Origin of the sequence: Pseudomonas putida S13.1.2 (genome assembly GCF_000498395.2) — a bacterium.
GTDB classification, from domain to species: domain Bacteria; phylum Pseudomonadota; class Gammaproteobacteria; order Pseudomonadales; family Pseudomonadaceae; genus Aquipseudomonas; species Aquipseudomonas putida_Q.
Genome location: NZ_CP010979.1, coordinates 1,019,657 through 1,075,019 on the forward strand (window position 1 = coordinate 1,019,657; position 55,363 = coordinate 1,075,019).

Here is a 55,363-nt window from a genome sequence, read left to right on the forward strand (position 1 = left end):
CTGTCGTCGGCGGGTTTGAGGGCCGAGCCACGCAGGATCATGTCGACCTTCACCGACGGGTAGCTGTCATTGAGATCGATGAATGCCTCGGCGGCGCTTTGGCCCGAACCGATCACTGCGATGCGCATCGGTTTGCCGGCGGTGCACGGCAGCGTGTTCAGGCTGCTCAGGTACTGGGAGTGATGGAATACCCGCGGGTCGTCCTTGAAGGCACCGAACTTTTCCGGGATTTTCGGCGTGCCGCCGCTGCCGACCACCACCGAGCGTGTTCGGCGGCTGTATTCGCGGCCCTGGGCGTCGCGCGAAACCAGGCGCAGGTGCTCGACCCGGCCAGCCTGCACCTCAGGTTCGATGCGCAGCACTTCCTGGCCGTACACCGCCTGGGTGGCAAAATGTTCGGCGGCCCAGCGCAGGTAGTCGTTGTACTCCAGGCGGCAGGGGTAGAAGGTGCCGAGGTTGATGAAGTCGGCCAGGCGCTGCTTCTGGTGCAGGTAATTGACGAAGCTGTAGGGGCTGGTGGGGTTGCGCAATGACACCAGGTCCTTGAGGAACGAGATCTGCAGCTCGCTCTGGGTGGCCAGGGTTTCGCCGTGCCAGCGGTAGTCCTGCTGCTTGTCGATGAACAGTGCGTCGAGGGCGTAGCCCTGGGACTCGGCGAGTTCTTCCAGGGCAATGGCCAAGGCCAGGTTGGAAGGGCCGAAGCCCACGCCGATCAGATCTTTGATGGTTTCCTGCTGTGAGGACTGGCTCATGGCTGCGATTCCCTGAATGGTCGATATGGAGGCCCGCCGGGGCTCCGGCTCCTGCGCAAGTACATGTGTTGGAACGAGCCAGTCGCGGGGGAATTTAAGCGGGCTAAAGAACTGCGCGGAATGGCCGATAGGGGGGTTACGGCAAGGACCTATCTTTCAGCCAGGGAATAGACATGAGCGCAATTACGGCTAGCAACCTGATGATCAACGGCGTTTCAGCGCAGACGCTGAGCGCTAACGCAGCCACTGAACGCGAACAGGCAAAACAGGCCGGTGAGGCGCTGGGCCCTTTGAGCATCAGTAGCGACAGCATGAAAGTTTCAGCGGGTAGCCAGGCGCAACCTGCGGACAGTGAAGACAGTGGCGAGTCAGAGGCCGTATCCGAGCTGCGTCAGCTGATCAAGGACCTGCAGAAGCAACTGGTCGAGGAGCAGAAGCAGTTGGCCGCGCTGCAGAACAGCAAGATGGATGAAGCGGCCAAGGCGGCTGCGGTGGGCGCCAAGCAGGCAAGCATTGCCACCATCAACGGGCAGATCATGGCTGCCACGGCGCAGCTGCTGGAGCTGTTGCAGCAAGAGGGTGGCAGCAGTTCGGGCGGGATGGTCAGCGCCACGGCCTGACTGTCTCGCGCAATACCTGTAGGCGCGGCCTTGCGTCGCGCCTACACAGGTTCTGCGCAGCGCCAGGCGGTTATTCGGACGCTATGCGCCCCTTGTTCTGCCGCTCGCTCTTGTACTGCATGGCCACTGCCGGTGCCGGCTTGGCTGCGCCGGTCTCCAGCCACTGGCGCATGCGGCTGGCATCGGCAAAGTGGGTGTACTTGCCGAAAGCATCGAGGATGACCATGGCCACCGGGCGGTTGTCCATGCGGGTCAGCAGCACCAGGCAGTGCCCGGCTTCGTTGGTGAACCCGGTCTTGGTCAGCTTGATGTCCCAGTTGCTCTTGTTCACCAGGTGGTCAGTGTTACGGAAGCCCAGGGTGTAGTTGGGCTTGCGGAAGGCCACGGTCTTTTCACGGGTGGTCGACAGGTCGCTCAGCATCGGGTACTTGCGCGAGGCCATCAGCAGTTTGGCCAGGTCGCGTGCGGTGGACACGTTCTGCGTCGACAGGCCGGTCGGCTCAACGTAGCGAGTATGTGCCATGCCCAGGCTGCGGGCCTTGGCATTCATTGCCTTGATGAACGCCGGGTAGCCGCCGGGGTAGGCGTTGGCCAGGCTGTTGGCCGCACGGTTTTCCGACGACATCAGGGTAATCAGCAGGGTCTCGCGGCGGTCGAGTTGGCTGCCCAGGCGCACGCGGGAATACACGCCTTTCATTTCCGGGTTGTTGGCGATGGTCATGGTGAGCATTTCATCCATGGGCAGCTTGGCATCCAGTACCACCATCGCTGTCATCAGCTTGGTGACCGAGGCGATCGGCACCACGCGGTCGGCGTGGCTCGAATACAACTCCTGGTTGGTATTCAGGTCGATCAGCAGCGCGCTGCCTGAAGCCAGATGCAGCTTGGACGGGTCACGTTGGACTTGGGCCGGGGGTTGTGCAGCAGCAGTCGACGGAAGGGTCGCGGTACCTGTGAGCAACAGCAGCAGGCTGAGGATGGACAGGGATGTTTTCACGTTGAGGCTCACTAAAAGGTGGTATGTCGTTGGCTGTGCAAGGGTTTTCCCCCAAACCGCTGCATTGTGGAGTATGGCCTAAACGCTGTCGAATGCCTTATGACTAAAGGGCGCAAGGTGAACGAAATTTAATCCTGTGCTTTGTTAAAGGCGCATCAGTATGCAATGAGGTACGCCGCTACGCCCTTGGCAAGGCGCCAAGGCTTCCAGAGTGAAAGATGATCGAACAATCGGCTGTAGTTGCCCGCCAGCCCTGCAACCGCGAGGTAGACAAACCACTTTCGCAGCAATCTGGAGAACTTTCTTTTGATGAATCGCAACAATGGGCACACCTTGGAAAATGGCACCGTCGAGTTTACCGGGTCAGTCGGGTTGTAGGGCCGCCGTAATTACCTGTGGGCGAAATTTTTCTGTGGCAGGGCTTTACGCTGGATTTGGCGGTGAGATAAGCTTTCCCGGAATACTGTACGAATATACAGCTATCAGGATGAGAATATGTCTAAGCACATGATGGCAGCACCTCAGCAGTGCCAGGAAATGACCGGAGTAGAGCGGCTTGGCTTGCGGGTTTCGTCGATGATCAACCATCCGGTCGCGCAGACGCAGCGCTGGGTCGTTGTGCATCGCCTGGAGACCGACGGTGACGCGGAATGGGAGGAAGTGATGGGCCGGCTGCTGGAAACGCCCGAACTGGACCTGACCTTCAACGATGACCAGAGCGTGACAGTGTGCTGGGCGCGCAGCAGCGTGGAAGAGCGTGACGACTTTATCGTCGAGCGGGACAGCGAGGAGCGTGTGGAAGCGGCGGCACCTTTCTAGCTACCCGCAAATGCCCGCCGGGCCGGGCGGGCTTCGTTCTACACAAGGTGGGCATTCCACACCAATAGCACCCTGGCCTGAATGTAAGTCTCTTCTCGGCGAATCATGCGGTCTTTGTGCCGCGAATTGTCGGAGATCATCTCGAAATGGTCCTCATCCGCGATCTGCAGTCGCTTGATGTAGATGTGGTCGCCCCAGGAAAAGAAGTAGATGCCATCGCCAACGAACTCGCGAATGCTGACATCGACGATCAGCGGGTCGCGGTGCTTGATGGTCGGCTCCATCGACTGGCCCCAGCCCGTTACCATCTTCAGGTGGTGATGTTCTGTGAACGCCACACCCAGTTCGCGCAGATGGCTGGGGCTGACGCGAACGTCCTTGAACATTTCGGGGTAGTCGTGGGGGATCTGGCCCCCGCCCATGGCAGCCCGCACATCGTAGTGGGCAATCCACACTTCGTCACCGACCAGGCCGGGGCGAACACGCTCAGCCTTTACCAGCGTGGCATCCTGCGGTTCTTCTGCAGCGGCCAGCAACCTTTGCCGGGTTTCTTCAGGGATGCCTCTGCCGCTTCTGGCAAGCATCTGCTTGACCAGGTCGGCCGCCGAAAGCTTGCCGTCGCCCGTTTCAACCGGCGCCTGCACAGGGTCGCCTGCCGACAGTGCGTCGAACCAACCCCGTGGCAAACCTTCGATGCCCTCGATTCTGCGGGCCACGTCATCGCCCAGGTTTTTCGCGGTCTTGTCGGAAAGGATCTGGCTCAGGTGTGCAGGCGCCATGCCCCAGCGTTCTGCGCAGGATCCCTTCCTCTGGCTGCCAATGAGCTTGACCAGCTTGTGCTTGCGAATGTCGTAGATGTCCATGGGGCAAAGCATGCCAGTGTTTAGCTTGCTGCTAAATGTGCGCATGGCTAAATTGGCTCTTGTGATGAAGTTAGCTGTAGGCTAAATTAAATGCACAAACAAAGAAAGCCAGCGAGACATTTTTCTCCCGGGGCTCATCGCATCATCATCTGTAATGAGGTTCACATGGATCCGACCGACCTCGGCCTGGGCACAGTCACTTGGCTGAGCGGAACGGGCACTGTGTTACTGGGGGCATTTCTATGGCTGCGCAAGTGGTTGTCCAGGGATGCAACCGAGCGTGCGATGGACAGCGCAGATATTGCAGTGATCCGCCGACTGACCGAGCTGCTGGACATTGAGCGGGATGCCCGCAGAGAGGCAGAGGCCAAAGCTGACCAATTTGCCCGGGAGCGCAACGAGCTGGTGTTAAGCGTAGGGCGGCTACAAGGCAAGGTCCTGGCGCTGACCAGCCAGTTGGCTGTGGCGACAAAAATCACTGGCCCGAAAAAACTGTAGGCGCGAGCGTGCTCGCGATGCGCCGCGTGGGCGGCGCTCGATTTGCGCGCCACCTCAAACTTCCAGCCAGGTGTTTTGGCAAAAAAAAGCCCGCCAGATCGGCGGGCCATAAGGGCGTAGGGAGCAACGCACAACAAATTCGGGTCAGGCGACCAAGGTGCCTGGTTGCAACTGCTCGACCAGGGCCTGGGCCGAGGCAAGGGTCGGCATCGGGCCGCTTACGGCTTCGCCGTTACGCACCAGGTACCAGCATGCCAGCAGGCCCTGCTCACGCAGTGAAGTGGGGACGGCGCTGCCGACAACGGACATGATCTGGATAGTGGCCATGTGGACCTCCTGTGAAACATGGCTCTACCATACGCAGCAGCCTGAGCGGTTTGAAATCAACTTCATCGATAGTGGTCATTAGTTCTATCAACCGTTACCAGCGCGGCGGGCCGTAATACACCGGTGGCGGGCCATAGTAGGTGCGGTACCCCGGGGGTGGCGGTGCTGGCGCGTAGTACGGTTGGTAGTACACGGGTTGCGGCGGCGGTTGCACGTACACCGGCGGCGGCCCGTAATAGACCGGCTGGCGTTCGACGTACACAGTACGGTCACGCCCGCCATAAGCCGTTGCCCCGACCACAGCACCGACCACCGCCGCACCCAGGATCGGGCCCGGCCCATACCAGCCACCGCCGCCATGGCCGCCGTGGGCAGCAGCGGGCCCGCTGACGGCCAAGGCACCGACCAGCAGGGCGATTCCGGGAATGTGACGGTTCATGGAGCACCTCGCAAAGAAACCCCACGTTCGGGGCCTTGATAATATGACTCCAGTCTCTGTCAGCTGAGCACAGGGGAACGGTAAAGGTTGTGTAAGGGACGACCAGTGGTGGCCTCTGTTACGCTGCACAAACGGTTCAGTTATGACAAAGGAGCAGGTTATGTCGACAACTCCAAGCAGGGATACCGTGCTGTGCATATCCCTGGCCGGCCGCCCCGGCACCTTCGGCGTGCGCTTTCACAACCACCTGTACCAGCAGCTGGGCCTGGACTTTTACTACAAGGCCATGCGCACCGATGACCTGCCGGCGGCGGTGGCGGGTATCCGCGCTCTGGGTATCCGCGGCTGCGGCGTGTCAATGCCCTACAAGGAGGCCTGTATGGCGCTGGTGGACGAAATCGACCCGTCGGCGGCGGCCATCGAGTCGGTCAATACCTTGGTCAATACCGACGGCCACCTGAAGGCCTACAACACCGATTACCTGGCCGTGCGCCAATTGCTGGCACGGCATCAGGTCGATCCGGGCACCGCTTTCGCCCTGCGTGGCAGTGGTGGCATGGCCAAGGCCGTGGCCAGCGCCCTGCGCGATGCGGGCTTTGCCGAAGGCATCATCGTTGCGCGCAACGAGCAGGCCGGTCGGCAGCTGGCAGATGTGTGTGGTTATCGCTGGCTGCCTGAGTTGGGCGATATCTGCCCGCCGATGCTGGTGAACGTGACGCCGATTGGTATGGCAGGCGGGCGGGAGACCGAGGAGCTGGCGTTTTCCGATAACGCCATAGCAGCGGCGGAGCGGGTGTTCGATGTGGTGGCGATGCCAGCGCAGACACCGTTGATTCGCCGGGCGCAGGCGTTGGGCAAGCCGGTGATCACCGGGTTGGAGGTCATTGCGCTGCAGGCGCTGGAGCAGTTTGTGCTGTACACGGGTATCAGGCCGACGCGGGCGCAGGTGGATGCCGCAGTAGCTTACGCCCGGCAGATCTAGTTACTCCTGTGCTGGCCCCTTCGCGGCTAAAGCCGCTCCCACAGGTACAGCACTGCCACTGAGATCTGTGAAGTAACTGTGGGAGCGGCTTTAGCCGCGAAAGGGCCGGCACAGGCTATGGCAGGGTCAGAACACCTTGTGCCCGTCATCGAGCTGCTGGTCGACCAGTGCCCGGCCATGGGCCAGCGAAACATGCTGCGCGTTCTCAAGGTCGGAGAAAAACTTCATCGGCATCGACATGCGCTTGCTGGTGTGCCCGTCGGGCGCGGTGATCAGGCAGCCGGCGGCGTAGGGCAGGGGGGAGTCGGGGTGGGGCATCACGCTGGCGGTGATGGTGTGCTCGCGGTATTCACAGTGAAGAGATTGCATCGTCCTTACCTCGCTGTGGCATGTGAAGCAGTTACCTTCATATACCACAGCAAGGGGCCGGGAGTTCCCGGCCCGACGAGCGAACGGCGATGAACGCTTAGCCTTTGAGCTCGGTCGGCTGGATCACTTCTACCCAGTAACCGTCCGGGTCCTTGACGAAGGCCAGGTGGTTCATGCGCCCGTCCTGCAGGCGTTTCTGGAAGGGCACTTCCAGTGCTTCGAAGCGCGCACAGGCGGCGCGCACGTCCGGCACCGAGATGCAGATGTGGCCAAACCCGCGCGGGTCGGTGTTGCCGTTGTGGTAGGCGAACTCGGCATCGCTTTCGGTGCCGTGGTTGTGGGTCAGCTCCAGTACGCCAGGGATGGACTTCATCCACTGGTGGCGTGCTGCGTCATCGGCGGGAATCTGCGCCGGGTCGACCAGGGCCAGGAAGTACAGGCTGAAGGCGGCTTCGGGAAAGTCGCGCTTGTCGACTACGCGAAAGCCCAGCACGCGGGTGTAGAAGTCCAGCGACTTCTCGATATCCTTGACCCGCAGCATGGTGTGGTTGAAGACGAATTGTGCGGTAGCGGCATCCGGTTGGGTGGTGACGCCAGGCAGGGTTTGCAGATCGTGCAGGCTCATGGGAACTCCTGAGACGGGGCCGGGCGCAGGGCACCGGCAAAACAGACAGGCTGGCCATGATACGGCAGTGCGCTGATTGCGCAAATGAAAGCGCCCTGCACAAGGCAGGGCGCTGGAATTAGAGGCCCGCATGTGCGGGCGCGTGGGGTCGCTAGTCCTTTAGCTGTCTCGATACTGAGCCAGCCCTTGTGAAAAAAGTGTGAAGTGCGCGTGGACGTTTCATCAGCGTACCCAACTTTCTACCGTGGCGCCTCCGTACTGTTCTTTCCAGGCCTTGAGGCCACGGTGGTTGCCGCCCTTGGTCTCGATCCGCTCGCCGGTGTGCGGGTTTTGATAAACTTTTACCACCCGCGGGCGGCGCTGTTGCTTGGGCGCTGGGCTGGTAGCCCTGCCCACCGCCTTGGGGTCGAGGATGGCGATGATATCGCGCAGGCTCTTGTCGTAGCTTTTCATCAGGCCGACTAGTTTCTGCTCGAATTCGATTTCGCGTTTGAGGCCGGCATCCTTTTTCAACGCCTCCAGTTGCGCCATCTGCTCCTGGAGCGCTTTTTCGGCAGCACGAAACTCTGCAAGTCTGGACACTGTAATCACTCCTGTACGTCAGTCGTGGCAGGGCGTGACGAACATTGAATACGCATAAAACGCCAGCCACGCGGGTGGGTTCCGCTGTTCGCTGATATCGAGTGTAGTCATTCATGGGTACTCGGTAAACTGCTAACTTTTGTAAGTAAGACGGGAACTTTCCTAGTTTTGCGAGCGCTATTTCCCGGTTTTTTCGGGTCTGCCTCCCAGCACGTGTAGACCATGGTCCAATGGCCCGCGCCAGAGCCTTTGCGCGATCATTTCAGATGATAGCCGATGATTGTTCGGCCTTGTCGCAGTGCCGTGGCCAGTGTGTGCCGCAGTGTGTTAACTCGCCTTTGATTCTGGATGTTTCTTCGCATGTTTGCCCCTTTTCCCCTCACCCACGGGCGCCGTGTTGCCGGCCTGTTTCTCTTGTGTGCCGGTGCCAACGCCCAGGCTGCCGGTTTTCTTGAAGACAGCAGTGCCAAGCTTGAAGCACGCAACGTCTATTTCAATCGGGATTTTCGTGACGGCCACAGCAGTTCCAGCCAAGGTGCGTCCAAGCGGGAAGAATGGGCACAAGGTTTCATCCTTAATGTGCAGTCGGGTTATACCCAGGGGCCGGTAGGTTTCGGCGTGGATGCACTGGGCATGTTCGGCTTCAAACTGGACTCCAGCCCGGCGGACAGTAACAGCGGCTTGCTACCTTCTTCCGGGCATGATCCTCGGCACTCGGCTGACCAGTACGCGAAGATGGGGCTGGCGGCCAAGGTCAAGGTGTCCAATACCGTACTCAAGTACGGCTCGATGATGCCGGATGTGCCCTTGCTCAAATACAACGATGGCCGCCTGCTGCCTACCCTGTTCCATGGCGCCATGCTCACTTCTGAGGAAGTGCGCGACTTGAAGTTCACCCTGGCCCGTCTGGACAAATACACCGCGCGGGATTCTACCGATCGCCAGGACATTCGCGTGCACTGCAAGAACAAGCGCTATGCCTGCGATATCGAAGCCGACCACTTCGACCTGGCGGGTGTCGATTACCGCTTCAACGAGCGAATCAGTGCCCAATATCAGGTGGCCAAGCTGGAAAATATCTACCGCCAGCACTTTCTCGGCCTGGTGGCCAGCCAGCCGTTGGCGGTGGGCAGCCTGTCTGCCGACCTGCGCATGATCAAGAGTGATGACATTGGCAACGCTCGCGCCGGTGCAATCGACCATCGCGCCTTCAGCGGCATGCTCGGCTACAGCCTGGGTGGCCACAAGATCAGTGCGGGCTGGCAGCGGATGTATGGCGACAGCGCCATGCCGTACCTGGATGGCAGCAACCCGTACCTGGTCAACTATGCCCAGGTCAACGACTTCGCCGCCGCTCAGGAGCGTTCCTGGCAGGTGCGTTATGACTACGACTTCAAGGCGCTGGGTGTCCCCGGCCTGACCTTCTTCACCCGTTACATCAACGGCGACAATATCAAGGTGCCGGGCAGCAGCGCCGAAGGCCAGGAATGGGAACGCGACACCGAGTTCAAGTACCAGGTGCAAAGTGGCACTTTCAAGGATGTCAGCGTGCGCCTGCGTAATTCCACTTACCGGAGCAATTATGAAAAGTGGGCGCGTGACATGGATGAAACACGGGTCATTGTCAGCTACAACTTCTCGATCTTCTAAGCGGGCATTTTGCCAAATACCAGTAGCCGCCTGACAATGGCTGCTGGTTCCCGCAAAGGGCAGGGCGATGAAAGACCTGTTGTTGATCGGTATTGGCGCGGGTGACCCGCGCCAGATCACGTATGAAGCCGTTGATGCGCTGCGTAGCGCTTGTGTGTTCTTCGTGCTCGACAAGGGCAGCGACAAGGATGAACTGGTACGCCTGCGCAAGGCCATTGTGCAACATTACCGTCCCGAAGGTGGCTATCGCCTGGTGCAGGTGGCCGACCCCCTGCGCGATGGCCAGGCGGATGACTACCTTGGCGCGGTGCAGGACTGGCACCGGCAGCGTGCTGCGCTGTACGCCCAGCTGATCGAGCAAGAGATTGGCGATGGGGAAACCGGCGCTTTTCTGCTGTGGGGCGAGCCGACCCTGTACGACAGCACTCTGCGTATTCTCGATCTGGTCCGCGAAAGCGGCGTGGCGCTGCGCCTGCAGATAATCCCTGGCATCAGCAGTGTGCAGGCGCTGGCGGCGCGTCACCAGGTGCCGCTCAACCGCATCGGCGAGCCGCTGACCGTGCTGCCAGGGCGGCGCCTGGCCGGGCACGGGCCTATCGACAACGTGGTGGTGATGCTCGATGGGCAATGCGCGTTTGCCCAGCTCGATGACCCAGAGTTGGTGATCTACTGGGGCGCTTACCTGGGGACCGAGGATGAAGTGCTGATTGCCGGGCCGTTGCAGGCGGTGAAGGCACGGATACTGGCAGTGCGTGAGCAGCAGAGGCGGCGCAAGGGGTGGATCATGGATACCTATCTGTTGCGCAGGGAGCTGTGAGCTGTGCTGCCTGTACCGGCCGCTTCGCGGGCTTGCCCGCTCCCACAGGTATGCCACTGTATCGGGCCCCTGTGGCGGGCCTGTGGGAGCGGGCAAGCCCGCGAAGCAGGCGACACCGATTTCAAGGGTTACCCAGAATGGCCACCACCTTGTCGCGCAACTGGTCGATGCTGAACGGCTTGCCGATCAGGTGCATGCCCTCAGGCACATTGATGCTGTCGGCATAGCCACTGGCGAACAGCACGGGCAGCAGTGGCCGCAGCTCGCGCGCTTTGCCTGCCAGCACCTCGCCACGCATGTCCGGCAAACCCACATCGGTCATCATCAGTGCCAGTGTCTGGCTCGGGTCTTCGAGCACCCGCAGGGCGGCTGCGGCGTCTTGTGCCTCAATGACCGTGTAGCCCAACTCGTCGAGCACTTCGACCATCAGCATGCGTACGATGTCGTCGTCTTCGACTACAAGAAGATGCATGGTTCGGATCCTGTACAAATGAATGTCTTTAATCTGTGCACCTGGTGGCAGCAGAAGTTCCCGAGGATACCGATCCCTGCAATCAGATGGAACGATTGGAGCACACAGCCTTCAAATACCGGCTAAATGCCCTGCCAGACCCTTCAAAGCTGGTTAGACTCGCTTATCAGGACGGCGCAGTGGCAGATAACAACAACGACTGATCCGCCACTCTTTCCAATGGACTTTTCTTGCTCGGGCGTTTTCACATGATTCAAGCAGCCTCGATGGACCAGCGAAGCTTTCGCAAGCTGTTGAGCCGCAACATCGGCCTCCCCCTGGGGGTGGGCCTGCTGGGGGCCGTGGCCTTCGTCGCGGTAATCAACTACCTGCTTTCGGCCATGCAGTGGGTCGAGCACACCGACCGGGTGATCGGCAATGCCAACGAAACGGTCAAGCTGTCGATCGACATGGAAACCGGCATGCGCGGGTTTCTGATCACGGGTGACGAGCGTTTTCTTGACCCCTACGAGGTAGCCAAGCCACGTATTCTCGGCAGCCTGCAAAGCCTGCGCGGCATGGTCGAGGACAACCCGCAGCAGGTCGATCGCATCGACCGGCTGATTGCCTTGCAGCAGGCCTGGAACGACTTCGGCAACGAGATGATTACCCTGCGCCGCAGCCAGGGCGATTACCAGGCGTCGATCGGCAATGGCCGGGGCAAGCGCATCACCGATGAAATCCGCAAGGAATTCGACGGCCTGATCAGCACCGAACAACAACTGCGCATGGCCCGTAACGAAAAGGTCAGTTCCGTCACTGTGACGGCGATCTCGGCCTTCGTGCTGTTCATCGTCAGCCTCAGTGCCTTGCTGGCGTATCTGGGCCGTCGAGACCTGCTGGCACTGTCGACCAGCTACGATGAAAACCTTCAGGCCCAGCAACGCTCGGCGCAGCGCCTGGAGCAGCAGGCCTGGTTGCGCAACGGCCAGACCCAGCTGGCTCAGCAGGTGCTCGGGCAACTGACCTTGCCCATGCTCGGCGACAACATCCTGCGCTTCTTCGCTTCTTATCTGGGCAGCGTGGTGGGCGCCGTGTATGTGCGCGACGAGCATGGCCGCCTGGTGCGCGTGGCCTGTTATGGCCTGGGCGCCGAAGAGCAGGCTCGCGAGCAGATCAGGCTGGACCACGACGGCCTGTTGGCCCAGGCGGTACGCGAAGGCCGCCTGTTGCGCCTGGATGACCTGCCAGAAGACTTCTATCGCCTCAGTTCCGGCCTGGGCAGCGGCTTGCCCCGCAGTGCGCTGCTGATGCCGGCTACCGAAGACGGTCAGATCAACGGGGTGATCGAGCTGGGTTTCCTGCGCCCCCTGGAAGAACGCGACGAAGAGCTGCTGGAACGCGTCGGCGGCAACCTCGGCATGTCCATCGAAAGTGCCCGTTATCGTCAGCGCCTGCAGGAAGTGCTGGCCGAAACCCAGCAACTGAATGAAGAGCTGCAGGTGCAACAGGAAGAGCTCAAGACTGCCAACGAAGAGCTCGAAGAGCAGTCGCGGGTGCTCAAGGAGTCCCAGGCCCACCTGGAAACCCAACAGGCCGAGCTGGAGCAGACCAATGAGCAGTTGTCGGAACGCACCGATGCGCTCGACCGCAAGAACGATGAACTGGGCCGGGCGCAGCTGGAATTGCAGGCCCGCGCCGACGACTTGCAGCGCTCGAGCAAGTACAAGTCCGAATTCCTTGCCAACATGTCCCACGAGCTGCGCACGCCGCTAAACAGCTCGCTGATCCTGGCCAAGCTGTTGGCAGAAAACGGCGAAGGCAACCTCAGTGAGGAGCAGGTCAAGTTCGCCGAATCGATCTACTCGGCCGGCAACGACCTGCTCAACCTGATCAACGACATTCTCGACATCGCCAAGGTCGAGGCCGGCAAACTCGAAGTACGCCCCGAGACCACCCAGGTCGAGCGCCTGGCAGAAGGCTTGCGCGGCATGTTCCAGCCGCTTGCCGGCCACAAGGGCCTGGCCTTCGAGGTCAAGGTCGAGCCGCAGGTGCCGGCCACCCTGTTCACGGACCGTCAGCGCCTGGAGCAGATCCTCAAGAACCTGTTGTCCAACGCCATCAAGTTCACCGAGCGTGGCCAGGTCAGCATGAACGTCAGCTTCCAGGCTGGCAGCGGTATCGTGTTCGCCGTGCGCGACAGCGGCATCGGCATTGCTGCCGATCAGCAGCAGGCGATCTTCGGCGCCTTCCATCAGGTCGATGGCACCAGCAACCGCCGCTACGGTGGCACCGGCCTGGGCCTGTCGATTTCCCGGGACCTGGCGCATTTGCTCGGTGGCCAGATAAATGTGGACAGCACCCCTGGCCAGGGCAGTGTGTTCAGCCTGATTCTGCCGGAACGCTACGCCGCCGAGGCTGAAGACATCGAGCCGCAAAGCCTGCGCCCTGCCGTCGACGCGTTGCCGCCTGCACCGCAAGTGCCGGTGGCCGCTGCTGCCATGCGCCCGGCACCGACCTTTGCCGACGACCGCGAGCGGGCACCCTTCGATACCCGTTGCATTCTGGTGATCGAAGACGAGCCCAACTTTGCCCGCATCCTCTTCGACCTTGCGCACGAACTGGGCTATAGCTGCCTGGTGGCTCATGGTGCCGACGAAGGCTTCGAGCTGGCGGCCCAGTACATACCGGATGCCATCCTGCTGGACATGCGCCTGCCCGACCACTCGGGCCTGACCGTGCTGCAGCGCCTCAAGGAGCAGGCCGGCACCCGCCATATCCCGGTGCACATCATTTCGGTGGAAGACCGCGTCGAAGCGGCCATGCACATGGGCGCGGTGGGGTATGCGGTGAAACCCACCAGTCGCGAGGAGCTCAAGGAAGTCTTCGCTCGCCTGGAAGCCAAGCTTACGCAAAAGCTCAAGCATATCCTGCTGGTGGAGGACGACGACCTGCAGCGCGAGAGCATCGCCCGGTTGATTGGCGACGACGATATCGAGATCACTGCCGTGGCCATGGCCCAGGATGCCTTGGCGCTGTTGCGCGAGAACATCTACGACTGCATGATCATCGACCTCAAGCTGCCGGACATGCTCGGCAATGAGCTGCTCAAGCGCATGACCGCCGAGGATATCCGTTCCTTCCCGCCGGTAATCGTGTACACCGGGCGCAACCTGACCCGCGAAGAAGAAGCCGACCTGCTCAAGTACTCGCGTTCGATCATCATCAAGGGCGCGCGTTCGCCGGAGCGCCTGCTCGACGAAGTGACGTTGTTCCTGCACAAGGTAGAATCGCAGCTGTCCAACGAACGCCAGCGCATGCTCAAGACCGCGCGTAGCCGCGACAAGGTGTTCGAAGGGCGCAAGGTGCTGCTGGTGGATGACGACGTGCGTAACATCTTCGCCCTGACCAGTGCCCTGGAGCACAAGGGCGCCATCGTCGAGATTGGCCGTAACGGCCGCGAGGCCATCGAGCGCCTGGAGCAGCATGACGACATCGACCTGGTGCTGATGGACGTGATGATGCCCGAGATGGACGGCTTCGAGGCCACCCGGCTGATCCGCCAGCAGGCGCGCTGGCGCAAGCTGCCGATCATCGCCGTGACCGCCAAGGCCATGAAGGATGACCAGCAGCGTTGCCTGCAGGCCGGAGCCAATGATTACCTGGCCAAACCGATCGACCTGGACCGTTTGTTCTCGTTGATTCGTGTATGGCTGCCGCAACTGGAGCGAATTTGACTAGCGAACGTAACACCGACATCGAAATCCGCTTGCTGATCGAGGCCATCTACCTCAAGTACAGCTACGATTTCCGCAATTATTCCGGCGCCTCGATCAAGCGCCGGATCCTGCATGCGCTGCGCCAGTTCGATTGCCTGACGGTATCGGCGCTGCAGGAGCGCGTACTGCACGACCCCGGCATGTTCATGCAATTGCTGCAGTACCTGACGATCCCGGTCAGCGAGATGTTCCGCGACCCTGACCACTTCCTTGCCGTGCGCAACGAAGTGGTGCCGCTGCTGCGCACCTGGCCCTCGATCAAGGTCTGGATCGCGGGCTGCAGCACGGGAGAGGAGGTGTATTCCATGGCCATCCTGTTGCGTGAGGAAGGGCTGCTTGAGCGCACCATCATCTACGCCACCGACATCAATCCGCATTCGCTGGACAGGGCCAAGCAGGGCATCTACTCGATGCAGAGCATGCGCGAGTACGAGGAAAACTACCGCCTGGCCGGCGGCCGTCGTGACTTTACCGAGTACTACACAGCGGCCTATGGCAACGCCATCATGGACAGCAGCTTGCGCGACAACGTGACGTTCGCCGATCACAGCCTGGCCACCGACAGCGTGTTCTCCGAGACCCAGCTGGTGTCGTGCCGCAACGTGCTGATCTACTTCAACAAGGAACTGCAGGACCGCGCCCTCGGGCTGTTCCACGAGTCGCTCTGCCACCGGGGTTTCCTGGTGCTGGGCAGCAAGGAGTCGGTGGACTTTTCGGCCTACAGCGACCGGTTCGAGCCGCTGGTCAAGCCCGAACGGATCTTCCGTAAATCATGAACGGCGTACGCGCAGTGGTGATCGGCGCCTCGGCTGGCGGCGTGGCAGCATTGTTCGAAGTGCTCGGCGCGCTGCCACCGGCGTTCGCCCTACCTGTGCTCTGCGTGCTGCACCTGCCGGACGACCGCCACAGCCAACTGGCTGAAGTGCTGCAGCGTCGGCTGCATCGGCCGGTGCACGAGGCACGTGACAAGGAACGGATCAGCAGCGGGCAGATCTATGTGGCGGGGCCGAGTTACCACCTGTCGGTGGAGCACGACCTGACGCTGTCGCTGAGCCAGGAAGAACCCGTGCATTTCTCGCGTCCAGCAATCGATTTTTTGTTCATCTCGGCGGCCGATGCCTATGGCGACGGCCTGCTTGGCGTGCTGCTCACCGGTGCCAACGAAGACGGCGCCAGGGGCCTTGCCTATATCAAGAACAATGGGGGCCGCACGATAGTCCAGGACCCTCGCGACGCACAGGTCGCCCTGATGCCGGAGGCCGCCCTGGCCCTGCACCAGCCCGACCATATCCTTACTCTGAGTGGTATCGGGCAGCTGCTCGCGACCTTGGAATATAGCGCATGCTAAGCCACACCATCGCCAAACTGCTGATTGTCGACGACCTGCCGGAAAACCTGCTGGCGCTCGATGCCCTGATCCAGGGCGAAGACCGCGAGGTGCACCAGGCCCAGTCTGCCGAAGCGGCGTTGTCGTTGCTGCTTGAGCACGAATTCGCGCTGGCCATCCTCGATGTACAAATGCCGGGCATGAACGGTTTCGAACTTGCCGAGCTGATGCGCGGCACCGACAAGACCAAGAACATCCCGATCGTTTTCGTCAGCGCGGCCGGCCGCGAGATGAACTATGCCTTCAAGGGCTATGAGAGCGGGGCCGTGGACTTTCTGCACAAGCCGCTCGATACCCTGGCGGTAAAAAGCAAGGTCTCGGTGTTTGTCGACCTGTTCCGCCAGCGCAAGGTGCTTGGCCGGCAGCTGGAAGCGCTGGAGCATAGCCGCCAGGAGCAAGAGCTTTTGCTCAGCCAGCTGCAGGTGGCGCGAGGTGAGCTGGAGCATGCCGTGCGCATGCGTGACGACTTCATGTCGATCGTCTCCCACGAGGTGCGTACGCCGCTCAATGGCCTGATCCTGGAAACCCAGTTGCGCAAGATGCACCTGGCACGGGGCAACCTGGACGCCTTCAGCGCCGACAAGCTGCAGGCCATGGTCGAGCGCGACGAGCGGCAGATCAACAGCCTGATCCGGTTGGTCGAGGATATGCTTGATGTTTCCCGCATCCGTACCGGTAAATTGTCGCTGCGCCCCAGGCTGTTTGACCTCGGCCAACTGGTGCGTGGGTTGGTGGAAAACTTCACCGCGCAGGCCATGGCATTGGAAACCCACATCGAACTGCAGCGCTGCGAAGCATTGAAGGGTGAGTGGGACGAATTCCGGATTGAACAAGTAGTGGCCAACCTGTTGTCCAACGCAATGCGTTACGGCGAGCGCAAACCGGTGCAGGTGCGAGTGTTCGAGCAGGAGGGCATGGCTTGGGTGCAGGTGCAGGATCAGGGCATCGGTATCAGCGCCGTCAACCAGCAGCGGATCTTCCAGCAATTTGAGCGCGTCGCTGCCCAGCAAGCCAGCGGAGGCTTGGGTTTGGGGTTGTACATCTCCGAACAGATCGTGCAGGCGCACGGTGGCCGGATACGGGTTGAAAGCGAGGAAGGCAAGGGCGCCACATTTACCCTGCAATTGCCGCTTGCAACATTCAAAGAACAAAACGACCAGGCGCGGGCAACCTCTGCGTAAGCCTGGGGTCTGATGGCCAACTGTAAGAATTTCAAGGCGTTAACATGAGTGAAGATGCACAAGATGTGGTGTTGGTCGTCGAGGACGAACCGGCAATTCGCATGATTTTGCGCGATTACCTGGCGGGTGAGGGGTACCACGTGCTGGTTGCCGAAGATGGCGAGCAGGCGTTTGCGATCCTGGCCAGCAAACCGCACCTGGACCTGATGGTGACGGACTTCCGCTTGCCGGGTGGCATCTCCGGGGTGGATATTGCCGAGCCTGCGGTGAAGTTGCGGCCAGACCTGAAGGTGATATTCATCAGTGGCTACCCGGCCGAGATTCTCGAGTCTGGCAGCCCGATCACCCGCAAGGCGCCGATACTGGCGAAGCCGTTTGACCTGGACACCTTGCACGAGCAGATCCAGAGACTTTTGCGTTAAAGCTGGTGGCCCTATCGCCGGCAAGCCAGCTCCCACAAGTACTGCACAGGCCTTGAGATCTGCAGCGTACCTGTGGGAGCTGGCTTGCCGGCGATAGGGCCAGTACAGGCTAGCGCAGGGTCCGCTCTATACCGCCTGCCAACATGCTTTCCATCAGCCCCAGCCCCTGTTCCTCTGGCAACGCCTTCAACATCCCCGGCAACTGGTTCAGCAGCGTCGCCACCACATGCGCCGTCGCCACCAAGGCTTGCCCCTGCAACTTCGCCTGTGGCGCGATCAACCTCAGCAACCCCGCCTCGTAACGTTTGCGCAACAAGGCCAGGCGCGCCTGCTGGTCATCGCTCAGGCAGCACAAGTCGCGCTCCGCCAACCGAAACTGCATCGGCCGCTCGGCATGCAATTGCCAGTGCGCTGCAATCAGGCAGCCCAATGCCGAGGCACCGCGGGCCATGGCCCGGCGGCCCTGGTCCAAGGTGGCCTGCAGTTCTTCGTACAACTCCTCGATCAAGTCGTACAACAGGTCCTGCTTGCTGGGAAAGTGATGGTACAGCGAGCCTGCCGTCAGCCCCACATGGGCCGCCAGCTCGCGCATGCTGACTTGGCCAAAGCCCTTTTCGGCAAACAGCGCCATGGCCCGGTCGCGTCGCTCCTCAAAGCTGGCACAGCGCATTGCGGCATTGACCGGGGGCATGGCGCCTTGTCCTCAGTAGGTGAAGAAACCGCGGCCGGTCTTGCGCCCCAGCCAACCGGCCGCGACCATTTCCTTGAGCAGCGGGGCAGGGCGGTACTTGCTGTCGTTGAAGCCTTCATGGAAGGCCTCCATGATCGCCAGCAGGGTGTCCAGGCCGATCAGGTCGGCCAGTGCCAGCGGGCCGATGGGCTGGTTGCAGCCCAGGCGCATGCCGGTGTCGATGTCCTCGGCACTGGCCAGGCCTTCCTGGCGCACGAAGATCGCCTCGTTGATCATCGGCACCAGGATGCGGTTGACCACGAAGCCCGGGCGGTTGCCTGCGGTGATCGGGGTCTTGCCGACCTTTTCAGTCACCACCAGCGCCTGGGCGTAGGTGCTGTCGCTGGTCTGCAGGCCGCGAATGATCTCGACCAGCGCCATCATCGGCACCGGATTGAAGAAGTGCACACCGATGAAGCGCTCGGGGTGCTCGATGCTGGCGGCCAGCTGGGTGACCGACAGCGACGAAGTGTTGGTGGCGATCAGGCAGTCGGCGGCGACGTTGGCGGCCACTTGCTGCAAAATGCGCTGCTTGAGCTGCAGGCTTTCGGTGGCGGCCTCGATCACCAGCTGCGCGCTGCTAAGCTGGGCGTAGTCGGTGCTGGTGCGGATACGCGTTTTCGCCGCAGCGGCCTTGTCCGCATCCAGGGTGCCCTTGCTGACCTGGCGTTCGAGGTTCTTGCTCAAGGTGGCCACGCCGCGCTCCAGCGCCGCGTCGGAAACATCCACCAGCAGCACCTGGTAGCCGGCGACGGCGCACACCTGGGCAATGCCGTTGCCCATGGTGCCGGCGCCGATCACGGCGATCTGTTCAATGCTCATGTGCCAGGCTCCCTCAGACGCGCTCGAAGACTACGGCGATGCCTTGGCCGCCACCGATGCACATGGTCGCCAGGGCGTAGCGGCCCTGAATGCGCTGCAGTTCATGGATGGCCTTGGTGGCGATGATCGCGCCAGTGGCACCCACCGGGTGGCCCAGGGAAATACCCGAACCGTTGGGGTTGACCTTCTCCGGGTCGAAGCCCAGCTCGCGGGCCACGGCGCAGGCCTGGGCGGCGAACGCTTCGTTGGACTCGATCACGTCCAGGTCCTGCAGTTTCAGGCCGGTCTTTTCCAGCACCTTGCGGGTGGCCGGGATCGGGCCAAGGCCCATCAGTTCGGGCTCGACACCGGCGTGGGCATAGCCCACCAGGCGCGCCAGCGGCTTCAGGCCCAGGCGACGCACGGCATCACCGCTGGCCAGCACCAGGCCGGCCGCGCCATCGTTGATGCCGCTGGCGTTGCCGGCAGTCACGGTGCCGTCCTTTTTGAACACGGTCTTCATGCCGGCCAGTTGCTCGGCGGTGACGTCGCCACGCACGTGCTCGTCCACGGCGAACTGTACGGTGCCTTTGCGGGTTTTCAGCTCCACCGGGACGATCTGGCTGTCGAAACGGCCTTCGGCAATGGCGCGGGCGGCGCGGCGCTGGCTGGTCAGGGCCAGTTCATCCTGCATCTCGCGGGTAATGCCGTGTTTGGCGGCGACGTTTTCTGCGGTGATGCCCATGTGGAAGTGTTCGAACGGGTCCTGCAGCACGCCGACGGTGTAGTCGATGCCTTGCAGGTCGCCCATGCGCGCGCCCCAGCGCGCCTGCGGCAGCAGGTACGGGCCACGGCTCATGGACTCGGCACCGGCGGCCACGGCCACGTCAGCATCACCGAGCAGCAGGCACTGAGTGGCAGAGACGATGGCCTGCAGGCCCGAGCCGCACAGGCGGTTGACGTTGAAGGCAGGTGTTTCTTTGGGCATGCCGGCGTTCATCGCGGCAACCCGCGACAGGTAGGCATCGCGCGGTTCGGTCGGGATCACGGTGCCCATGACCATATGGCCGATCTGCTCGGCGGCCACGCCCGAGCGCTCGATGGCGGCGCGGGTGATGGCAGTGGCCAGGTCGGCCAGGGGCAGGTCCTTGAGCGAGCCTCCAAAACCACCGATGGCGGAACGCACGGCACTGACGACGTAGATTTCTGGGCTGCTCATAGAGGCTCCGTAAGCTTAGGCATGGCGGGACCGGGCCAGGCTCTGCGAGAATGGCCGGCGGTCCCGGAGTGGGATCGAGTCTAGGCAAAGGCTCTGTTGCAGCCTATGCCGGATCTGTTCAAACAACCTGGCACTTTTTGCCACTCAGCATAGACAGCGAAAACCACCATGCGCGATAGCGATTCGGTCGCCGTGTACTTTCTCAATGCCATGCTCCACGCCCTGCGCGACAGCCCAGCCGAGCGTGATGCACAGCTGCGTGCCGTGGGCATCGACCCGCAATTGCTCGGACAGCCCCAGGCACGCGTACCGGCCAAGGCCTTCTCCGAGCTGTGGCTGGCACAGATCCAGTGCCTGGACGACGAGTTCTTCCGCCTCGACAGCCATGGCATGCCGCTGGGCAGTTTCGCCTTGATCTGCCGGGGCCTGATCCTTGAACCGAACCTGGAAAAGGCCTTGCGCCAGTGCATGAGTGGCTTCGGCCTGTTCCTGCGCGACCTGCGTGGCAGCCTGACGGTGCGCGGTGGGCGCGCGCTGATCAGCGTGCAGTCGAGCATTGCCGACCCGCTGACCCGGGTGTATGCCGAGGAAACCTACCTGGTGCTGATGATCGGCATGTTGTGCTGGCTGGCCGGGCGGCGCATCGCCATCGACCGTACCGAGCTGGCCGTGTCGCGCCCGGCCCAGGAAGACGACCTGCTGTTGTGGGGCCCGGACCTGCGCCTGGGCAGCGGGCGTACCGAAGTGGAGTTCGACAGCGCCTACCTGCGTCTGCCGGTGGTGCAGGACCTGGCGACCCTGAAAACCTTTCTGCGCAGTGCGCCGCAGGGGCTGGTGATCCGCTTTCGCAACCAGAACGGGCTGGTGGCCGAGGTATACCGGCACCTGCGTGCGCGGCACTATGGGCAGTGGCCAACACTGGCGGCGTTGGCGCAGCAGCAGGGGATCAGTGCCAGTACGTTCCGCCGGCAACTGGAGCGGGAGGGGCGGTCCTATCAGCAGATCAAGGACGAGGTGCGCCGGGCAATGGCTTTCGAGCGGCTGCGCGAAGGGGCATTGAGCATTGCCGAAATAGCCGAGCAGGCGGGTTTCCAGGAGCCCAGTGCATTTCACCGGGCGTTCAAGAAATGGACCGGGCAGAGCCCCGGCAGCTATCGGGCGCGGTTGGCCGGGCGGTAGTTGTTACCTGTACCGGCCCATCGCCGGCAAGCCAGCTCCCACATGTCCCCCACAGTATTCGAGGCCTGTGGAGTACCTGTAGGAGCTGGCTTGCCGGCGATAGGGCCGGTGCTGCGATCATTGAATGATCAGGCCGGCACCATGGCAAACCCGACCCCGAAGCGGTTCCAGGCATTGATGGTGGCAATCGCCAGGGTCAGGTTGACCACCTCGGCCGGCTCGAAGTGTTCCTGCAGGGCTTCATATTGCCCCTGCGGCGCGCCGTTCTCAGGCAGTCGAGTCAGGCTTTCTACCCAGGCCAGTGCCGCACGTTCACGCGGGGTGAAGTAGGCGGTTTCGCGCCACACGCTCAAGGTCTGCAAGCGCGCTTCGGTCTCACCTGCCTTGCGTGCATCGTTGGCGTGCAGGTTGATGCAATAGGCGCAGCCGTTGATCTGCGAAGCGCGCAGGCGCACCAGCTCCAGCAGCGAGCTCTCCAGGCCGCTCTTGGCCAGGGCCTGTTCCAGGCCGACCATGGCTTTGTAGGCTTCCGGGGCGTGCTTGGCCCATTCGATACGGTTGTGCATGGCTGTCTCCAAAGGGTATGGGGTGGGAATGGCACTACTGTAACGCTGCCCTTTGGCCTCCCCGATAGCCAATTGCACACATAAGCTGGAGGCCAATCGTCCATTCAGGTGGCCACTGACCAGCATCCAATCTCTTCATTTCTGCCAGGCCTGCCAAGCCGGGATAATGGCCGGGTCCTGCTACCCGAGAACCGATTCACAATGAGAGCTGCTTTGAACCTGTTGCTGGTGATCCTGCTGGCGCTGAACCTGCGGCCGATCCTGACCAGTATCGGCCCGTTACTCGAACCCATGCGCGCCAGCACCGGGCTGGGCTACCAGCAGGCAGCCCTGCTGACGGCGTTGCCGGTGCTGTGCATGGGCCTGGTGCCGTTGCTGCAGCCTTGGCTGCGACGCTGGATCAGCGAGCATGGCGGCATGCTCGGTGGCCTGGCTGCAATTGCCCTGGCCTGCCTGTGGCGCCTGCAACTGGACAGCGCCTGGGCGTTGATTGCCAGTGCGGTGGTCGCCGGCCTGGGCGTGGCGGTGGTGCAGGGCATGATGCCGGGCCTGGTCAACCGCTGGTTCCCAAGCCGCCTGGCGGGGGCGATGGGGCTGTACTCGGCAGCGTTGATGAGTGGTGGCGGCATGGCTGCCGTGCTTGGCCCCCATATCAGCGGCCATTTCGGCCACTGGCAGGTCGGCCTTGGCCTGTGGGCGATCCCGGCGCTGCTGGCACTGGTGGCGTGGGCCGTACTGCGGCCACGGCAGGGGGCGCCAAAGCTGGCCGGCGCTGCAGGCGGGCACTGGTTCAGCACGCGCCGGGCCTGGTTGCTGGCCTTGTACTTCGGCCTGATCAATGGCGGCTACACCAGCATGGTGGCGTGGCTGCCGGCGTACCATATCGAGCACGGCGGCAGTGCGCAGGGCGGCGCAGACCTGGTCGGCCTGATGACGGTGTTCCAGGTGGCCGGTGCACTGGGCTTGCCGCTTTTGCTGCGGCGTTGGGCTGACCGCCGCCCAGGCCTGTGGCTGGCACTGGCGATCCAGCTGGCCGGTTTTCTCGGCCTGCTGCTGGCACCCACGCAGGCTTCGGGGCTGTGGGTCGCGATGATCGGTTTTGGCCTGGGCGCCTGCTTCAGCCAGAGCCTGACGCTGACCCTGGAGCACCTGAAGACGCCCGCCGAGGCCGGCAGCCTGGCGGCGTTCGTGCAGGGCATCGGCTTTATCATCACCGGTATCGTGCCGTATATCACCGGCTGGCTGCGTGACGTGAGCGGTGACTTCCAGGCATCGTGGACGCTGCTCACCGTGACCGTGCTGGCAATGCTGCTGGTAACCAGCTGCTTCAACCCGCGTGGCTATGCCGCAGCCATCGCGCGCCCGGCCGCGCCAGGCAACGCCGCGCCGGTCAGCTGAGGCGTTGCAGGGTATCGCGCACCCGGTCCAGTGCCGGGTCGATGTCCAGCAGTTCGATGGCGCCGAAGCCCATCAACAGCCCCGGGCGGACCGGCGCTTCGCTGAAGAACGGCGCCAGTGAATACAGGCCGACCTCTACCTTGCGTGCGAGGTTGGCCAGCAACTCCACATCCACCCCGGGCGCCGCCAAGGCGCTGAGGTGGAACCCGGCGCTGGCGGGTATTGCGCTGAACCACGGTGCCAGGTCGCCCCCCAGGCGCGCCAGGATGCGCTCGCGGCGGGCGCTGTAGACCTCGTGGCAGCGGCGGATGTGCTTGTTCAGGTGGCCTTCGCCTAAAAAACGCGCCAGCGCCCACTGCAGCAAAGTGGGGCTGTGCCAGTCGCTCAGGTGCTTTGCCACGCAGGCGGCCTGCAACACGGCAGGCGGCAGCACGGCATAGCCCAGCCGCAGTTCTTGCAGCAAGGTCTTGGAAAAGGTCCCGACATAGGCCACCAGCCCATGCCGGTCCAGGCGCTGGAGTGCGTCCGAAGCTGGCCCGTGGTAGCGGAACTCGCAGTCGTAGTCATCTTCGATGATCAGTGCACCCAGCTCGGCAGCCCGCGCCAGCAGGGCATGCCGGCGTGGCTCGCTCATGGGCATGCCCAGCGGGAACTGGTGCGAGGGCGTTACGTAGATCAGCCGGGTGCCATCGGCGATCTGCTCCACGCACAGGCCTTCATCATCCACCGGCACCGATTGCAGGCGTGCACCCAGGGCCAGAAACAGTTGCCGTGCCGGCGGGTAGCCGGGGTCTTCCATGGCCACCTGACAACCTGGTTCGACCAGTACCCGGGCGATCAGGTCCAGCGCTTGCTGGGCGCCGTTGCACACCAGCAGGTCGGCCGCGCTGCAGTGCACGCCGCGGGCGTAGGCGATGTGGTGGGCAATCGCCTCGCGCAGCTCCGGCAGGCCCTGCGCCTGGAACTGCCGTTCGGGGTGGCGCTGGCTGCGGCGCAGGGCGTAATTCAGGCAGCTGCGCCATTGGTCGAACGGGAACTGCGACTTGCTCGATGCCCCGCCGACAAAGTCATAGCGCGAGGGCGTTTGCAGCTGGCGTTGGGCGAGCACGGTGGCGCGCTGCTGCCAGCGTTCGAGGGATGCGGCACCGGCCAGGGGAACGGTGGCTGATTCATGGCTGCGCAGGGGTTGGCGCGGAGTGATGAACGTGCCACGGCCGACCACGCCGCTGAGCAGGTTGTCGTAGGTCAGCCGTGAGTAGGCCTCGGCCACGGTCTTGCGCGATACGCCCAGTTGTTCAGCAAGCAGGCGGGTAGGCGGCAGTTGGGTACCGGCGGCCAGGTGGCCGCTGTCGATACCGGCGCGCAGCTGCTGATAAAGCTGGTCGGCCAGGCCTTTGCGGCCGTCCAGGCGAATGTGCAGTTCCATGGGGTGGTCCGGAGCGGTGGAGTGCTCAGGATAGCGGATTGAACAGGAAGGCTCCCACAGGTATCGCGTTCACCTCAGCCTTGACGCGGTCCTGTGGGAGCTGGCTTGCCGGCGATGGGCTGCAAGGCAGCCCCGGAAATCTCAGAAACGGGCAGTGCTCACAGTGATATAGCCTTTTTCTGCCAGCGCAATGCGTATCACCGTCTCATCCTCCGGCCCGTTGCGGTTGCGCCTGATGCGCACGCCTTCTATCGTCGAAGCCTTCATATGCTCTGAAATGGCCCGCCCGTTGGCGTCGAAGAACACCTCGCTGGCCAGCAACTCGATGCGTTCGATCAATTGCCGGGACTGTTCATCGGTGGCGCAGAAGAACATGACCCCCGACAAGTGCGGGTCTTCATCGGGGTTGCTCATGTCATGGGCCAGCATTTCGCGCAGGCTGCTGCGCAGTTCGGCGATGGGGCGGGCGTACAGGTGCATGCGGAGCCTCCTCTGGAGCGCGGCTTTGCTTCATCCAGATCCGATCTTGTTTTCTAAGGTCAGCGACAGCAAGTAGGACGCTTCCGAGAACCTTGTGGGAAATGTCTGAAGGCGCTGAGGTGCAACGCTTGACTGGCAGGAGGCGGGGGGGCTGCTGCACAATCCGTCGTCTGATACCGTCTTGCCGAGGATTGCCATGAACAGCCATTTCCAACCCGTCGACCTGAAAAAGGCCTATCGCCTGTTGAACCACGGGCCGACGGTGCTGGTGTCGGCCAGTAACGAGGGCGTGGACAACGTCATGGCGGCTGCCTGGGCTTGTGCGCTGGACTTTGACCCGCCCAAGGTGACCGTGGTGCTCGACAAGATTGCCCGCACCCGGCAGCTGGTGGAGGGCAGTGGCTGGTTCGTGATCCAGGTGCCGACCGCAGCGCAGGCGCAGCTGACCCACCAGGTCGGGACCCGTAGCCTGTTCGACCAGCCCGACAAACTGGCCAGCATCGGTGTGCAGCTGGCGCGGGTCGATGGGCATGTGGCGCCCTTGGTGCAGGGCTGCTCGGCGTGGCTGATGTGCCGGGTGATCGACGAGCCGCACAACCAGAACACCTATGACCTGTTCATTGGCGAAGTGGTGGCGGCCTGGGCCGATGACCGGGTGTTCAGGGACGGGCACTGGGCTTATGAAAGCGCCGACCCGCAATGGCGCAGTCTGCACTACGTGGCGGGTGGGCATTTTTATGCGATTGGCGAGGCCGTGGTGGTCGATTCGCAGGATTGATCAAACAGGTCTGCACCGATCAAGTGTAGGAGCGGCCTTGTGTCGCGATCGGGCCGCAAAGCGGCCCCGGCAATATGTGCATCGCTGCTGAAATCCCGGGGCTGCCTTGCAGCCCGATCGCGACACAAGGCCGCCCCCACAGGGACCGCGCAGCTTTGGCTAGCGCTGAACCTCCTGCTTGAAGCGCAAGCGCCAGCCATGCAGCAACGGTTCGGTATAGCCGCTGGGCTGCTCGCGCCCTTTGAACACCAGGTCCCGCGCAGCGCGCAAGGCATGCGATGTATCGAAACCGGCTGCCATCGGCCGGTATGCCGGATCCCCCGCATTCTGCTGGTCGACTACCTGGGCCATGCGTTGCAAAGTCGCCTCGACCTGCTCGGCCCCCACCACCCCATGGTGCAACCAGTTGGCAATGTGCTGCGCGGAAATGCGCAGGGTGGCGCGGTCTTCCATAAGGCCCACATCGTGAATGTCGGGCACCTTGGAGCAGCCGATTCCTTGCTCGACCCAGCGCACCACGTAACCGAGGATGCCTTGGCAGTTGTTGTCCAGTTCGGCCTGGATATCAGCGGCACTCCATGGCCGTTCGGGGCTCACCGGAATACTCAGCAGGTCATGCAGCAAGGCGCCGCGCTGGGCTTCCAGGTCGACCTGTTCCAGCGCCTGTTGTACGGCGGCTACGTCTACCTGGTGATAGTGCAGCGCATGCAGGGTGGCGGCCGTGGGCGACGGCACCCAGGCGGTGTTGGCACCGGCCTTTGGCTGGGCAACTTTCTGTTCGAGCATGGCCGCCATCAGGTCGGGCATGGCCCACATGCCCTTGCCGATCTGTGCCTTGCCGCGCAGGCCGCAGGCCAGCCCGACCAGCACGTTGCTGCGTTCGTAGGCCTGGATCCAGGCACTGCCTTTCATGTCGCCCTTGCGCAGCATGGCGCCGGCTTGCATGGCGCTGTGCATCTCGTCACCGGTGCGGTCGAGGAAGCCGGTATTGATGAACACCACCCGTGACGCCGCGCTGGCGATACAGGCCTTGAGGTTGACGCTGGTGCGTCGCTCCTCGTCCATGATGCCCATCTTCAGGGTATGTGCCGGCAGGCCCAGCAGGGCTTCGACGCGGCCGAACAACTGGTCGGCGAAGGCCACTTCGGCCGGCCCGTGCATCTTCGGCTTGACGATGTACAGGCTGCCTTCGCGGGAATTGCCGCGGCGCTTGAGGTCGTGCAAGCCGATCAAGCTGGTAACCACGGCATCGAGGATGCCTTCGGGGATTTCCCGGCCATCGCGGTCGTGAATGGCCGGGTTGGTCATCAGGTGGCCGACGTTGCGGATGAACAGCAGCGAGCGGCCCGGTAGTGTCAAGGGTTGGCCGTCTACGCCGTGGTACCGGCGGTCTTCGGCCAGGGTGCGGTTGAAGGTTTTGCTGCCTTTGCTCACCTGTTCGCTCAGCTCGCCCTTCATCAGGCCCAGCCAGTTGCGGTAGACGTGGACTTTGTCGTCGGCATCCACGGCAGCTACTGAGTCTTCGCAGTCGATGATGGTGGTCAGCGCGGCTTCCAGGGCGATGTCCTTGACCCCGGCCAGGTCCTGCTGACCGATCGGACTGGTCGGATCGATCTGGATTTCGAAATGCAGCTGGTGGTGCTGGAGCAGGATTGCCGTGGGTGTGCTCGGCTCACCCTGGTAACCCCGCAGTTGTGCGCGATTCTGCAACACGACCTGACGGCCGTCGGCCAGGGTGACCTGCAGGGTGCCCTGGTCGATCGCGTAGGCTGTGGCGTCGCGGTGCGAAGCGCCGTCGAGTGGGGCGCTAGCGTCGAGGAACTGCCGGCCATAGGCAATCACCTTGTCACCGCGCACCGGGTTGTAGCCTTGGCCGCGTTCGGCGCCAGCGGTTTCGGCAATGGCATCGGTGCCGTACAGCGCATCGTACAGCGATCCCCAGCGGGCGTTGGCGGCGTTGAGGGCGTAGCGGGCATTGCTCAGTGGCACGACCAGCTGCGGGCCGGCTTGTATGGCAATTTCGCGGTCGACGTTGCGGGTGCTGATTTGCACGGTTTCGGGGGCGTCGACCAGGTAGCCGATGCCTTGCAGGAAGTGCTGGTAGGCGGCCATGTCGCGGATCGGGCCGGGGTGCTGGCGGTGCCAGTTGTCCAGCTCGGTTTGCAGGCGCTGGCGTTCGGCGAGCAGGGCGCGGTTTTGCGGGGCAAGGTCGTGGACGAGGGTGCTGAAACCTTGCCAGAAGGCGTTGGCTTCGATACCGGTGCCGGGGAGGACTTCGTCTTCGATGAAGCGCTGGAGGGTGGGGGCGATCTGGAGTTCGTTTGACATTGTCTGTTCGCTCGATGTTCGGTCTTCGGGAATTCAGTCGCCTGTGCGGGCCTCTTCGCGGGTAAACCCGCTCCCACAGGGACCGCAGGCACCTCAAATCCAGTGCAGTACTTGTGGGAGCGGGTTTACCCGCGAAGAGGCCGTTACAGGATTTACAAGGCAGCCGCCCCAGCCTTGGCCACCTGGGCATCCTGTTCGGACTTGACCCCGGATACGCCGATGGCACCCACCACCTGGCCATCCACCCGCAGTGGTACGCCCCCTTCCAGGCTGGTCAGCAACGGTGCGGTGACAAACGCGGTGCGGCCACCATTGACCATTTCCTCGTAATCCCGGGTTTCCTTGCGCCCCAGCGCGGAGGTGCGGGCTTTCTCCACGGCAATGTAGGCACTGGCCGGCGCACAGCCATCCAGGCGCTCCAGGGCCAAGGGGTGGCCGCCGTCGTCGACCACGGCGATGGTCACGTTCCATTTTTGTGCCAAGGCTTCCTGGCGGGCGGCGGCCAGCACACGGGCGACTTCGGCATGGCCGATCACGAACTTGCTATGCATGGGGGTTCTCCGGGTTCAAGGCTGCTTCGACGATTTCGATCCAGTGCCGTACCGGCGTGCGCCCGGCCCCGTCGAGGTGGGCCTGGCAGCCGATATTGGCGGTAGCGATGACTTGCGGTTTGCCGCTTTCCAGGGCGTTGAGGCGGTTGTCCCGCAGTTGCAGCGACAGCGCTGGCTGGGTCAGCGAATAAGTGCCAGCCGAGCCGCAGCACAGGTGCCCGTCCGGCACCGAAGTCAGGGTAAAGCCCAGGCGCGTCAGCAGCGCCTCTACCGCCCCTCCAAGTTTCAGGGCGTGTTGCAGCGTACAGGGGCAGTGGAAGGCCAGGCGCTGCTCGGCGCACAGGCCCAGTTGCTCGATCGGCTCATCGCGCAGTACTTCTACCAGATCGCGGGACAGGGCGCTGACCCTTGCCGCTTTGGCTGCGTAGCGGGGGTCGTGCTCCAGCAGGTGACCATAGTCGCGCACGAACGCGCCGCAGCCGCTGGCGGTTTGCACGATGGCCTCGGCACCTGCTTCGATAGCCGGCCACCAGGCGTCGATATTGCGCCGCGCACGCTGCAGGCCTTGCTCCTGGGCATTGAGGTGATAATCCACCGCGCCACAGCAGCCGGCCTGATGGATCGGTTGCACGCTAATCCCCAGGCGGTCGAGCAGGCGTGTCGCAGCGGCATTGGTATTGGGTGACAAGGCCGGCTGCACGCAGCCTTCCAGCATCAGCACCTGGCGTGCGTGGCGTGGCGCGGGGCGCTCGCCGGGCGCCGTGATGCGCGCCGGTAGCTTGCGCTTGAGCGTGGCCGGCAACAGCGGGCGCAGGGCCTGGCCGCTGCGGGTCAGCGCCTTGAACAACGCAGGGCGTGGCACCACCGCACGCAGGCCCTGGCGCAGCAGGCGCTGACCGAGCGGGCGCTGCACCTGCTGGTCGACCACGGCGCGGCCGATGTCCAGCAGGTCGTGGTACCTGACCCCGGATGGGCAGGTGCTTTCGCAGTTGCGGCAGCTCAGGCAGCGGTCCAGGTGCAGTTGGGTGCTGGCGGTGACCGGCTCGCCTTCGAGCACCTGCTTTATCAGGTAGATGCGCCCGCGCGGGCCGTCCAGTTCATCGCCCAGCAGCTGGTAGGTGGGGCAGGTGGCGGTGCAGAAACCACAGTGCACGCAGGAGCGCAGAATGCTTTCGGCCTCGTCGGCGCGGGCCAGCCGGCGGCTTGTTTCGCTCAGGTTGGTTTGCATGGTCTGGCCTCACAGGTCCGGGTACAGGCGGCCAGGGTTGAACACCCCCTGGGGGTCGAGCTGCTGCTTGAGGGCGCGGTGGTAACGCATCAGTGCGGCGTGCAGGGGTGGGCTGCTGGCTGCACCGGGGGCGTAGCAGGTGGCGTGACCGCCCACCTTGGTAACCTGGTCGCGAATCGCCTGCGCCGGTGCGCTGGACTTCAGCCAGCGCTGGGCACCCCCCCAGTCGATCAACTGCCGGCCGGGCAGGTGCAACTCGCCGGTGGCGTTGGGCAGCGACAGCCGCCATAGCGGCGCGGGGTCACTGAAGAACGCCAGGCGCTGCTCGCGCAGGTCGCGCCAGAAGCCGCTGTCGAGGGTTACGCCGCCCAGGCGCTGGCGGGCCGATTGCACCGAGCCCTCACCGCCTTCCAGGCGCAAGTACAGGGCGTCTCCGTCATGGCAGGCCGCGCTGATCGGCAATGGCTGCTGGCCCCATTCGGCCAGCTCGGCCAATGCCTGGTGGCTGCCCATCGGCAGGCGCAGGCTCAGGCATTCGCGCGGCCGAGGCAGCACTTTCAAGGAAACTTCAGTCAACAGCCCCAGGCAACCGAAGCTGCCGGCCATCAGCCGTGATACATCGTAACCGGCCACATTCTTCATTACCTCGCCACCAAAGCGCAGCAGCTTGCCGTGGCCGGTGATCACCCGCGTGCCGAGCACGTAGTCACGTACCGAACCGGCCCACGGCCGCCTGGGGCCGGACAGCCCCGCCGCGACCATGCCGCCCAGGGTGGCCTCGGGGCCCAGATGCGGGGGCTCGCAGGGCAGCATCTGGCCGGCCTCGTGCAGCGCCGCTTCGATCTCGCGCAGCGGAGTGCCTGCACGGGCGGTGAGCACCAGTTCGGTCGGGTCGTAGCTGACGATGCCACGGTGGCTGCGGGTGTCGAGTACTTCGCCGGCCACCGGGTTGCCGAGCATGGCCTTGCTGTTGCTGCCCTGGATACGCAATGGCGTGCCCTGGTTCAAGGCCTGGTTAACCTGCTCCAGCAGGGCCTGGCTGATGTCGCGGTCCATGCTCATCAGAAGCGCTCCAGCTCGGGGAAGGGCAGTTGCCCGTGGTGCACGTGCATGGCGCCGAACTCGGCGCAACGGTGCAGGGTGGGGATGTTCTTGCCGGGGTTGAGCAGGCCCTGCGGGTCGAACGCGGCCTTGACCGCGTGGAACAGGGTGATTTCGTCGCTATTGAACTGCGCGCACATCTGGTTGATTTTTTCGCGCCCTACGCCGTGCTCGCCGGTAATGCTGCCGCCCACCGCCACGCACAGTTCGAGGATCTTGCCGCCGATGGCTTCGGCCCGCTCCAGCTCGCCGGGCAGGTTGGCATCGAACAGGATCAACGGGTGCATGTTGCCGTCGCCGGCGTGGAACACGTTGGCTACGCGCAGGCCGTATTCGCTGGACAGGTCACTGATGCCCTTGAGCACCCGCGGCAGTTCGCGGCGTGGGATGGTGCCGTCCATGCAGTAGTAGTCCGGGGAAATGCGCCCCACCGCCGGGAAGGCGTTCTTGCGCCCGGCCCAGAAGCGCACGCGCTCGGCCTCGTCGCAGGCCAGCCGCACCTCGCGGGCGCCGGCTTGGGTCAGCACGGCGGCCACCCGTTCGCAGTCGTCGTGCACATCGGCCTCCACGCCATCCAGTTCGCACAACAGGATGGCCGCCGCGTCCACCGGGTAGCCGGCGTGGATGAAGTCTTCGGCAGCGCGGATGGCCAGGTTGTCCATCATCTCCAGCCCGCCTGGAATGATGCCGGCAGCGATGATTTCGGCCACCGCCCGGCCGGCGTCCTCGACACTGTCGAAGCTGGCCAGCAGCACCCTTGCCACCTGAGGCCTGGGCAGCAATTTAACGGTGACTTCGGTGACGATGCCGAGCATGCCTTCAGAGCCAGTGAACAGCGCCAGCAGGTCGAAGCCGGGGCTGTCCAGGGCATCGCTGCCCAGGGTCAGGTGTTCCCCTTCGACCGTGAGAATGTCCACCTTCAGCAGGTTGTGCACAGTCAGGCCGTACTTGAGGCAGTGCACGCCACCTGCGTTCTCGGCGACGTTACCACCAATGGAGCAGGCAATTTGCGAGGACGGGTCTGGCGCGTAGTACATACCATGAGGTGCGGCGGCCTGGGAGATGGCCAGGTTGCGTACGCCGGGTTGCACACGGGCGTAGCGGCCCTGTGGGTTGACTTCAAGGATGCGGTTGAAGCGCGCCATCACCAGCAGGATGCCCTTGGCCAGCGGCAGGGCACCGCCCGACAGGCCGGTACCGGCGCCACGCGCTACCACTGGCACCCCGCGCTGGTGGCAGAGCTTGAGCAGCGTCTGCACCTGCTCCAGGCGTTCGGGCAGCACCACCAGCAGCGGCACAGTGCGATAGGCCGACAGGCCATCGCATTCGTAGGGTTTGAGGTCTTCTTCGCGGTGCAGGACTTCGAGGTCCGGCAGGGCACTGCGCAGTGCCTGCAGCAGGGCTGCCTGGTCCACGGCGGGTAGTGCGCCATCGACGCGTTCGTCGTACAGGATATTCATCGGCTCACTCGGCAACGGTTTTTGTAGTTGTTGGCAAAGCGGTCACCGTTGCAGCCTGCGCGTGCCAGCAGCAGCGGTCGAGCATGGCAGGCACTGGTCCTACCAGTTTTTCTTCGGGGTACTGGTTATTGATGGGTTTACCCGGCTAGATTGGGGCAGGTGGTCTAACTGGTCCTACCAGCAGGAGGGTGCGCAGTGGTTACTGACGGCAAGGGCAAGGTCGCCGACCAGGTGGCCGAGCGGGTCGAGCGGCTGATCGTCGACGGCGTGCTGAAGGTGGGCCAGGCCCTGCCGTCGGAGCGGCGGCTGGTAGAGAAGCTGGGTTGTTCACGCTCGGCCCTGCGCGAAGGGCTACGCATTTTGCGTGGGCGCGGCATCATCGACACCGAGCAAGGGCGAGGCTCGTTCGTCGCCGACCTGACGGGGCAGGCGGGTGCCACACCGTTGATGCACCTGTTCAGCTCACAGCCACGCACGCTGTTCGACCTTTTGGAGGTGCGGGCGTTGCTGGAGGCCGAGTCGGCGCGGCTGGCGGCGTTACGTGCCACCGAGGTCGACCGCTTGCTGATTCGCCGGCGTTATGAAGAAATGCTGGCTGCCCACGAGGCGGCAGAGGCGCTGGACGCCCGTGAGCACGCCCGCCGTGACCATGCCTTTCACCGGGCGATCAGCGAGGCGTCGCACAACCCGGTGCTGGTGCATACCCTGCAATCGCTCAGTGACCTGACCTTGAGCACCGTGTTTGCCTCGGTCAACAACCTGTATTGCCGGCCGGCGCAAAAACGCCAGATTGATCGGCAGCATGCGCGGCTGTATCACGCGGTGATGGAGCAACTGCCGGAGCAGGCGCAGCGGGCGGCGCGTGAGCATATCAACGGGATACGCGACAGTTTGCGGGAGATCGAACAGGAAGAGCAGCGGTTGGTCAGGGCGACGATGCGCATGGATGGCTGGGGGTGAAGTCGCCTGTGCCGGCCTATTCGCGGGTAAACCCGCTCCCACAGGAAACGCACTAGATCTGAAGGCTGTGCAGTCCCTGTGGGAGCGGGTTTACCCGCGAATAGGCCGGTACTGGCTGACTTCAATGGTCGGCTATACGGTCATCCTGGGAAAGAATAGCCCTGGCCAGCTCTTCATCATTGGCCTGCAGCCCCGGATGATCCTTGCGGACCTGTTCCAGCGCCGACTCTACATAGGCGCCACGGATTGCACCGCCGCTTGCTACGAAGGCAGAAAGCTCGTCACGGGCCGGGATGATCCGTTTGTCGTCCTTGAAGGTCGAATACAGCGAAGCGGAAACACCGGCTGAGGTGGCGACGTCGCCCGCATCGACGCGGGCCAGGGCAGCACCAGCAGGCAGCAGGAGCAGCAGCGCAGGGGCGAGGAGTAGGTGGCGCATGTCGAGTTCTCCAATAGCGTGAAGCACAGGGAAATAAACCACTCAGTGTTTAAGAGGGCCGGGGGGGCGGGTAGTTCCCTTAGCTGGCTGGAGATTGTCGGGGCCGCCGCGCGGGCCCCGAGGCAGGGTCAGGCCAACTGGTAGGTGGTCTTCCCCCGGGTAAAGAACACGAAGGCGCCATCGACGTAGCTGCTTTTGGTGGCAAGGGTCATGCAGTGCGAGTCCTTTTCTCAGAAACCTGGCGGGCGACGAAGTCGCTGATGTTGTCCACGGCGCTGTCCATCAGCTGCTGCATGGCGTCTTCACTGCTCCAGGCGATATGCGGGTTGAGCAGGAAGTCGTCGCGGTCGATCAGTTCGAACAGCGGGTTGCTCGGGTGCAGCGGCTCCACTTCCACCACATCCAGCGCCACGCCGCCCAGGCGGCCTTGCTGCAGCGCCCGGATCAGCGCCGTTTCGTTGACCACGCCGCCGCGGCCGGTGTTGACCACAATGGCATCGGGCTTCATCAACGCCAGTTGGTCGACATCGATCAGGTTGTAGGTTTCTGGTGTGAGCGGGCAGTTGATCGACAGTACATCGCAGCTTTTCAGCAGCTCGGCCAGTGGCCGGCAATCGGTGCCCTTGCGCTTGCCGCCGCGGTCCTCGAACAGCACCTGCATGCCGAATGCCCGCGCCAGGTGCGCCAGGCGCAGGGCAATCGGGCCGCTGCCGATGATCGCCAACTGCTTGTCGCGCACATCGCGGATGCGGTGGTTGAAGTAGATATTCTGGTACGGCTTGTCGCCGGCATGCACCTGGCGCATCAGGCGGGTGAAGGCGGCCGGGCGGCGGAACAGCTCAAGGATCATCGCCAGGCTGTGCTCGGCCACGGTGTTGGCGGCATAGCCCGGTACGCTCGATACTTCGATGCCGTTGGCTTCGCAATAATCGACATCCACGATGTCACGGCCGGTCAGGGCCAGCGAGATCATCTTCAGCCTGGGCAACTGGCGCAGATGCTCTTCGCGCAGCGGCACGCTGCAGGTCAGCGCCACGGTCGCGTCTTTGAGGTGCTCCGGAACCTGGTCGGGGTGGGTGTAGGCGTACTGCTGCCAGCTGTGATCGCAGTCGGGGCGCTTGAGGCGGGTGGAAGGCGCCAGCCCTTCGTCGTCAAGGAAGACGATATGTTCGCTCACGGTCTTGTCCTTATTTTTTCTGCGCGGGCACGTAACCGGCGGGCGCCATGCCCACAAGCTGACGGGTGACGAAGCCGGCATCCTGGTCGTGGTCTTCCAGCGATTCCTTGCGCACCAGTGCATCGCGAACCAGATGCGCGCCAAAGAAGCGCAACGGCTCTGGCGGCAGCAGCTTCATCTTCTGGTTGACCAGGCCACAGTTGGCCCACTCGTCGTTGGCATGGGTGGCCAGCGACTTGATGATGCGGCTGGCAAACACCGTGGTGGCCACGCCGTTGCCGGAAAAACCGATGCCGTAGCTGACGGTCTGGTGATGGTCGAGGTAGCCAAAGTTGGGCAGGCCCTTCATGGCCCGGTCGATTGGCCCGGTCCAACTGCTGACCACCGGTACATCCTGCAACTGCGGGTACAGGCGGCGCAGTTCGGCAGCGACTTTGTCGGCGGCCGGCGAGGGTTTTTCATACAGGTTGGCAATGCGCCCGGCATAGGCGAACTGGCCCAGCGGCTTGCCGAACACCACGCGACCGTCCGGGGTGTTGCGCCAGTAGTTGAGCACGGTGCGCGAATCGGTCATGCATTCGCCGCCGCTGAAACCGATGGCGTCGAGCTTGGCCTTGACCGGCGCGGTGGCGACCATGTCGCTGGACATGATCGCGATCATCCGGCGCAGCTCGGGGAATTGCGCGCCCCAGGCGTTGAGCGCCAGCACCACGTGGTTGGCTTTTACATGGCCTTTGGCGGTGTGCACCACAGGGTGCTTGCCGCGCTGCAGGTGAGTGAACGGCGATTTCTCGAAAATCTGCACGCCCAGCTTCAATGCCACGCGGCGCAGGCCGCGGGCCAGCGTGGCGGGCTGCACAGTGGCCGCGTTTGGGTCGAAGATGCCGCCCAGCACCAGTGGCGAGCCGACGCGGCCGCGAATGGTCTGGCGGTCCAGTTCCTGGAACGGGTTGACGTCGAGTTTCTGCAGGCCGTCGGTGAGTACGCGCCACGAGTTCATCTGCCGCTGGTTGGTGGCCGTCCACAGCCAGCCGTCCTTGCGGTACTGGGCGTCGATGCCCTGCTCCTGGCAGAAGCTGCCGATCTCGTCGATGGCCGACTCGGCGGCTTCGCAGATACGCCGTGCTTCGACATCACCGCAGATAGTGCGCACCGACAGGTACTTGCCCCACCAGTTGGTGGCCACGCCACCGTTGCGCCCGCTGGCCCCCGAGCCGCAGCGGTCGCGCTCGACGATGACGATGGTTTTTTCCGGGTGCGCCTGTTTCAGGCGGATGGCCGACCACAGGCCAAGGAAGCCACCGCCGACGATGCACACGTCGGCTTGAATCGAGTCCTGCAGGGCAGGGGCCAGGTCGTTGTCCAGGTCCAGCGCCTGGGCATACCAGAATCCACGGTACATGAGGGGTGCCTCTGAGCATGTTTGTCTTGTGCCTACATGATGCTCAGCCGGGGCTGGGGGCTGATATTACAGCCATGACAATTGATAGAACGGCGCCGCCTTTTGTCACGGATTTCCTATTTGTGGGGATGCATATGATATGACGGACGCAGGGCGCGCTTTAGAATGGCGCCATTACCGATGTAACGAGGCCAGCGTCCATGTTTGCCGAACAACAAGAACAACCGGTACACGCCCCCGTCATCACTGCGCAGGTCAAGCCCGAACTACGGGTAGGCTTCGTGCTGATGAACCACTTCACCCTGGTGCCGGTGGCGGGGTTGGTGGACTCGCTGCGCTTTGCTGCGGACAAGTCATTCCGCAGCCAGCAGGTGTTGTGCCAGTGGGACTGGATGACGCTGGACGACCAGCCGATCACCGCCAGTTGCGGCATGCCCATTTCGCCGACCAAGCCGCTTAACCTGTTTGCCCAGTACGACTATGTGGTGCTGGCCGGTGGCCTGCTGGACGAAACCCGCAATCCGCCGGCCTGGCTGCTGGATGCGCTGCGTGAGGTGCATGCGGCGAATATCCCGATCATCGCCCTGTGCTCGGGGTCGTTCGTGCTGGGCAAAGCCGGGCTGCTCGATGGCCGGCGTTGTGCGTTGCATTTCACCTTGCGCGACGAGTTCAAGGAGCGTTTTCCACTGGCCACGGCGGTGATCGACAAGAGCTACGTGGACGACCGCGGGATCATCACCTGCCCGGGCGGCACGGCCATTGACCTGGCGGCCAACCTGATCCGCCGGCATTGCGGCGCAGTGCGGGCGCAGAAGGGGCTGGAATACCTGCTGGTGGACGAGCGCGCTGAAGAACGGGACAAGGCGTCCAGCGAATGCGTGTACCAGAACGACCGCGTGCAGCGGGCGATCAGCTTCATGCGCGCCAACCTGGATGCCTCGATGACGCTCAAGGCCGTGGCCGAAGCAGTGGGCACCCACCCTCGGCAGTTGCACCGCGAATTTGTGGCCAATACCCAGGAGCCACCGGCCAACTACTGGCGCAAGCTGCGGCTGGATCATGCTAGGCGGTTGCTGGTGAACACCAGCCAGAACATCACCACCATTGCTTTGGCCTGCGGGTTTTCCGATGCGTCGCACTTTATCCTGTGGTTTCGCAAGCAGTATGGCGAGACGCCGTATAGCTTCCGCAAGCGCAGGCACGAAGTGGAGCGGTTTGACTGGCATGGCGACAAGGTGGGGTTGGACCCGGAGCTCTAACACGTTATCCCGCTCCTACAGGGACCGTGTGGGTGTCAGGGCTGGCCGAAGGCCTACATCTCCATCCGGCTGGTCCGTTTGCCGGGGCTGATAGGTTCGATCATCCATTTGTGCCTTAGAACAGCACGTAAGTCTTGCGCAGGGTTTCGCGAATGTCCCAGACACCCTCGCAGTTCTCCGGGAACAGCACTGCGTCGCCGGCGCGCAGCTCTACCGGCTCGCCACCGTCGGGGGTGAAGGTGCACCAGCCGCTGACAATGTGGCTGAACTCTCGGTTTTTCAGGTGCCGGCGGAACACACCCGGGCTGCTTTCCCATACGCCGATGCTGGCGCCGACGGCTTCGTCGGTCTGGTCCTGTGCGGTGGCAGCCTGGGCGGCGGGTTCACCGATCGGCAGGCGGGTCGGGGCAGGGGCACCCAGCGTCGCGAGGGGGGCATTGCGCACGACAGTCAGTACTTGGCTCATGAATAGGCTCCTTCAGGCTTTACGAACAACGGGTTTGGCAGCGGAGGTGGTGCGAGTGTGGCTACCAAGCGTGGCGGCTTGCTGCAGGTCGAGCTTGCTGGTCTCGGGGGCCAGCCACCAGGAAATCAGGGCGCCGAACAGCGAGATCAGGGCGGCGGCGAACATGGTGTTGGCAATGCCGTAGGAGGCCAGGGATATCGGCACCAGGTACGTGCCCACGGCGGCGCCGATGCGTGACAACGAAGTGGCCAGGCCCACCGCCGACGCACGGATTTCGGTCGGGAACAACTCGTTGGGGTAGACGTATTCAAGCACCTGGGCGCCGCCGATCAGTACGGCATAGGCGCCGAACAGCACCAGTACGGTTGTTGGCGAGGCATCCGGGAACACCCCCAGCAGCGCCAGCGACATGCCCGACCAGAGGAAGCTGTGGATCAGCATGTTGCGCCGGCCCAGGCGGTTGATCAGCTTGGTGGCCAGCAGGCAGCCAAGGGTGAACAGCAAGGTGATGGCGATGGAGCCAAAGGCCGCCCAGTCACCGGTCAGTTGCAGTGCCTGCAGCACTTTGGGGGCGAACGAGTAGATGGCGAATAGCGGCACGATCGCGCAGGTCCAGAACAGGGTGACAAAGGCCATGCGCTTGCCGTAACCGGAGTGGAACAGCGACCACACCGACACCGGTTTGTCGCTGGTCTGCTCTGGCAGGTCAGCAATGGAGTAGTCCGGGCCGTAGACTTTCTTGATCACGGCGTCGGCTTCGGCGGTTCGGCCTTTGCTCAGCAGCCAGCGAGGCGATTCTGGTGTGCCACTGCGGGCAACCAGGAACAGCGCGCCCGGTATCAGGGCGCTGGCCAATACATAGCGCCAACCGTCTTCACCGCCCACGCGCAGCAGCAGTTCGCCGACCATGTAGGCCACGGCGGCACCGGCAAACCACATCAGTACCATGGCCGCCAGCAACGGCCCACGCTGCTTGCGTGGCAGGAACTCGGCCAGCAACGACGTGGCGATCGGGTAGTCGGCACCGACCGCGATACCGATCAGCAACCGCCAGGCGAACAGGGCCCAGGCCGACTCGACCCAGAACTGCGCCACCGAGAAACCGACGATGGCGACCAGGTCGACCAGGTACAGGACCTTGCGCCCGTACTTGTCGGTGAACCAGCCACCGAGAAAACCACCCAGGAAGACACCGATCAATGCTGACGCGGCGATCAGCCCTTCCCACAGGGCCGACAGCTGCAAGGCATTGGTGATTTGCAGCATGGCGACGCCGATGATGCTCAGTACGTAGCCATCGAGAAAAGGCCCGCCAGCGGAATAGACCGTCAGTTTGCGGTGGAACCCGTTGAGCGGCGCATCTTCTACGGAGCGTTTGGAAACGGACATACGGCTTACCTCTTGTTGTTATGTGGTGCACTAACGTGGCGGCACTATGGCACCGGCTTGCGTGGGCGCCCTATAACGGCTCGGACGAGTCATGGGATGGGATGACCGTGGGTGGTGCGGACGGTGGAAGTGGTGCGCAGACGCGGCTGAGGCGTTGAGGAGGATACGACGCGGGTGTATCGGCAGCTGTAGCCGCAGGCGAGGCCGACGATGCTGTCGTCGGCCCTATGACGTTTATTGCCCGGCCAGCCCTGACCGCGTCAGCAACCCGTCCAGTACCACCTCGCATGCCGCCCCCCAGGTGGCGCTTACCGGCTGATGCATCAGCACCGCGAGGCCATCGGCAGTAAAGGTGCCCGGCGTGGCAATGGCCTGGCCCAAGGCCTTGAGCGTGTACGCCGGCTGCTGCCCGGCACTGGTCACGCAGTCTTGCAGGTTGCCCAGCACCAGCGCACGCGCTTCGGCTGCGGGCAGGCCTTTGTCCATCAGCCACTGCTGCAGGTCGTGCAGCAGGAAGTAGAACCAGCCATTCATGCACGCCGCCACGGTGGCCAGTTCGAATTCCGGCTCGCCGTGCAGCACCACCAGTTTGCCCAGTGGCCCCAGATACTGTGTGGTGAGCGTATCGGGCGGACACACTACTACCGTGGACTGGTTGTACTGCGCCGCATACGACAGCATCGCACGCACACAGAGGGCACCAGGGAACGCGGTGGACAGTTGCGCAAGGTTGACCCCGGCGGCGAGGGAGACCAGGCGCTGGCCGGGGCGCAGGTGTACGTCCTCTGCCAGTTGGGCGAGCGAATGCGGGCGCACGCCAAGGATCACCAGTTCTGCCTGCTCGACCACTGCCTGGTTGCTTGCCAGCACCTGGCAGCCATGCTCCTGGGCCAGCAGGGCTGCCCGTTGCGCATTGCGCGGTGACAACAGGATGGGGCCTTCGAAACCGCTGCGACGCAGGCCGATGACTACTTTTTCGGTGAGTTCGCCCACCCCGAGAATGCCAAGGCTATGCATGGTGCCTCCTGGTCAGCTTTCCAGGCCGGCGCGGCGCTGGCCCCAGTGCAGGTTGAGGTTGACGCCCGCGCTCAGCAGCGGCTCCGGCGGGTTGCGGTTAGGGCCTGCGGAGCCCAGCAGGAAGTCGACCAGCTCGTCGCGTTCGCCGCTCAGCCAGTCAGCCAGCAGGGTGCCGGTAGCCGTGCCACGGGTGATGCCAAGGCCGTTGCAGCACAGCGCCGCATGCACGTTGGGGGCGAGGGTACCGAAGTGCGACAGGTGGTTGCGCGACAGGCACATCGAGCCACCCCAGGTGTATTCGAACGCCATGCCCGACAGCATCGGGAAGCGCCGCTCGAACGAATCGCGGTGCTGGCGCCCGGCACGGGCGATGTGGCGTGGGTTGGCGCGGCCGTCGGCATTGAAGCTGAAGCTGTTGCGCACCAGCAGGCGCTGGTCCGGGGTGCGCCGCAGGGTGCTGCCGAACGGGTCTGCCGGGATGATGCCCCAGGTGTTCTTGCCGCCCAGGCGGGCTTGTTCGTCCTCTGTCAGCGGGCGGGTCATGCTGGCGTAAGTGAAGATCGGCAGCAGGCGGCCAGGCAGGAAGCCGAAGTACGAGGCGAAGGCATTGTTGGTCAGCAACAGCTGGTCGGCAACGATCTCACCGTTGGCGTGCTTGAGGGTGATGCGCCGGCCGTGCTCGATGTGGGTGATGGTGGTGCGTTCGTGCAGGGTCACGTTGCCCGGCAGGCTGTCGGCCAGGCCTTTGGCCAGGGCCGCGGGTTGCAGCAACTGGGTGCCCGGGGTGTACAGCGCCTTGCGGTAGAAGCTGGTGCCGAAGTGCTCGGGCAGGTCGCGGGCATCAATCAGCTGGTAAGGCTGGCCGAGTTTTTCCAGGCCGCTGCGGTAGGCTTCGAGCACCGCCAGCCCTTTGTCTTCGACGGCCGCCTGGTACTTGCCGTCCGGGCGGATCTGGCAGTCGATGCCGTGCTGGTTGATCAGCCCGCGCAAGATCGCCTGCGCGCGCAGGTTGAGCTTGAGGTTCATCCGCGCCGTGGGCAGGTCGCCGATGTAGTCGGCGGCGCCGATATCGTGGGGCAGGTCGATGGCAAAGCCGGAGTTGCGCCCCGAGGCGCCGAAGCCGACTTCCTGGGCGTCGACCAGGATCACTTCGTCGTCAGGGTGATGCAGGGCCAGTTGGCGCGCAGCGGCAAGCCCGGTGAAACCCGCGCCAAGCACCACCCAGCGCGCCTCGCTCCGCCCCCGGTGCGCAACGCGTGGCTGGCGCGGCGGGCTGAGGTGGAACCAGCCGCAACCGTTGTCGTCTGCGGGGGTAGAGGTGCTTCTGTACATGGTTTTTATCCGTGGTGTTTTCTCCACTATGGCATTGGCGGCTGGGCGGGGACTATGACGGGAGGGACGGGGAATGGGATGTTTTGGCTCAGGGCATTGACCGTTTCGGGCCGGGCGTGATTTGCTCGGCCTACATGATCATTCAAAGGAAATTGAAGGTCCCACCATGCCCGACTACAAGCTGCATTGCTTCGCCGAATCCGGCAACGCCTACAAGGCTGCGCTGATGCTTGAACTCACGGGCCAGGACTGGCAGCCGGTGTTTGTCGACTTCTTCCATGGCCAGACCCGGGAGCAAACCTGGCGTGACGAGGTGAACGAGCAAGGCGAGGTGCCGGTGTTGGAGCACGCGGGCAAAACCTTCACCCAGTCTGCGCTGATCCTGGAATACCTTGCCGAACAGACCGGCCAGTTCGGCCCTCGTGACGATGACGAAAAGCGCGAGATCTGGCGCTGGATGCTGTTCGACAACCACAAGTTCACCAGCTATTACGCCGCGCTGCGCTTTCTGTTCTGCCTGAAGAACACCGGCGAAACGGACGTGACCCGGTTTCTTCGTGAGCGTGCCACGGCGGCTTATCGCATTGTCGACGCGCACCTGGCGAAGACGCCGTTCATGGTTGGCGGCCGGCTGACCATCGCCGACCTGTCGCTGGCGGGGTATGTATTCATGCCGGAAGACACCGGTATTCCATTGGCGGAGTTCGCCCATATCGAGGCGTGGAAGGCGCGGATCCAGGCGCTGCCAGGTTGGAAGCACCCTTATGAGCTGATGCCGCGCACGGCATCCTGACCCCTTCGCGGGCACGCCCGCTCCCACAGGTACAGCATGGTCTTGCAGCCGGCGCAATACCTGTGGGAGCGGGCACGCCCGCGAAAGGCCCAACCCGGTACATGGCACCGGCTTCGCCGGTGTTCGCGGCTGAAGCCGCTCCCACAGGTACTGCATAAGCTTCAAGCTTGCGCTGTCCCTGTGGGAGCGGCTTTAGCCGCGAAGAGGCCGGCTCAGGCATTACAGGTCTCAGATCGACAACCGCACTACCCGGTTGTCCAGCACCTGCTGTTCCTGCCCGCGCCGCTTGTTCACCACCAGCTCGCCAATGGCAATCAGCCGCGTGCGCGTGATGTTGCGTGACAACCCCAGCAGCTGCGCGGTATGCACCTGGTTGTAGTGGCAGAACCGATAGGCCGAGCGCAGCAGGGCGTTTTCCACTTTTTCGTACAGGTCACCCGCCTGCTCCTCGTACAACCGGCTGAACGCCCGCTGCAGCAGGTCCTCCACACCATTGCCTGCCGGCTCCTCTTCTTGCCGTTCGATGCGCAGGTTGGACAAACGCAGGTCTTGTGCGCGCACAGTGCCATCGCCGCAGGTCAGCAAGCTGTGGTGAATCACGTTTTCCAATTCGCGAATATTGCCCGGCCAACTGTACTCCACCAACTTGGCCTGGGCCTCGGGGCTCAGTTCCACGGGGCCGTAGCCCAGCCGGTCGCTGTAGCTGCGGATGAAGTGCCGGGCCAGCGGCAGGATGTCACCCGGGCGGTCGCGCAGCGGGTGCAACTGCAACGTCACCACGTTCAGCCGGTAGTAAAGGTCCTCACGGAAATGCCCGGCGTTGATGGCCTTTTCCAGCTGCACGTTGGTTGCGGCCAGTACCCGCACGTTGATCGGGATGCTCTTGCGCGACCCGAGCCGCACCACCTCGCGCTCCTGCAGCACGCGCAGTAGCTTGACCTGGATTGGCAGCGGCAGGTCGCCGATTTCGTCGAGGAACAGCGTGCCGCCGTTGGCCTCCTCGAACCAGCCGGCCTTGGCCGCCAGGGCGCCAGTGAAGGCGCCTTTTTCATGGCCGAACAGTTCGGCTTCTACCAGCGATTCGGAGAATGCCCCGCAGTTGACCGCAACGAACGGCCCGTTGCGCCGGCCGCTGAGGTTGTGGATGTGGCGCGCGACCAGCTCCTTGCCCGTGCCGGTTTCGCCAATGATCAGGACGCTGGCCTCGCTGGGGGCGACCTGTTGCAAGTGGGCGAGCAGCGCCTGCGACCTGGGGTCTTCGAAGACCTGTGCGGTCGCCCTGATCGAGGTAGCCAGTGTCGGTGACGGGGGGAGGGTCAGCAGTTGCATGGGCAGTCCTCAGGAGTAGAAGGATGGGGCAGGGCGTTTGTCGTTGAGGGCCCACTCGCCGAGTTCGTGGATGCGGTAGTCCACCGGGTCGTGCAGGGTTTGCGTGCGCAGGTTGCGCCAGTGCCGATCGAAGCGCAGCGAGGCATGGGTGGCACGCGCACCGGTGACTTCGAACAGGCGGTTGCAGATGTCCAGGCCGTGGCGGCTGGCGGCGACCTTGGCGGTACCGATGGCCAGTGCCAGGTCGCCGCGCTCTTCAGCCGTAAGGGCATGTGCCTTGGCCCAGGCGGCGTCCAGCTGGCGCGCGGCCCGTTCGATCAGCAGGCGTACGCTTTCCAGGCTGACCCAGAACTCGCCGTAATGGCGCAGCACGTAAGGGTCTTCGGCACTGCTGGTGGCGCTGGAGCGGAACCACGGCCGGCTTTCCTTCAGCGTGTACTGGCGGGCTTCGTCGAAGGCGCCTTCGGCAATGCCGAGGAACAGGTTGGCGAAGTGCAGCTGGGCAATCAGCGGCCGCAGGGCGGCGAACGGGGTGCTCAGGGGGCCCGGGTCGAGCAGCAGTTCATTGTGCTCGACCCGCACCCGCTCGAACGTGGCGCTGCCACTGTCGGTCTGGCGCTGGCCGATGTTGTTCCAGTCGCGGTGCAGGCTGATGCCGGTGCGGCCGCTGGGAATGGCGGCGATCAGCAGTTTGCCGCCGGCACGTTCGTCCACCGCCGAGGCGATGAGCATTTCCGAATCGCTGGCCCCGGAGCAGAAGCTTTTCTTGCCAGAGAACTCGCACCAGCCGTCAAAGTGCTTGACCACGGTGCGCGTGTCCAGCGGGTTAAGGGCATTGCCCCAGAACCACTGTTTGCGGGCGGTCTGTTCAAACCACGGCTGCCATTGGTCCGGGCGCGAGAACAGGCGCACGGTGGCCAGCATCAGGTGGTGAAAGCCGAACACGTGGGCAATGGAGCTGTCGACCCGGGCGAACTCGCGCACCACCGCGAAGGTGTCGTGCCAGTTGGCCCCCTGGCCGCCGAAGGCCTGCGGGATCACCAGCGACAGCAGGCCGCTGTCACGCAAGGCATCGCGCTCGGCTTTCGGCGTGCCGCCACGCTCGTCGCGCTCGACGGCGGTCTGGGCAAACTGCCCGGCCAGTTCGCGGGCGATGGCCAAGGCAGGGCGCAGGGGGGTATTTACAGGTGCATTCATGGCCGCTCCTCAGGCGCTTTTACGCAGTGCGTGGTGGGCGCCGAACAGCGGTACGGCGCGCTCGGCGGCCAGGCGGATACGGGCGGCGAGGGCATCGCTGGAGACCCGGTAGTCGGCCAGCTCTGCCTGGCTGGCGAACACACCGATGGGCAGGGTCAAGGCCTGCAGGAAGCTGAACAGCGGGCGCAGCTGGTGGTCGAGTACCAGTGCATGGCGTTCACTGCCACCGGTGGCGGCAAGCAGTACCGGGGTATCGACCAGGGCGTCCTGGCCGATCAGGTCGAACAAGTGCTTGAAGTGGCCGGTGAAGCTGCCACGGTATACGGGGGTGGTTACCACCAGCAGGTCGGCCTTTTCCACCAGGCGAAGTTGCTGTTCGACGGTTTCGGGCAGCTCGCTGCGCCACAAGGCGCTACCCAGTGGGCGGGCGATGTCGCCCAGTTCGATCAGGTGCGGCTTGATGTGCAGGTGTTCGGCCAGTTCGGCGAGGATCGCCTCGGTCAAGGCCAGGGTGCGCGAAGGGCGGGAAGTGCCGCCGGACAAGGCTACGACGTTCAGTGGGGTGCTCATGGGCAGGTCTCCGGTTCTGGTTGAGCGGGACTTTGCTTGAGCAATCGTCGTGCCTGGTTCTAATGTTGTTTGGGATCAACGGGTTAGCGCAAGTTCGTGTCTGCGCGGGTGTTGCCGTGCGGGCGTTTTCTGTTGATCGGGTGTTGCGCTGCAGACAGTTGGCCGGGTGTTGGCTGCTGTACAGTTGGGAAGGTTATAAAGGATTACTCTTTTCAAAAAAAAGAATAAGAATTTATATTCTTATACGATTATTTTATTTTTGGCGCCTGTCTGGCCTTACGCAGGACGGGTAGGCGCGGCCTTGCGTCGCGATGGGGCGCGAAGCGGCCCCGGCAATCTCAAGTGTGCGGCACGCCCCGGGCAGGCACCCCGCCCGCATACTCCGGCTTCAGATGCCCTTGCTCATCCAGCAGGTAAGCATCCATCACCTCGCGCACCACCGGCCCCGCCACCCGGCCCCCAGCCTCACCGTTCTCGATCATCACCGCCACCACCACACTCGGGTGGTCGGCCGGTGCAAAGCCGACAAACAGGGCGTTGTCGCGGTGGCGCTCCAGGGTCTTGTTGCGGTTGTAACGTTCACCCTGCTTGATTGCCACCACCTGCGCGGTACCACTCTTGCCGGCGATCCGGTACTGCGCGCCTGCCGCAGCGGCGCGGGCAATACCGCGCGGGTCGTGCATGACCATCTGCATGCCCTGGCTGACCTGGTCCCAGGCATGCTTGTCGTGCAGCACGATGTCGGGCATCGGGTTGGGGTCCACCGGCGCATCGCCACCCACGGTCATGGCCAGGTGCGGGCGATGCCACACGCCCTTGCTCGCCAGCAGGCTGGTGGCCTGGGCCAGCTGCAGCGGGGTGACCTGCATGTAGCCTTGGCCAATGCCCAGGATCAGCGTCTCGCCCGGGAACCATGCCTGGCGCCGGGTGGCACGCTTCCACTGGGCCGACGGCATCAGCCCGGAGGCCTCCTCGAACATGTCCAGCGACACCTTCTGACCCAGGCCGAATTCGGCCATGTAGTCATGCAGGCGATCGATGCCCAGCTTGTGCGCCAGGTCGTAGAAGTAGGTGTCGTTGGAGCGCATGATGGCGGTGTACATGTCTACCCAGCCATCGCCGCTGCGGTTCCAGTTACGGTACTTGTGGTCGTAGTTGGGCAACTGGTAGTAGCCCGGGTCGAACACCCGGCTGCCCGGCGTGATCACGCCGCTGTCGAGGCCGGCGATGGCCACTTCCGGTTTCACCGTCGAGCCAGGGGCATACAGGCCGCGCAGCACGCGGTTGAACAGCGGGCGGTCGATGGAATCGCGCAGTTCGGCATACTGCTTGAAGCTGATGCCCTTGACGAACAGGTTGGGGTCGAAGCTGGGGTTGCTGACCATTGCCAGCACGTCGCCGTTGGCCGGGTCCAGTACCACCACCGAGCCACGGCGGTCGCCCAGCGCCTTTTCTGCGGCCACCTGCAAGTGGGCGTCCAGGGTCAGCACGATGTCTTGCCCCGGGGTCGGGGCCTTGTGGTTGAGCACGCGCATCACCCGGCCCTGGGCGTTGGTCTCGACCTCCTCATAGCCCACATGGCCGTGCAGCTGGCTTTCGTAGAAGTGTTCGATACCGGTCTTGCCGATTGACTGGGTGCCACGGTACTCGGTGCTGTCGAGGACCTTGGCCTCTTTCTCGTTGATGCGCCCCACATAACCCACCGAGTGGGCGAAATGCCCGGCCAGGGGGTATTCGCGGATGAACTGCGGCTCTACCTCCAGGCCCGGCAGGCGGAACTGGTTCACCGCCACCAGGGCGATCTGCTCTTCGCTCAGGCCCACCATCAGGGTCACCGGCTCGAACGGCTTGCGGCCACGGCGCAGGTCTTTGTCGAACTGCTTACGGTCGTCTTCGGTCAGGCCTAGCACCTGGGTGAGGGTGTCGAGCACCTTGGCGGAGTCGCCGCCGGCCCGCTCGCGGGTCATGGTCAGGTCGAAGCTGGGTTTGTTGTCGGCCAGCACCACGCCGTTGCGGTCGTAGATCAGCCCGCGTTCGGGGGCGATGGGCAGTACGTGCACGCGGTTGTTTTCCGACACGGCGGTCTGCTGGTCGTGCTGCAGCACCTGCAATACATATAGCCGCCCCACCAGCACGGCGACCAGGCTGAAGACCAGGATGGCGCAGGCCAGGAGCCGGCGATTGACCAGGTGCTTTTCCTTTTCGTGGTCCTTGAGGGGGATGGGTTGTGGCATCAGTAGCTCTTTTTTGCAGGTATCGCGGTGGCTGTGCGGGCGCGCGATCGGGCCGGGGATGCTACGCAACACCTATCGTGGCCTCAAGGCGAGTGGCGGCTGGCGCTGGGTGGATAACGGCTGTTCGCCCCGCAATCAGGGCGCTGGCGGGGAACATGAAGATTTGTTCATGGCAGCTAAGTCCTTAAGGGCAAGGTATGGTTTCTTGGTGTTTCATGGATCCATAAATCTGTAGTGTTCGATAAACGAACGAAAATTGGATTAGATGTTAAATCATCAAGCCGTTGATAAATAAGCTTAAAATGTACTGATTATCAATTTTCAACCTTCGCCATGAGTAATTTTCTCGGAGTGATCGAATGCGGCCTGTTGTTTGTGGATCCATTATCTGGTTGATTAGCGCCTGACAACGGCGGGAGCCCTCCTGCCGTATGCAATAACAATTACAAAAAGGGTTCAGTCATGAATGGCTATCCAGCGGCCCGGAACTGTCAGGGTTCCCCCCGTCTTGCCTGCGCGTGCGCATCTGTCCTCCCGCCTGTGGCCAACCGGCAGGTGACCCCATGAATACCGATCTCAAGCAACGCCTGGACAACGACCCGATGGGCCGCTTCCAGTACCTGGCCATTGGTATTTGCATCGTCCTCAACATGATCGATGGCTTTGACGTACTGGTCATGGCCTTCACTGCCTCGTCGGTGTCCGCCGAGTGGAACCTGAACGGCGCGCAGGTGGGGCTGCTGCTCAGCGCCGGCCTGTTTGGCATGGCGGCCGGTTCGTTGTTCATCGCGCCGTGGGCCGACCGCTTTGGTCGTCGCCCGCTGATCCTGCTGTGCCTGACGCTGTCCGGCATCGGCATGCTGCTCTCGGCAATGAGCCAGAGCCCGTTGCAACTGGCGCTGCTGCGTGGCCTGACCGGGCTGGGCATCGGTGGCATCCTGGCCAGCAGCAACGTGATTGCCAGTGAGTACGCCAGCAAACGCTGGCGCGGCCTGGCGGTGAGCCTGCAGTCAACCGGTTATGCCCTGGGCGCGACGTTGGGCGGTTTGCTGGCGGTATGGCTGCTGGGGCATTGGGGTTGGCGCTCGGTGTTCCTGTTTGGCGGCATTGTCACCGTGCTGGTGATCCCGCTGGTGCTGTTGTGGCTGCCAGAGTCGCTGGACTTTCTGCTGGCGCGTCGCCCGGCAAATGCCCTGGCACGGGTCAACCGCCTGGCCGTGCGCCTTGGTCAGCCGGCGCTGGCACACCTGCCAACACCCGCAGCAAGGGAGCCGGGCGCCGCCCGCGGCTTCCGGCAACTGCTGGCGCCGGCCATGCGCCGCACCACGCTGGTTATCTGGTTACTGTTCTTCCTGGTCATGTTCGGCTTCTACTTCGTCATGAGCTGGACGCCGAAACTGCTGGTGGCCGCTGGCTTGTCGGCACAGCAGGGCATCACCGGCGGGGTGCTGTTGAGTGTTGGCGGCATCCTCGGCGCGGCGCTGATCGGTGGCCTGGCTTCGCGCTGGCCACTCACCCGCGTGCTGGCGCTGTTCATGTTGATCACCGCGGCGCTGCTGGTGCTGTTCGTGGTCAATGGCGCGTCGGTCAGTGCCGCCTTGGCGCTGGGGTTGCTGATCGGGCTGTTCTCCAACGGCTGCGTGGCCGGCCTGTATGCCCTGTCGCCGGTGGTCTATGACGCCTCGGTGCGCGCTACCGGCGTGGGCTGGGGCATCGGCATCGGCCGCATGGGCGCAATCCTGTCGCCAACCGTGGCAGGCGTGTTGCTCGATGGCGGCTGGCAACCGCTGCACCTGTACGGGGTGTTTGCCAGCGTCTTCGTGCTTGCAGCGGCTTGCCTGCTGTTGCTGCGCCCAATGACCAAGCCGACGTCCGCCCAGCCCGCTGATGCACTGAGTCACTGAGCGCAACCCGGTCCGGCCGGGTATCTGAATGCAGTGTGCTGCCCTGGGCCAAGTTGGCCTGGGGCGGTCGGCTGCGCCTATTGAAAGCGGAGAACAATAATAATGATGCACACAACTTGCACGCTGGCCCGATCGGCCTTGGCGGTTTCGCTGGCGCTTGGCCTGGGTATGCCGGCTTGGGCCGAGGAGGGGGGCTTCTTTGAAGACGCCAAGGCCGGGCTGACTCTGCGCAACTATTACTTCAACCGAGATTTTCGCGACCCGGGGGCGGCCAAGAGCAAGGTTGAGGAGTGGGCCCAGGGCTTCATCTTCAAGTTCAGTTCTGGCTACACCCCGGGGTTGATCGGTGTTGGCCTGGACGGCATCGCCATGTTCGGCGTGAAGCTGGACAGCGGCCGCGGTACCAGCGGCTCCGAACTGCTGCCGGTGCACGATGACGGGCGTGCAGCCGACGACTACGGCAGGGCCGGGCTGGCGGCCAAGCTGCGTATTTCATCAACCGAGCTGAAGGTGGGTGAGCTGTTACCGGATATTCCGCTGCTGCGCTACGACGATGGCCGCCTGCTGCCGCAGACCTTCCGTGGCGCCATGCTCGACTCTCGGGAAATCGAGGGCCTGAGCCTGCAAGCCGGTCAGTACCGCGAGGTAAGCTTGCGCAACTCTTCCGACATGCAGGACCTTTCTGCCTGGGCCGCGCCCGGGGTCACCTCGGACGGCTTCAACTACGCCGGCGCCGAGTACCGCTTCAACCAGCAGCGCACCCTGATCGGCGCGTGGCATTCGCAGCTGGAGGACATCTACCAGCAAAGCTACTTCAACCTGCTGCACAGCCAGCGAGTGGGCGAGTGGACGCTGGGGGCCAACCTGGGTTACTTCATCGACCGGGATGACGGCCAGGCGCGCATCGGCGATATCCAGAGCCGCACGGGCTACGCCTTGCTCTCAGCTTCGCACAGTGGCCACACACTGTACCTGGGGTTGCAGAAAGTCAGTGGCGACAGCCAGTGGATGTCGGTGTACGGCAGTAGCGGGCGAACCTTGGGCAACGACATGTTCAACGGCAACTTCAGCAACGCCGACGAGCGCTCGTGGCAAGTGCGCTACGACTACAACTTTGCCGCGCTGGGTGTGCCGGGGCTATTGGCCATGGTGCGTTACGGGCATGGCGAAAATGCCACCACGGCGGCGGGCAGCAATGGCAAGGAGTGGGAGCGTGATACCGAGGTGAACTACACGTTCCAGAGCGGAGCCTTGAAGAACCTCAACATCCGCCTGAACAACGCCACAAACCGGCGCAGCTTCAACAGCGATTTTGACCAGACGCGACTGATCGTCAGCTACCCGCTGACGCTGTAAGCAGCACTATGCCCGGTGAGCACGGGCCTTGCAGGAACGGCCTTGTGCCGCGAAGGCTTCGAGGCAGACCCGGCAATTGGTGCATGTGTGCTGAAACCCGGGGGCTGCTTTGCAGCCCATCGCGACACAAGGCCGCTCCTACAGGTTTCGCGCAGGCTTCAGGTTTATGCGGTACCTGTCGGGGCAACTGTCTTGCACAACACCTGAAAGCTAGCGCGATCACTGTGGGAGCGGCTTTAGCCGCGAACACCGGCGGAAGCCGGTGCCATGCACAGCGTTGGATTCTTCGCGGGCACACCCGTTTCCACAGGTACGGTGCAGGCTTCAGGTTTATGCGGTACCTGTCGGGGCAACTGTCTTGCAAAACATCTGAACGCGAGCGCGATTACTGTGGGAGCGGGCATGCCCGCGAACACCGGCAAAGCCGGTGCCATTCATCGCGCTGGATTCTTCGCGGGCACGCCCGCTCCCACAGGTACCGCGTAGGCTTCAGGTTTATGCAGTACCTGTCGGGGCAACTGTCTTGCAAAACATCTGAACGCGAGCGCGATTACTGTGGGAGCGGGCATGCCCGCGAACACCGGCAAAGCCGGTGCCATTCATCGCGCTGGATTCTTCGCGGGTAAACCCGCTCCTACAGGTACCGCGCAGGCTGCAGGTTTATGCAGTAGCTGTGGGGACAACTGTCTTGCATAACACCTAAGCGCTAGCGCGATCACTGTGGGAGCGGCTTTAGCCGCGAACACCGGCGAAGCCGGTGCCAGGCACCGCGTTGCCTGCTTCGCGGGTGAACCCGCACACATCTTTCTCAAGCCTTGTGGGGTGCACTCCGAACAGGCCTGCAGCATCCCCTCGGCTTGCGCTAAGATGCCCGCTCATGTCCCTGGAAGTAGCCTGGATGAGCAAACCCGGTCAAATGGTGCTGGTCGCGTTGCGCAAGATGATCGCCTCGGGCGAGCTGGCGGCCGGCGAGCGCTTGATGGAAGTCCCCACTGCCGAGCTGTTCGGCGTCTCACGCATGCCGGTGCGCATGGCGTTTCGTACCCTCGAGCAGGAAGGCCTGCTGGTGCGTTTTGGCGGCCGGGGGTTTCAGGTGCGCTCGGTCAGCGCCGATGATATCGCTGGCGCGGTCGAGGTACGTGGCGTACTGGAGGGGTTGGCCGCTCGCCAAGCCGCAGAGCGTGGCTTGTCAGCGTCAGCCCGCGCGGCGCTGCAACAATGCCTGGTCGATGGCGATCAGCTATTCGACAAGGGCTTCGTGACCGAAGACGACCTGCAGGCCTACCACGACCTGAACATGCGCTTTCACCAGGTGATCATCGAAGCCAGCCACAACCCGGCCATCGCCGATGCCCTGGCACGCAACGACCACCTGCCGTTCGCCTCGGTCACCGCACTGGCCGTGGACCGCCATGACCTGGCCCGCGAGTACCGGCGCTTCAACTTCGCCCATATGCAGCACCACGCGGTGTTCGACGCCCTGACCAACCGTCAGGGTGCTCGCGCCGAAGCCATCATGCGCGAGCACGCCAATGCCACCTTGCGCTACGCCGAAACCTTTGGTGGGGCAACGGCGGACGCGAGCATGAAAGTCATCCTGCCTTCGTCGTGAGCCGGTTCAGATATCCAGCACCAGCAGCGGCGACTTCGAGCGCGAGCAGCAGGGCGTGAACTGATCGTTCAGCGCCTGCTCCTCTTCGGTGAGGAACATGTCACGGTGATCCGGCGTGCCCTGCAGCACACGGGTCAGGCAGGTGCCGCAAATACCCTGCTCGCACGACATGGCAATTTCGATACCATGCTGTTCCAGCACCTGCACCACGGTCTGATCGGCTGGCACCTCGAATACTTGCCCCGTGCTGCCCACCTGCACCGAGAAACTGCCATCGTTGCTGGCATCCACTGGCGCCGCGGCAAAGTACTCGCGGTGCAGGTTGGCCTCTTGCCAGCCCAGCCCCTTGGCGCTGTCCAGCACATGCTGCATGAACCCGCCGGGCCCGCAAACATACAGGTGCACATCCTCTTGCGGGTTGCCCAGCACCCGGGCGATATCCAGTGCGGTTTCCGGCTGCTCGTCAAAGTGCACGAACAGGCGGTCAGCGAACGGCGCGTTGCGAATGCGCTCGACAAAGGCCGCACGCTCGCTGGAGCGGGCACAGTAGTGCAGCTCGAAATCATGGCCGCTGTGGGACAACTGCTCGGCCATGCACAGGATCGGGGTAATGCCGATGCCACCGGCAAACAGCAGGCTGCGCTGCGCGCCCTCGGCCAGCGGGAACAAGTTGCGCGGCGCGCTTATGCGCAGCCGTGCGCCGGCCTGCACCTGCTCATGCAGGCTGCGTGAGCCGCCCCGCGAAGCCGGGTCGTTGAGCACGCCAATCAGGTAGCGGTGGCGCTCTTCGGGGTGATTGCACAGCGAATACTGGCGCACCAGCCCATCGGGCAAGTGCACGTCGATATGCGCACCAGCGCTGAACGCCGGCAGCAGGCTGCCATCCGCCGTCGCCAGCTCGAAGCTGCAAATACCTTGCGCTTCATCGTTACGGGACACCACTACGGCATCGATCATGTCGGCTGTTCCTCAGGCAGGGGTGGCGCTGGTAGCGATCAGTTGCGGTTGCGGCGCACGCTCTTTGGCGATGATCCGCTCCAGCACCTTGCGCGACTGCACGCCGCCAGCATCGATGTTCAGCTTCAGCAGATTGCGCTCGGGGTAGGCCAGCAGGTTCTGTTGCTGGCGTTCGAGCATCTCCAGGTCTTCACTGAAAATCTTGCCCTGGCCCTCACGAATGTTGTCGGTCAGGGCCTGGTCGTGCGCGGCGAAGTTGCGCGCCATGCCCCAGAAGTACCAGATCGAGGTGTCGGTTTCCGGGGTGATGAAATCCACCACGATGCTCGACGCCTTGTGCTGGGCCTCGGCGTGGTAGCCACCCTTGCCGGCATGGGCTACGCCCACTTCGATCAGCACATGGCTGGGCGGAGTGAAGCGGCAGATCTGCCAGCGATCCACCGGCACGTCGTCGGCCAGGCCGTTGCCACGCAGGGCCATGCGCCAGAAGGGCGGGGCCATGATGTTTTCCATGTGCCGGGCGGTGACCACCTCGTCGCCGGTGACGGTGGTGACTGGCGGCGCCTCGTCGATTTCCTTCTGGCCGATGCTGGAGGCATGCACGTAGGTTTCGTGGGTGAGGTCCATCAGGTTGTCGATCATCAGCCGGTAGTCACAACCAATGTGGAACAGCCCGCCGCCGTACGCCCACTCATCATTCACCGCCCATTCCAGATGCGGGATCAGCGCCGGGTCGGCCTGCGCCTGGTCGCCGGGCCATACCCAAATGAAGCCATAACGCTCGACAGCCGCAAAGGTCTTGTTGCAGGGAAAGCCACGCACCCGCTGGCCCGGCATCGAGACGGTCTTGCCGTCGCAACCCATGACCAGGCCGTGGTAGCCACACACCAGGTTGCCATCCTCGACATAGCCCAACGACAACGGCGCGCCACGGTGAGGGCAGAAGTCCTCGACGGCGGCGACTTTGTTCTCTTGGGCGCGGTAGAACACGATCTTCTCGCCGCAGATCTGCCGGCCAAGGGGCTTGGTGGCTATCTCGTCGGGGGTGCACGCGACGTACCAGGTGTTTTTGGGGTACATGGGAGGCTCTCCAGGGTTTTGTTTTTATTTAATGGATCCATTAGAGCCATGATGAAGACTTGCGGTCAATATCATCTGCCGGTTT

The 55,363-nt window shown here is 63.4% G+C and carries 53 protein-coding genes (1 of these 53 only partly in view); 20 read left to right on the top strand and 33 right to left on the bottom strand.

All coding sequences use genetic code 11. From position 1 onward, the window contains the following. Positions 1-752 carry the 5' portion of a lysine N(6)-hydroxylase/L-ornithine N(5)-oxygenase family protein gene (locus tag N805_RS04625; RefSeq protein ID WP_028613210.1) on the bottom strand. The gene continues 583 nt to the left of window position 1, outside the view, so 752 of the gene's 1,335 nt are visible here — the first part of the coding sequence; the start codon lies at positions 750-752; its stop codon lies off the left edge, out of view. 173 nt (positions 753-925) lie between these two features. Here N805_RS04625 and N805_RS04630 point away from each other — a divergent pair, with 173 nt between their 5' ends. Further along, positions 926-1,372, top strand: a complete 447-nt coding sequence (locus N805_RS04630) for a hypothetical protein (protein ID WP_019473706.1) — start codon at positions 926-928, stop codon at positions 1,370-1,372. A gap of 70 nt (positions 1,373-1,442) precedes the next feature. Here N805_RS04630 and pbpG read toward each other — a convergent pair whose 3' ends face one another. Beyond that, the gene (gene pbpG, locus N805_RS04635; protein WP_019473705.1) at positions 1,443-2,369 is read right to left on the bottom strand and encodes a D-alanyl-D-alanine endopeptidase; all 927 of its coding nucleotides are present in this window, start codon (positions 2,367-2,369) and stop codon (positions 1,443-1,445) included. A gap of 495 nt (positions 2,370-2,864) precedes the next feature. Between pbpG and N805_RS04640 the strand changes: the two genes are divergently transcribed. Further along, a complete protein-coding gene (locus N805_RS04640; RefSeq protein WP_019473704.1) occupies positions 2,865-3,188 on the top strand; it encodes a DUF1654 domain-containing protein in 324 nt (107 codons plus the stop codon). 38 nt (positions 3,189-3,226) lie between these two features. On the opposite strand, the gene N805_RS04645 is transcribed toward N805_RS04640, so the two are convergent. Continuing rightward, on the bottom strand, positions 3,227-4,051 hold the full coding sequence (locus N805_RS04645) for a S24 family peptidase (RefSeq protein WP_019473703.1): 825 nt from the start codon (positions 4,049-4,051) through the stop codon (positions 3,227-3,229). 165 nt (positions 4,052-4,216) lie between these two features. Between N805_RS04645 and N805_RS04650 the strand changes: the two genes are divergently transcribed. Then, positions 4,217-4,549, top strand: a complete 333-nt coding sequence (locus N805_RS04650; protein ID WP_019473702.1) for a hypothetical protein — start codon at positions 4,217-4,219, stop codon at positions 4,547-4,549. Between the two features lie 144 nt (positions 4,550-4,693). On the opposite strand, the gene N805_RS04655 is transcribed toward N805_RS04650, so the two are convergent. Both N805_RS04655 and N805_RS04660 read right to left on the bottom strand, forming a co-directional pair. Beyond that, a complete protein-coding gene (locus N805_RS04655) occupies positions 4,694-4,876 on the bottom strand; it encodes a hypothetical protein (protein WP_028613209.1) in 183 nt (60 codons plus the stop codon). A 94-nt stretch (positions 4,877-4,970) separates the two neighbouring features. After that, the gene (locus N805_RS04660) at positions 4,971-5,315 is read right to left on the bottom strand and encodes a hypothetical protein (RefSeq protein ID WP_028613208.1); all 345 of its coding nucleotides are present in this window, start codon (positions 5,313-5,315) and stop codon (positions 4,971-4,973) included. Between the two features lie 160 nt (positions 5,316-5,475). Between N805_RS04660 and N805_RS04665 the strand changes: the two genes are divergently transcribed. Next, the gene (locus N805_RS04665; RefSeq protein ID WP_028613207.1) at positions 5,476-6,297 is read left to right on the top strand and encodes a shikimate 5-dehydrogenase; all 822 of its coding nucleotides are present in this window, start codon (positions 5,476-5,478) and stop codon (positions 6,295-6,297) included. Positions 6,298-6,423: 126 nt separating this feature from the next. Here the strand turns inward: N805_RS04665 and N805_RS04670 are convergent, their stop codons facing one another. The 3 genes from N805_RS04670 to N805_RS04680 form a co-directional block, all read right to left on the bottom strand. Then, on the bottom strand, positions 6,424-6,666 hold the full coding sequence (locus N805_RS04670) for a hypothetical protein (RefSeq protein WP_016487634.1): 243 nt from the start codon (positions 6,664-6,666) through the stop codon (positions 6,424-6,426). Positions 6,667-6,763: 97 nt separating this feature from the next. Next, positions 6,764-7,291 (bottom strand): lactoylglutathione lyase, encoded by a 528-nt coding sequence (gene gloA, locus N805_RS04675; protein ID WP_019473797.1) that lies wholly within the window; start codon positions 7,289-7,291, stop codon positions 6,764-6,766. 222 nt (positions 7,292-7,513) lie between these two features. Then, positions 7,514-7,873 (bottom strand): histone-like nucleoid-structuring protein, MvaT/MvaU family, encoded by a 360-nt coding sequence (locus N805_RS04680; protein ID WP_019473796.1) that lies wholly within the window; start codon positions 7,871-7,873, stop codon positions 7,514-7,516. A 360-nt stretch (positions 7,874-8,233) separates the two neighbouring features. Between N805_RS04680 and N805_RS04685 the strand changes: the two genes are divergently transcribed. Together N805_RS04685 and cobF are read left to right on the top strand one after the other, a co-directional pair. Then, positions 8,234-9,523, top strand: coding sequence for an OprD family porin (locus N805_RS04685; RefSeq protein ID WP_019473795.1), 1,290 nt, complete (start codon positions 8,234-8,236; stop codon positions 9,521-9,523). A gap of 67 nt (positions 9,524-9,590) precedes the next feature. Beyond that, positions 9,591-10,340 (top strand): precorrin-6A synthase (deacetylating), encoded by a 750-nt coding sequence (gene cobF, locus N805_RS04690; protein WP_019473794.1) that lies wholly within the window; start codon positions 9,591-9,593, stop codon positions 10,338-10,340. 121 nt (positions 10,341-10,461) lie between these two features. On the opposite strand, the gene N805_RS04695 is transcribed toward cobF, so the two are convergent. Continuing rightward, the gene (locus tag N805_RS04695; RefSeq protein ID WP_019472987.1) at positions 10,462-10,812 is read right to left on the bottom strand and encodes a response regulator; all 351 of its coding nucleotides are present in this window, start codon (positions 10,810-10,812) and stop codon (positions 10,462-10,464) included. Between the two features lie 248 nt (positions 10,813-11,060). On the opposite strand from N805_RS04695, the gene N805_RS04700 reads away from it, so the two are divergent. Genes N805_RS04700 through N805_RS04720 form a run of 5 tightly spaced genes read left to right on the top strand, consistent with a single transcriptional unit; the run spans position 11,061 to position 17,560 of the window. Beyond that, on the top strand, positions 11,061-14,528 hold the full coding sequence (locus tag N805_RS04700; protein WP_026034624.1) for a response regulator: 3,468 nt from the start codon (positions 11,061-11,063) through the stop codon (positions 14,526-14,528). Next, positions 14,525-15,346: a CheR family methyltransferase gene (locus N805_RS04705; protein WP_016499120.1), complete on the top strand. Its 822-nt coding sequence runs from the start codon at positions 14,525-14,527 to the stop codon at positions 15,344-15,346. Before N805_RS04700 ends, N805_RS04705 begins: the two co-directional genes overlap by 4 nt. Further along, positions 15,343-15,918 (top strand): chemotaxis protein CheB, encoded by a 576-nt coding sequence (locus N805_RS04710; RefSeq protein ID WP_019472989.1) that lies wholly within the window; start codon positions 15,343-15,345, stop codon positions 15,916-15,918. Before N805_RS04705 ends, N805_RS04710 begins: the two co-directional genes overlap by 4 nt. Further along, positions 15,912-17,138 (top strand): hybrid sensor histidine kinase/response regulator, encoded by a 1,227-nt coding sequence (locus N805_RS04715; RefSeq protein ID WP_019472990.1) that lies wholly within the window; start codon positions 15,912-15,914, stop codon positions 17,136-17,138. Before N805_RS04710 ends, N805_RS04715 begins: the two co-directional genes overlap by 7 nt. 44 nt (positions 17,139-17,182) lie before the next feature. After that, positions 17,183-17,560 carry a response regulator gene (locus N805_RS04720; protein ID WP_019472991.1) on the top strand — a complete coding sequence of 126 codons (378 nt, stop codon included), beginning with the start codon at positions 17,183-17,185 and terminating at the stop codon, positions 17,558-17,560. Positions 17,561-17,669: 109 nt separating this feature from the next. Here N805_RS04720 and N805_RS04725 read toward each other — a convergent pair whose 3' ends face one another. From N805_RS04725 to N805_RS04735, 3 genes are read right to left on the bottom strand one after another with little or no spacing between them, the layout of a single operon-like run. Then, positions 17,670-18,251 carry a TetR/AcrR family transcriptional regulator gene (locus N805_RS04725; protein WP_016499123.1) on the bottom strand — a complete coding sequence of 194 codons (582 nt, stop codon included), beginning with the start codon at positions 18,249-18,251 and terminating at the stop codon, positions 17,670-17,672. Between the two features lie 12 nt (positions 18,252-18,263). Beyond that, positions 18,264-19,112, bottom strand: a complete 849-nt coding sequence (locus N805_RS04730; protein ID WP_019472992.1) for a 3-hydroxybutyryl-CoA dehydrogenase — start codon at positions 19,110-19,112, stop codon at positions 18,264-18,266. 13 nt (positions 19,113-19,125) lie between these two features. Beyond that, positions 19,126-20,310: an acetyl-CoA C-acyltransferase family protein gene (locus N805_RS04735; RefSeq protein ID WP_019472993.1), complete on the bottom strand. Its 1,185-nt coding sequence runs from the start codon at positions 20,308-20,310 to the stop codon at positions 19,126-19,128. Positions 20,311-20,478: 168 nt separating this feature from the next. Between N805_RS04735 and N805_RS04740 the strand changes: the two genes are divergently transcribed. Continuing rightward, positions 20,479-21,489: an AraC family transcriptional regulator gene (locus tag N805_RS04740; protein WP_019472994.1), complete on the top strand. Its 1,011-nt coding sequence runs from the start codon at positions 20,479-20,481 to the stop codon at positions 21,487-21,489. 128 nt (positions 21,490-21,617) lie between these two features. On the opposite strand, the gene N805_RS04745 is transcribed toward N805_RS04740, so the two are convergent. Beyond that, positions 21,618-22,055 carry a carboxymuconolactone decarboxylase family protein gene (locus N805_RS04745; protein ID WP_028613206.1) on the bottom strand — a complete coding sequence of 146 codons (438 nt, stop codon included), beginning with the start codon at positions 22,053-22,055 and terminating at the stop codon, positions 21,618-21,620. Positions 22,056-22,256: 201 nt separating this feature from the next. On the opposite strand from N805_RS04745, the gene N805_RS04750 reads away from it, so the two are divergent. Beyond that, entirely contained in the window at positions 22,257-23,453 is a 1,197-nt protein-coding gene (locus tag N805_RS04750; protein WP_028613205.1) for a cyanate transporter, read from the top strand. On the opposite strand, the gene N805_RS04755 is transcribed toward N805_RS04750, so the two are convergent. Both N805_RS04755 and N805_RS04760 read right to left on the bottom strand, forming a co-directional pair. After that, positions 23,446-24,879 carry a PLP-dependent aminotransferase family protein gene (locus N805_RS04755; protein WP_028613204.1) on the bottom strand — a complete coding sequence of 478 codons (1,434 nt, stop codon included), beginning with the start codon at positions 24,877-24,879 and terminating at the stop codon, positions 23,446-23,448. The genes N805_RS04750 and N805_RS04755 overlap by 8 nt on opposite strands. A 141-nt stretch (positions 24,880-25,020) precedes the next feature. Then, entirely contained in the window at positions 25,021-25,359 is a 339-nt protein-coding gene (locus tag N805_RS04760; RefSeq protein ID WP_028613203.1) for a hypothetical protein, read from the bottom strand. A gap of 196 nt (positions 25,360-25,555) precedes the next feature. On the opposite strand from N805_RS04760, the gene N805_RS04765 reads away from it, so the two are divergent. Next, positions 25,556-26,137 (top strand): flavin reductase family protein, encoded by a 582-nt coding sequence (locus N805_RS04765; protein ID WP_028613202.1) that lies wholly within the window; start codon positions 25,556-25,558, stop codon positions 26,135-26,137. 159 nt (positions 26,138-26,296) lie between these two features. On the opposite strand, the gene N805_RS04770 is transcribed toward N805_RS04765, so the two are convergent. From N805_RS04770 to glcD, 5 genes are all read right to left on the bottom strand, one after another. After that, positions 26,297-28,465, bottom strand: a complete 2,169-nt coding sequence (locus N805_RS04770) for a malate synthase G (protein WP_028613201.1) — start codon at positions 28,463-28,465, stop codon at positions 26,297-26,299. 152 nt (positions 28,466-28,617) lie between these two features. Then, positions 28,618-29,016 (bottom strand): heme-binding protein, encoded by a 399-nt coding sequence (locus N805_RS04775; RefSeq protein ID WP_028613200.1) that lies wholly within the window; start codon positions 29,014-29,016, stop codon positions 28,618-28,620. Continuing rightward, entirely contained in the window at positions 29,009-30,244 is a 1,236-nt protein-coding gene (gene glcF, locus N805_RS04780) for a glycolate oxidase subunit GlcF (protein WP_028613199.1), read from the bottom strand. Before glcF ends, N805_RS04775 begins: the two co-directional genes overlap by 8 nt. 9 nt (positions 30,245-30,253) lie before the next feature. Beyond that, positions 30,254-31,306, bottom strand: coding sequence for a glycolate oxidase subunit GlcE (gene glcE, locus N805_RS04785; RefSeq protein ID WP_028613198.1), 1,053 nt, complete (start codon positions 31,304-31,306; stop codon positions 30,254-30,256). Further along, positions 31,306-32,805, bottom strand: coding sequence for a glycolate oxidase subunit GlcD (glcD, locus tag N805_RS04790; RefSeq protein ID WP_028613197.1), 1,500 nt, complete (start codon positions 32,803-32,805; stop codon positions 31,306-31,308). Before glcD ends, glcE begins: the two co-directional genes overlap by 1 nt. Positions 32,806-33,000: 195 nt before the next feature. Here glcD and glcC point away from each other — a divergent pair, with 195 nt between their 5' ends. After that, entirely contained in the window at positions 33,001-33,765 is a 765-nt protein-coding gene (gene glcC, locus N805_RS04795; RefSeq protein ID WP_028613196.1) for a transcriptional regulator GlcC, read from the top strand. 121 nt (positions 33,766-33,886) lie between these two features. Here the strand turns inward: glcC and N805_RS04800 are convergent, their stop codons facing one another. From N805_RS04800 to N805_RS04810, 3 genes are all read right to left on the bottom strand, one after another. Next, positions 33,887-34,204 carry a DUF2388 domain-containing protein gene (locus tag N805_RS04800; protein WP_028613195.1) on the bottom strand — a complete coding sequence of 106 codons (318 nt, stop codon included), beginning with the start codon at positions 34,202-34,204 and terminating at the stop codon, positions 33,887-33,889. Between the two features lie 208 nt (positions 34,205-34,412). Further along, positions 34,413-35,381, bottom strand: coding sequence for an NAD(P)-dependent oxidoreductase (locus N805_RS04805; RefSeq protein ID WP_033741936.1), 969 nt, complete (start codon positions 35,379-35,381; stop codon positions 34,413-34,415). 10 nt (positions 35,382-35,391) lie between these two features. Further along, complete coding sequence (locus N805_RS04810) at positions 35,392-36,783, bottom strand: NAD(P)/FAD-dependent oxidoreductase (RefSeq protein WP_028613194.1); 1,392 nt, start codon at positions 36,781-36,783, stop codon at positions 35,392-35,394. Positions 36,784-36,983: 200 nt separating this feature from the next. On the opposite strand from N805_RS04810, the gene N805_RS04815 reads away from it, so the two are divergent. Continuing rightward, on the top strand, positions 36,984-38,042 hold the full coding sequence (locus tag N805_RS04815) for a GlxA family transcriptional regulator (protein WP_028613193.1): 1,059 nt from the start codon (positions 36,984-36,986) through the stop codon (positions 38,040-38,042). 115 nt (positions 38,043-38,157) lie between these two features. Here N805_RS04815 and N805_RS04820 read toward each other — a convergent pair whose 3' ends face one another. The 4 genes from N805_RS04820 to N805_RS04835 form a co-directional block, all read right to left on the bottom strand. Beyond that, positions 38,158-38,508 carry a cupin domain-containing protein gene (locus N805_RS04820; RefSeq protein WP_028613192.1) on the bottom strand — a complete coding sequence of 117 codons (351 nt, stop codon included), beginning with the start codon at positions 38,506-38,508 and terminating at the stop codon, positions 38,158-38,160. 12 nt (positions 38,509-38,520) lie between these two features. Then, on the bottom strand, positions 38,521-39,897 hold the full coding sequence (locus N805_RS04825) for an MFS transporter (protein WP_028613191.1): 1,377 nt from the start codon (positions 39,895-39,897) through the stop codon (positions 38,521-38,523). Between the two features lie 234 nt (positions 39,898-40,131). Next, a complete protein-coding gene (locus N805_RS04830; protein ID WP_028613190.1) occupies positions 40,132-40,914 on the bottom strand; it encodes an NAD(P)-binding domain-containing protein in 783 nt (260 codons plus the stop codon). Positions 40,915-40,926: 12 nt separating this feature from the next. After that, a complete protein-coding gene (locus tag N805_RS04835) occupies positions 40,927-42,246 on the bottom strand; it encodes an NAD(P)/FAD-dependent oxidoreductase (protein WP_028613189.1) in 1,320 nt (439 codons plus the stop codon). Between the two features lie 166 nt (positions 42,247-42,412). On the opposite strand from N805_RS04835, the gene N805_RS04840 reads away from it, so the two are divergent. Further along, a complete protein-coding gene (locus N805_RS04840; protein ID WP_028613188.1) occupies positions 42,413-43,039 on the top strand; it encodes a glutathione S-transferase family protein in 627 nt (208 codons plus the stop codon). Between the two features lie 228 nt (positions 43,040-43,267). Here N805_RS04840 and sfnR read toward each other — a convergent pair whose 3' ends face one another. From sfnR to mrdA, 4 genes are all read right to left on the bottom strand, one after another. After that, on the bottom strand, positions 43,268-44,368 hold the full coding sequence (gene sfnR, locus N805_RS04845) for a sigma54-dependent transcriptional activator SfnR (RefSeq protein ID WP_028613187.1): 1,101 nt from the start codon (positions 44,366-44,368) through the stop codon (positions 43,268-43,270). A gap of 9 nt (positions 44,369-44,377) precedes the next feature. After that, positions 44,378-45,565 (bottom strand): acyl-CoA dehydrogenase family protein, encoded by a 1,188-nt coding sequence (locus N805_RS04850; RefSeq protein ID WP_028613186.1) that lies wholly within the window; start codon positions 45,563-45,565, stop codon positions 44,378-44,380. Between the two features lie 9 nt (positions 45,566-45,574). After that, positions 45,575-46,135, bottom strand: coding sequence for an FMN reductase (gene msuE / locus N805_RS04855; protein WP_016487602.1), 561 nt, complete (start codon positions 46,133-46,135; stop codon positions 45,575-45,577). Between the two features lie 338 nt (positions 46,136-46,473). Further along, positions 46,474-48,369, bottom strand: coding sequence for a penicillin-binding protein 2 (gene mrdA, locus N805_RS04860; protein ID WP_028613185.1), 1,896 nt, complete (start codon positions 48,367-48,369; stop codon positions 46,474-46,476). A 563-nt stretch (positions 48,370-48,932) separates the two neighbouring features. Here mrdA and N805_RS04865 point away from each other — a divergent pair. The 3 genes from N805_RS04865 (at position 48,933) to N805_RS04875 (ending at position 53,241) form a co-directional block, all read left to right on the top strand. Continuing rightward, positions 48,933-50,273 carry an MFS transporter gene (locus tag N805_RS04865; RefSeq protein WP_028613184.1) on the top strand — a complete coding sequence of 447 codons (1,341 nt, stop codon included), beginning with the start codon at positions 48,933-48,935 and terminating at the stop codon, positions 50,271-50,273. A gap of 102 nt (positions 50,274-50,375) precedes the next feature. Next, positions 50,376-51,629: an OprD family porin gene (locus tag N805_RS04870; RefSeq protein ID WP_028613183.1), complete on the top strand. Its 1,254-nt coding sequence runs from the start codon at positions 50,376-50,378 to the stop codon at positions 51,627-51,629. A gap of 898 nt (positions 51,630-52,527) precedes the next feature. Next, entirely contained in the window at positions 52,528-53,241 is a 714-nt protein-coding gene (locus tag N805_RS04875) for a GntR family transcriptional regulator (RefSeq protein ID WP_028613182.1), read from the top strand. A 6-nt stretch (positions 53,242-53,247) separates the two neighbouring features. Here the strand turns inward: N805_RS04875 and N805_RS04880 are convergent, their stop codons facing one another. Together N805_RS04880 and N805_RS04885 are read right to left on the bottom strand one after the other, a co-directional pair. Continuing rightward, positions 53,248-54,198 (bottom strand): PDR/VanB family oxidoreductase, encoded by a 951-nt coding sequence (locus N805_RS04880; RefSeq protein ID WP_028613181.1) that lies wholly within the window; start codon positions 54,196-54,198, stop codon positions 53,248-53,250. A 12-nt stretch (positions 54,199-54,210) separates the two neighbouring features. Continuing rightward, positions 54,211-55,278: an aromatic ring-hydroxylating oxygenase subunit alpha gene (locus N805_RS04885; RefSeq protein ID WP_028613180.1), complete on the bottom strand. Its 1,068-nt coding sequence runs from the start codon at positions 55,276-55,278 to the stop codon at positions 54,211-54,213. Positions 55,279-55,363: the final 85 nt, after the last annotated feature.

Bases quoted from the DNA above. Each gene is read 5' to 3' on its own strand.
- N805_RS04630 (WP_019473706.1), top strand. From the start codon at position 926: ATGAGCGCAATTACGGCTAGCAACCTGATGATCAACGGCGTTTCAGCG.
- N805_RS04640 (WP_019473704.1), top strand. From the start codon at position 2,865: ATGTCTAAGCACATGATGGCAGCACCTCAGCAGTGCCAGGAAATGACC.
- N805_RS04645 (WP_019473703.1), bottom strand. From the start codon at position 4,051: ATGGACATCTACGACATTCGCAAGCACAAGCTGGTCAAGCTCATTGGC.
- N805_RS04650 (WP_019473702.1), top strand. From the start codon at position 4,217: ATGGATCCGACCGACCTCGGCCTGGGCACAGTCACTTGGCTGAGCGGA.
- N805_RS04655 (WP_028613209.1), bottom strand. From the start codon at position 4,876: ATGGCCACTATCCAGATCATGTCCGTTGTCGGCAGCGCCGTCCCCACT.
- N805_RS04660 (WP_028613208.1), bottom strand. From the start codon at position 5,315: ATGAACCGTCACATTCCCGGAATCGCCCTGCTGGTCGGTGCCTTGGCC.
- N805_RS04665 (WP_028613207.1), top strand. From the start codon at position 5,476: ATGTCGACAACTCCAAGCAGGGATACCGTGCTGTGCATATCCCTGGCC.
- N805_RS04670 (WP_016487634.1), bottom strand. From the start codon at position 6,666: ATGCAATCTCTTCACTGTGAATACCGCGAGCACACCATCACCGCCAGC.
- gloA (WP_019473797.1), bottom strand. From the start codon at position 7,291: ATGAGCCTGCACGATCTGCAAACCCTGCCTGGCGTCACCACCCAACCG.
- N805_RS04685 (WP_019473795.1), top strand. From the start codon at position 8,234: ATGTTTGCCCCTTTTCCCCTCACCCACGGGCGCCGTGTTGCCGGCCTG.
- cobF (WP_019473794.1), top strand. From the start codon at position 9,591: ATGAAAGACCTGTTGTTGATCGGTATTGGCGCGGGTGACCCGCGCCAG.
- N805_RS04695 (WP_019472987.1), bottom strand. From the start codon at position 10,812: ATGCATCTTCTTGTAGTCGAAGACGACGACATCGTACGCATGCTGATG.
- N805_RS04700 (WP_026034624.1), top strand. From the start codon at position 11,061: ATGATTCAAGCAGCCTCGATGGACCAGCGAAGCTTTCGCAAGCTGTTG.
- N805_RS04710 (WP_019472989.1), top strand. From the start codon at position 15,343: ATGAACGGCGTACGCGCAGTGGTGATCGGCGCCTCGGCTGGCGGCGTG.
- N805_RS04715 (WP_019472990.1), top strand. From the start codon at position 15,912: ATGCTAAGCCACACCATCGCCAAACTGCTGATTGTCGACGACCTGCCG.
- N805_RS04720 (WP_019472991.1), top strand. From the start codon at position 17,183: ATGAGTGAAGATGCACAAGATGTGGTGTTGGTCGTCGAGGACGAACCG.
- N805_RS04725 (WP_016499123.1), bottom strand. From the start codon at position 18,251: ATGCCCCCGGTCAATGCCGCAATGCGCTGTGCCAGCTTTGAGGAGCGA.
- N805_RS04730 (WP_019472992.1), bottom strand. From the start codon at position 19,112: ATGAGCATTGAACAGATCGCCGTGATCGGCGCCGGCACCATGGGCAAC.
- N805_RS04735 (WP_019472993.1), bottom strand. From the start codon at position 20,310: ATGAGCAGCCCAGAAATCTACGTCGTCAGTGCCGTGCGTTCCGCCATC.
- N805_RS04740 (WP_019472994.1), top strand. From the start codon at position 20,479: ATGCGCGATAGCGATTCGGTCGCCGTGTACTTTCTCAATGCCATGCTC.
- N805_RS04745 (WP_028613206.1), bottom strand. From the start codon at position 22,055: ATGCACAACCGTATCGAATGGGCCAAGCACGCCCCGGAAGCCTACAAA.
- N805_RS04750 (WP_028613205.1), top strand. From the start codon at position 22,257: ATGAGAGCTGCTTTGAACCTGTTGCTGGTGATCCTGCTGGCGCTGAAC.
- N805_RS04755 (WP_028613204.1), bottom strand. From the start codon at position 24,879: ATGGAACTGCACATTCGCCTGGACGGCCGCAAAGGCCTGGCCGACCAG.
- N805_RS04760 (WP_028613203.1), bottom strand. From the start codon at position 25,359: ATGCACCTGTACGCCCGCCCCATCGCCGAACTGCGCAGCAGCCTGCGC.
- N805_RS04765 (WP_028613202.1), top strand. From the start codon at position 25,556: ATGAACAGCCATTTCCAACCCGTCGACCTGAAAAAGGCCTATCGCCTG.
- N805_RS04770 (WP_028613201.1), bottom strand. From the start codon at position 28,465: ATGTCAAACGAACTCCAGATCGCCCCCACCCTCCAGCGCTTCATCGAA.
- N805_RS04775 (WP_028613200.1), bottom strand. From the start codon at position 29,016: ATGCATAGCAAGTTCGTGATCGGCCATGCCGAAGTCGCCCGTGTGCTG.
- glcF (WP_028613199.1), bottom strand. From the start codon at position 30,244: ATGCAAACCAACCTGAGCGAAACAAGCCGCCGGCTGGCCCGCGCCGAC.
- glcE (WP_028613198.1), bottom strand. From the start codon at position 31,306: ATGAGCATGGACCGCGACATCAGCCAGGCCCTGCTGGAGCAGGTTAAC.
- glcD (WP_028613197.1), bottom strand. From the start codon at position 32,805: ATGAATATCCTGTACGACGAACGCGTCGATGGCGCACTACCCGCCGTG.
- N805_RS04800 (WP_028613195.1), bottom strand. From the start codon at position 34,204: ATGCGCCACCTACTCCTCGCCCCTGCGCTGCTGCTCCTGCTGCCTGCT.
- N805_RS04810 (WP_028613194.1), bottom strand. From the start codon at position 36,783: ATGTACCGTGGATTCTGGTATGCCCAGGCGCTGGACCTGGACAACGAC.
- N805_RS04815 (WP_028613193.1), top strand. From the start codon at position 36,984: ATGTTTGCCGAACAACAAGAACAACCGGTACACGCCCCCGTCATCACT.
- N805_RS04820 (WP_028613192.1), bottom strand. From the start codon at position 38,508: ATGAGCCAAGTACTGACTGTCGTGCGCAATGCCCCCCTCGCGACGCTG.
- N805_RS04825 (WP_028613191.1), bottom strand. From the start codon at position 39,897: ATGTCCGTTTCCAAACGCTCCGTAGAAGATGCGCCGCTCAACGGGTTC.
- N805_RS04830 (WP_028613190.1), bottom strand. From the start codon at position 40,914: ATGCATAGCCTTGGCATTCTCGGGGTGGGCGAACTCACCGAAAAAGTA.
- N805_RS04835 (WP_028613189.1), bottom strand. From the start codon at position 42,246: ATGTACAGAAGCACCTCTACCCCCGCAGACGACAACGGTTGCGGCTGG.
- N805_RS04840 (WP_028613188.1), top strand. From the start codon at position 42,413: ATGCCCGACTACAAGCTGCATTGCTTCGCCGAATCCGGCAACGCCTAC.
- sfnR (WP_028613187.1), bottom strand. From the start codon at position 44,368: ATGCAACTGCTGACCCTCCCCCCGTCACCGACACTGGCTACCTCGATC.
- N805_RS04850 (WP_028613186.1), bottom strand. From the start codon at position 45,565: ATGAATGCACCTGTAAATACCCCCCTGCGCCCTGCCTTGGCCATCGCC.
- msuE (WP_016487602.1), bottom strand. From the start codon at position 46,135: ATGAGCACCCCACTGAACGTCGTAGCCTTGTCCGGCGGCACTTCCCGC.
- mrdA (WP_028613185.1), bottom strand. From the start codon at position 48,369: ATGCCACAACCCATCCCCCTCAAGGACCACGAAAAGGAAAAGCACCTG.
- N805_RS04865 (WP_028613184.1), top strand. From the start codon at position 48,933: ATGAATACCGATCTCAAGCAACGCCTGGACAACGACCCGATGGGCCGC.
- N805_RS04870 (WP_028613183.1), top strand. From the start codon at position 50,376: ATGATGCACACAACTTGCACGCTGGCCCGATCGGCCTTGGCGGTTTCG.
- N805_RS04875 (WP_028613182.1), top strand. From the start codon at position 52,528: ATGAGCAAACCCGGTCAAATGGTGCTGGTCGCGTTGCGCAAGATGATC.
- N805_RS04880 (WP_028613181.1), bottom strand. From the start codon at position 54,198: ATGATCGATGCCGTAGTGGTGTCCCGTAACGATGAAGCGCAAGGTATT.
- N805_RS04885 (WP_028613180.1), bottom strand. From the start codon at position 55,278: ATGTACCCCAAAAACACCTGGTACGTCGCGTGCACCCCCGACGAGATA.